Below are 54,761 nucleotides of genomic sequence, written 5' to 3'. Positions count from 1 at the left end.
CGAGCACCTGGGCGGGGTCGGCCATGACGGCGACGCAGCCGGGGGCGGTGGCCACGATCCTGCCCCCGAGCCCCACGAGTGCGGCCCGGAAACCGTCGGAGTGCACCTGGGCGGCGAGGGCCACCGGGCCGCTGTCCAGGACGGAGAGGCGGTGCGAGGGGCGGCCCTGCGAACCGGCCGCCGACCCCGGGCTCGAGTCGACCTTGATGAGCCCGAGCGCTTCGAGTTCGGCGGCCACCGCACCGGCGGTGGCACGGGTGACGCCGAGTTCGGAGGTCAGCACGGCACGAGTGGGGGCACGCCCGGTGTGGACCAGCTCCAGGGCGGGCCCGAGCGCGCTGCGGCCCCTCTCCAACTTCGTCCGCGTGGTGGTCGACTTGCCGTTCATGGGGGCGAGTCTCCCATGATCCGGAGCCACTGCCGACGCCGCGGCATCCAGCGGCGTTCACCGGCCGGTCACCGTGACGACCCTGTTCCACGCGCCGCCGAAAGGTCGCTGTCCCTCGGCTACGGCGGGATGGTCCTGGGGCCGCCGGTGATCGGATTCCTCACCGGCCGGTGCTGGCACACCCGCAGGGCGCCTGACGCTCTGGGACGATCACCGCCGTGGAGATTTCGGATCACCTGGCGTCGCCGGGGCGCGACAGCCCACGCGCAGGCCCGGGGACGCCGCGGACGCCCGCCCGGGCAGGGCTTCTTGTCGCCGACCGTCACTCCTGTGACACTCCGGGTATGCAACGTCGCACTCAGGCCCAGCGGGACGCCGCAACCATCGAGACCGGCTACGCCCTGCTGAGCGGAGCCTTCGTGGCCGTCGCCACCTTCATCGGAGTGTCACTTCCCGCGTTGGTCCTCGAACTCCCGGTCACGGGCGAGCGTCTGCTGCTCCGGACCGGCGCCGCACTGGGCGCCGCGGCGTTCGCCGTCCGCGTGGTGCATGTGCTCCGGCGGTTCCCGCTGGGGCCCGTGGCCCAGGACGAACACCCGGCTCAGCCGAGCCGGCCGGGGCATGCGAGCTCCGACTCGTAGGCGGGCACGACCAGTTGGGACCGGCCCTGGTGCACAGCTTGACCGTGGCGCGACTGACGTGTGTCTCGGCGGTGAGGTGGCCGGCCACGAGCCGGCGGGCGATCGCCTCGTCGGACGGTGTCGGGGGTCGCCCGGCTGCGCCTTCCGGCCCGGGCGCCGGCTCCCGCGTCAGGTTCGCCCGCGGCTGGTTCTCGTACCCCGTCCGCGCAGGAGTCCGACCGAGTGCCCGAGCTCCTCGGCAGCCCGCCGGAAGAACGGCTCACGGTCCTCCACGACCCGGTGGAACTGACCGAAGAGCTCGAAGGAGATCAGCCCGAAGAGCTGTGCCCATGCCGCGATGAGGGCCGTGACCACGGCGGGCGGGAGGTCGGGTGCCAGCTCGTCCGCCATGCGTTCGGCCTCGGGGCGCAGGTCGGCGTCGAGCGAGGGGGCGGCAAGTCCATCGTCACTGTGGGCCTCTCGTACGACCCCCATGAACACGAGGCCGACCCGGGATGCGGGGCCGATGGTGTCCTGGGGCGCGATGTAGCCGGGGACGGGAGAGCCGTAGATCAGCGCGTACTCATGCGGATGGGCGAGAGCCCAGTCACGGGCGGCGCATGCTACCGCCGCCCATCGGGCGGGGTGACCGCCCGACGTACCACGCGCCACCTCCCACGCGGCCTCCGCAGCTTCACCCACCGCGTCGTAAGCATCGATGATCAGGGCCGTCAGCAGGTCGTCACGGCTGGGGAAGTAGCGGTAGAGCGCGGAGGAGGCCATGCCGAGCTCCCGGGCGACGGCGCGCAGGGAGACTTTCGCCGCGCCCTCCGCGGCGAGCTGCTTCCGCGCCTCGTCCTTGATCGCCGCGGTGATTTCGATACGGGCACGTTCTCTGGCTCCTCGGATGGTGCTCATTGCTTCAGCGTGCCATGAAAGCAGAGCACCGGACAACAAAGAGAGCACCGCTCTTGCTTTGGTGCGCCGCACCAGTGCACACTGATCTCAAGCGAGAGCACCGCTCTCCCAATGTCTCTCTCCACGGCAGGGGCCCACCGATGTCGCAGCAGCCGTACTACCTCCAGGCCAACGCCTTCGTCCAGCGGATGAACAGCATCGTCGGCTGGCTCGCACGCCACGGCGTCAGCCTTCTCGGATCCGCCGAGATGTCCGTAAGGGGTCGCAAGAGCGGCCGGATGCAGCGCATCCCCGTCAACCCCCACCACTACGAGGGCGTCCAGTACCTGGTCTCCGCCCGCGGCCACTCGCAGTGGGTACGCAACATGCGAGTGGCCGGCGGCGGGGAGCTGAAGGTGGGCCGGAAGGTCCACGTGTTCACAGCGGTGGAGATCGCGGACGACGAGCAGAAGGTGCGGATCGTCCGCGCCTACCTGAAGCGCTGGGGCTGGGAGGTCAACCAGTACTTCCAGGGCGTCACCGTGAAGTCGACCGACGCCGAACTCCTGGCCGCCTGCCCGGACCACCCGGTCTTCCGGATCACGGTCGAGGGCTGACCCCGTCCGCTCCCCGCCGGTCCATCGCATGCAGTGCCCGCTGTGCCAGCGGATGCGAACGGACCAGCTCCGCCAGCGAGGTCGTTCCACGGGTGATCCCGGCGAACGCGTTCCAGGCGGGACGGAAGCCCGTCAGCACAGCGTGCAGGAGACCGGGACGCCGCTCGAACAGCCGGAGCATGCGGCGCCCGACGCTCATCTCCACACCGAGTCCGGCCTTGATGGCGAACGCGTAGTTGAGCGCCTGCCGGCGGGCGTCGACCGCGTCGTGCGACTCGGCGATCCGCACCGCCCATTCACCGGCGAGCCGCCCGGACCGCAGAGCGAAGGAGATGCCCTCCCTCGTCCAGGGTTCCAGCAGCCCGGCGGCGTCACCGCAGACCACCACCCGGCCGCGTGAGAGCGGCGAGTCGTCGCTCCGGCACCGGGTCAGATGGCCGGAGGAGACAGTCGGCTCGAAGCCGGCGAGGCCCAGCCGGCCGACGAAGTCCTCCAGATAGCGCTTCGTCCCCGCGCCGTCACCGCGCGCCGAGATGACGCCGACGGTCAGCGTGTCGCCCTTGGGGAAGACCCAGCCGTAACTCCCGGGCATCGGCCCCCAGTCGATGAGCACCCGGCCGGCCCAGTCCTCGGCGACCGTCGCGGGCACCGGAATCTCCGCCTCGAGGCCGAGGTCGACCTGGTCGAGCTTCACCCCGACATGGGCTCCTATGCGGCCGGCGCTGCCGTCCGCACCGACGACGGCACGGGCGAGAACCGTCTCACCACCGGCCAGCACCACGGCGACGGTACGGCGGTCCGGTACGGCGGGGCCGTGCTGCTCCACCCGCGTCACCGTGGCACCCGTACGCAGCTCGGCGCCCGCCTTCTGCGCCTCCTGCACCAGACCGGCGTCGAACTCCGGCCGGTTGATGAGCCCGAAGAGCATGCGCCTGGACCTGCGGGTCCGGGACAGCTTCCCGTTGAGCGAGAAGGTCACCGCGTGGATCCGGTCCTTCAGGGGGAGTTCGAACCCCGGAGGCAGGGAATCCCGCGAAAAGCCGATGATTCCGCCCCCGCACGTCTTGTACCGGGGGATCTCCGCCTTCTCCAGCAACAGCACCCGCCGCCCCGCGACGGCTGCCGCGTACGCCGCGGAAGCTCCGGCCGGACCCGCGCCGACCACGACGACGTCCCATACCCACGACTCTTGCGGTACCGACGACGACTCTTCCGGCTCACGTCCGGCGTCTGCGTTCTCGCTGCTCACGATGTGCTTCTGCTCCCGATCCGACCAGTGACCCCAACTGCTCACGGCATCCTACGGCGCGGCGCGGCCGAGCTCCTCTGTGGGAGGATCAGCCATGAATTCGTCGTACACGCAACGTCGTACCCATGGCGTCGCACACGGTCGCGCCGACACCGCGCCATAGTCCTAACGTCGCACCCACCAGGAGCGTGCCCATGACCGCCCGTCCGATTTCCGAGACCGTTGCCTCGCTGATGCCCCGTGCCAAGGCGGAGCTGACCGAGCTGGTGGCTTTCAGGTCGGTGGCGGACCCGGCGCAGTTCCCCAGAAGCGAGTGCGAGGCTGCGGCCGGCTGGGTCGCCGACACGCTGCGGGAAGACGGCTTCCAGGACGTCGCCCTCCTCGACACCCCCGACGGAACCCAGTCGGTGTTCGGCTACCTGCCCGGACCGGCAGGCGCGCCCACTGTGCTGCTCTACGCCCACTACGACGTGCAGCCGCCGCTGGACGAGGCTGCGTGGCTGTCCCCGCCGTTCGAGCTGACGGAGCGCGACGGCCGCTGGTTCGGCCGGGGCGCCGCGGACTGCAAGGGCGGACTCATCATGCACCTGCTCGCCCTGCGCGCCCTCAAGGCGAACGGCGGCGTCCCGGTCTCCGTCAAGGTGATCGCGGAAGGCTCGGAGGAGCAGGGCACGGGCGGGCTCGAACGGTACGCCGAGGCGCACCCCGAGCTCCTGGCCGCAGACGCGGTCGTCATCGGCGACACCGGGAACTTCCGGGTCGGCCTGCCCACCGTCACGGCCACGCTGCGCGGTATGACCATGCTCCGGGTGCAGTTGGACACCCTCGCGGGAAATCTGCACTCGGGTCAGTTCGGCGGCGCGGCCCCGGACGCCCTGGCCGCGATGATCCAGTTGCTGGCGTCCCTGCGGGCCGAGGACGGCACGACGACGGTGGACGGCCTCACCGCGGACGCCCGGTGGGACGGGCTGCAGTACCCCGAGGACGAGTTCCGCAAGGACGCCAAGGTCATCGACGGCGTGGAACTGATCGGCACGGGTACGGTAGCCGACCGGATCTGGGCGAGGCCCGCGGTCACCGTCGTAGGCATCGACTGCCCGCCGGTGGTCGGAGCCACCCCGTCCCTCCAGGCGAGTGCCCGGGCCCAGATCAGCCTGCGGGTGCCGCCGGGCCAGGACGCCGTCGAGGCCACGAAGCTGCTGACCGCCCACCTCGAGTCGCACGCGCCCTGGGGAGCCAGGGTCACCGTCGAGCAGGTCGGCCACGGGCAGCCGTTCCGCGCGGACACCGACAGCCCCGCGTACACGTCGATGGCCGAGGCCATGCGGCTCGCCTACCCCGGCGAGGAGATGCAGGTCTCGGGCATGGGGGGCTCCATTCCGCTGTGCAACACCCTGGCCGGACTGTATCCGCAGGCGGAGATCCTGCTGATCGGGCTGAGTGAGCCCGAGGCCCAGATCCACGCGGTGAACGAGAGCGTGTCCCCCGAGGAGCTCGAGCGGCTCTCAGTCGCCGAGGCGCTGTTCCTGCAGAAGTACGCGGAGTCCAAGGCGGTCTGACAGCGTGCCCGCGCCGCCGCGTGCCAGGCCGGCGGCATGACCGCGTCGGCGCGGGTGACGTACCGGCGGGGGTGGCGTGCCCTGAATCGACCGCGCGCCTCCCACGCTGCGGTTCGACGCAGGTGACCGGCGGCGGACCGCCGGAGGCTAACCGCCCACCGGCACGCCCGCCTCCAGGTTCAGCACAGTGGCCCGCTCTCGGGCACGCAGCGCCCAGCGCAGCCGCTCGAAGCGGGTGGGAGGCAGCAGGCCTGCCGCCTCCTCCTCGGTGACGAACCGCCAGCCCCGCAGCTCGGACCCCGGCAGGAGCAGCTGTGCGGCCTCCCCCGCGCGCAGCCGACCGCCGTCGAAGAGGAAGCGCAGTCCTCCGTACGCCGGCGGTCTGGGCGCCTCCCAGTCGACGACCAGGAGCGTGGGCACCGTCTCAAGGCTCAGCCCGAGTTCCTCGGCGACCTCCCGTACTCCGGCCTGCGCCGGCGCCTCACCGCGCTCCACCACTCCGCCGGGGAACTCCCAGCCGGGCTTGTAGGTGGGGTCGACGAGCAGGACCCGGCCCTGCTCGTCGAAGAGGAGTACCCCCGACGCAACGGTCTCGGCACTCGGTGGGGGGGTCTGCACGATGCCGCACTCCCTGGCCTGACCGCTGCTCAGGGCCTCGGCGATGCGTTCGGCCGTCCCGTGCGCAGTGAGCGCGCTGGTGTCGATGGTGTGGGCGTCGGCCTTGATCCAGCCGAGCGCCGCCCGGTAGGCCTCGATGTGCTCGTAGGCCCATTCCCGGATGCGCTCACTGTGCCCAGGGTCGTCAGCGAACTCCTCGCGCTCGGCGATCCGTTGCCGCAGGATCGTTTCCTCTGCTGACAGCAGCACATGCCGAACGGGTATGCGCCGGGAGGCGAGTTCGCCGAATATCTCGTCCCGGTAGTCCTGCCTCAGCAGGGTCATCGGCACCACCAGCACCCCGGACAGCTCGGCGAGCAGTGCGGCGGCCGTGTCGACCACCAGCCGCCGCCAGATCGGCAGGTCCTGGAAGTCGGTCACCTCCGCGAGTTTCTTCTGGGGCAGCATCCGGCGCAGTCCACCGCCGATCAGCTCGGGGTCGTACAGCGTGCTGTTCGGGATCAGATCGATCAGTTCGCAAGCGGCGCTGGTCTTGCCCGCGCTGAACGCACCGTTGATCCAGACGATCACGGGTCCCCCTCTTCCGTAGCCCCCTGTGGCTTGCCCGCAACACCCCGCTGCGGAAACCCCGTGGGGGCGGTGCGGTTGCGCCGGGGCGGCAGCCGGGAGCGTCCCACTGTACGAGCGCGTGCGGCCGTGCGGCCCGTAACGGGGGACGGCGGGCGTCGTTGGAGCGGATAGCCACAGGAACGACGAACGGGGGTGCGCGGTGCGCCGCACGGTACTCGAGCAGTTTCCCGCAGGGGGGCCGCGGGGCAGCCGGCCCGCGGAGGAGTTCGCCGCCGCACGTCGCGGCGAGGGGTTGGCCGCGGAGGTCGTGATGGATCTGGAAAAGGACGCGTTCCTCGTGGTGGTGCCCCAGCAGACGGCGGACCGGGGCCGCAGGCCACGCTGATCCGGCACTGCAGGGCTGCTGAGCCGCCTCGCCCCCTGGCACCCGGCTCCGGACCTACTGCCTGGCCGCGGCCCGTACCCCGTTCACCGCGGCGGGCCGGAGGATCGAGGCCGCGGCCGCCGCGCCCACCAGCCCAGCGTCCGTGCCCATCACCGCGGAGGTCACCGTGAGGCCCTGGACGAAGGAGAGCGTGGCGTAATCGCGCAGAGCCTTGCGCAGCGGCGCGAAGAGCACCTCACCGGCACCGGCCACTCCCCCGCCGATCACCGCGATGTCGATGTCCGCCAGCGTGGCGGTGGCGGCGATCCCGGCGGCCAGTGCCTGGGCGGCTCTGCCGAAGGAAGCGACCGCGACCGGGTCCCCGGCCCGCGCCGCGGCGGCCACCGCCGCCGCCGTGTCGTCGCCGTCGGGTCCCGGACGCCAGCCGTTCTCCAGGGCGCGCCGGGCGATGTTGGGCCCACTGGCGATGCGTTCCACGCACCCACGCGCGCCGCACGGGCAGAGGTCGCCGTCCAGGTCGACGCTGATGTGACCGATGTGACCGGCGTTGCCCGAAGGGCCGGGGTGGAGCTTTCCGCCGAGGACGAGCCCGCCACCGACTCCGGTGGACACGACCAGGCACAGCGCGTTGTCGTAGCCGCGGGCGGCGCCGAGCCAGTGCTCGGCCGCGGTCATCGCGACCCCGTCGCCGACCAGCGAGACCGGCATCCCGCCGGTCGCGGCGGCGACCCGGTCGACCAGCGGGAAGCCGCGCCAGCCCGGGACGTTGACCGGGCTGACCGTGCCTGCGGAGGCGTCGACGGGGCCCGCGCTGCCGACGCCGACCGCGCTCACCCGGTGCCACAGGGGGGAGGCGGTCAGTTCCGACAGGACGTCACCCACGGCACCCATGACCGACTCGGCACCTTCCCGCGCGGGGGTCGGCCGCTGCGCGCGTACGAGGAGGGACCCGCTTCCGTCCACCAACGCGCCGGCGATCTTGGTGCCGCCGATGTCGAGCGCGGCGACGAGGTCGGTATGCATCGGTGTGGACTCTCCGGAGGGGTGAGGGGCAGGACCTGCGACTTCGGTCGGGGGTCCTCCCCAGTCTCCATTCTGTTGACAACGTTGTCCAGGCCCTATGCTCGACGCCACAGCTTCCGGACCTCCCCGGCACCGCGGGAGAGTCGCCCGAAACACCCGTTCCCGACGACAGGACAGCACACCGTGGCCGAGACCACCCGTCATCCCGAGTCCCGCTACGGCAACAGGCCGACCATGAAGGACGTGGCGGCCAGAGCCGGAGTGGGCCTCAAGACGGTCTCCCGCGTGGTGAACAGCGAACCCGGGGTCACTCCCGACACGGAACGCCGCGTGCAGGAGGCGATCGACGCCCTGGGCTTCCGCCGGAACGACAGCGCGCGGGTTCTGCGCAAGGGGCGCACCGCCTCCATCGGCCTGGTCCTGGAAGATCTCGCCGACCCCTTCTACGGGCCGCTGAGCCGCGCCGTGGAGGAGGTGGCCCGTGCCCACGGGGCCCTGCTGATCAACGGCTCCAGCGCCGAGGACCCGGACCGCGAGCAGGAGCTCGTCCTCGCACTGTGCGCCCGCCGGGTCGACGGACTGATCGTGATTCCCGCGGGCGACGACCACCGCTATCTGGAGCCCGAGATGAAGGCCGGCATCGCCACCGTCTTCGTCGACCGCCCGGCGGGCCGGGTCGATGCTGACATGGTCCTCTCGGACAGCTTCGGTGGCGCCCGCGAGGGCGTCGCTCATCTCGTGGCGCACGGCCACCGCCGGATCGGCTTCGTCGGCGACCAGCCGCGCATCCACACCGCGACGGAGCGGCTGCGGGGCTACCACGCGGCCCTGACGGAAGCCGGGATAGAGGTTCAGGACTCCTGGGTGTCCCTCGGACCGACCGACCCCGACCGGGTGAGGGCAGCCGTGGAGACCATGCTGTCCGGCCCCGAGCCGGTGACCGCACTCTTCTCGGGCAACAACCGGGTGACCGTCACCGCCGTACGCGTCCTCGCCGAGTGCGACCGCCGGATCGCGCTGGTCGGCTTCGACGACATCGAGCTCGCCGACCTGCTCGGCATCACGGTGATCTCGCAGGACGCCGCGGCGGTCGGCCGGACCGCGGCGGAGCACCTGTTCCGCCGCCTGGACGGCGCGGGCCACCCGCCGGCCAGGGTGGAGCTCCCGACCCGGCTGATTCCCCGCGGCTCGGGGGAACTGCCGCCGGCCTGATGTCGCTTACGGCGCCTTCACGGTCAGCGCGCCGCGGCGCGGCGACGCGAAGGTGTCGACGTCTTCCCGGGTCAGACCGGTCGCCGTCTCGACCTCCGCGGCGTCCAGGGCGCCGCAGTCGATACCCCGCAGCAGATAGCCGCTGAGCGCCTTGGCGGTGGCCGGCTCGTCCATGACGTCGCCGCCGGCCTTGGCCACGTAGGCGGCGAGCCGGGAGGCGGCCTGGCCCAGCCCCTCGCGGTAGAAGGTGTATACGGCCGCGTAACGCGTGGGCAGGTGGCCCGGGTGCATGTCCCAGCCCTGGTAGTAGGCGCGGGCCAGAGCGCGGCGGGTGAGGCCGTGGTGGAGGCGCCAGGCGTCGTGGACCTGCTGGACGGATCCGACCGGGAGCACGTTGGTGGAGCCGTCGCAGACGCGCACTCCGGTACCCGCGGCGGCGACCTGCATGACGGCCTTGGCGTGGTCGGCGGCGGGGTGGTCGCTCGCCTGGTAGGCCGGGCTGACGCCCACGCAGGCGCTGTAGTCGAAGGTGCCGTAGTGCAGGCCGGTCGCCCGGCCACGGGCGGCGTCGATCATGCGGGCGACGGCGGCGGTGCCGTCGGCGGCGAGGATCGACTGGCTGGTCTCGATCTGGATCTCGAACCCGAGGCGCCCGGCAGGCAGACCGTGAGCCTGCTCGAAGGCCTCCAGGATCCGCACGAAGGCGGTGACCTGTTCGGGGTAGGTCACCTTGGGCAGCGTCAGGACGAGCCCGTCAGGAAGGCCTCCGGCCCGCATGAGGCCGGTCAGGAAGATGTCCGTTGTGCGGATACCGCGGTCGCGCACGGCGGCTTCCATGCACTTCATGCGGATGCCCATGTACGGCGCGGCCGTCCCGTCGGCGTACGCCTCGGCGACCAGCCGGGCCGCGCGGGCCGCGGCCTCGTCCTCCTCGGCGTCCGGACGCGGCCCGTAGCCGTCCTCGAAGTCGATCCGGATGTCCTCGACGGGCTCGCGCTCCAGCTTGGCGCGAACACGGTCGTAAACGGGCGCTGCGAGCTCCCGCGGAATCCCGAGGACCGAGGCGAAGGTGCCGGCGTCGGCGGCGTGCTCGTCGAGCGCCGCGAGGGCCCGGTCGCCCCAGCTGCGGATGGTGGTCGCGGTGAAGGCGTCGGCGGGTACGTAGACGGTGTGGACCGGCTGGCGCGTCCCGGGGTCTCCCGGGTAACGGCGGGCGAGTTCGGCGTCGACACCCGCGAGGGAGGCGCTGATCTCCTCACCGACCGCGCCGGCGAGGCTCGTCGCCACCTTCTCCTGCTGACCCATGGCCGTACCCTCCAGTGTCGCTACTTCCGCTTCCCGGAATCTTTAATCCGCATAGTGAAGTTATAAGTCTCCCGGTTCCTCGTCAATGGTGATCGGAAACGGCCTGGGGCCGCGCGGTGGAGAACACCACGCGGCCCCAGGCCGTCGTACGGGCAAGACTTCCGCCGGGTCAGCCCTTGCGGGACTTGACCTCGTCGGTGAGCTGCGGGACCACGGCGAACAGGTCGCCGACGACGCCGTAGTCGACGAGGTCGAAGATGGGCGCCTCGGCGTCCTTGTTGACCGCGACGATGGTCTTCGAGGTCTGCATGCCGGCGCGGTGCTGGATCGCGCCGGAGATGCCCGAGGCGATGTACAGCTGCGGCGAGACGGACTTGCCGGTCTGGCCCACCTGGTTGGTGTGCGGGTACCAGCCGGCGTCGACAGCGGCGCGCGAGGCACCGACAGCCGCACCGAGGGAGTCGGCGAGCGCCTCGATGATCGCGAAGTTCTCCGCACCGTTGACACCACGGCCGCCGGAGACGACGATCGCGGCCTCCGTCAGCTCCGGGCGCCCGGTCGACTCGCGCGGCGTGCGCGAGAGGACCTTGGTGCCGGTCGCCGTCGCGGAGAAGGAGACCGCGAGGGCCTCGACGGCACCCGCGGCCGGGGCGGCCTCGACGGCGGCCGAGTTCGGCTTGACCGTGATGACCGGAACGCCCTTGGAGACACGGGACTTCGTGGTGTACGAGGCGGCGAACGCGGACTGCGTCGCGACCGGCCCCTCGGCGCCGGCCTCCAGGTCGACGGCGTCGGTGATGATGCCGGAGCCGATGCGCAGCGCGAGGCGAGCGGCGATCTCCTTGGCCTCCGCGGAGGAGGGAAGGAGCACGGCCGCCGGGGACACCGCGTCGTAGGCGGCCTGGAGGGCGTCCACCTTCGGTACGACGAGGTAGTCGGAGAACTCCGGAGCGTCGGCGGTGAGCACCTTGACCGCACCGTGCTCGGCGAGTGCGGCGGCGGTGTCGGCCGCACCGTTGCCGAGAGCGACGGCGACCGGCTCGCCGATGCGGCGGGCGAGCGTCAGCAGCTCCAGGGTGGGCTTGCGGACGGCACCGTCCACGTGGTCGACATAGACGAGAACTTCAGCCATGGGACTTCAATCTCCTGCGTGCGAGGTGGTGCGGGGCGGTGGAGGGGACGACCGGGGCTCAGATGAACTTCTGGCCCGCGAGGAACTCGGCCAGCTGCTTGCCGCCCTCACCCTCGTCCTTGACGATCGTGCCCGCCGTGCGAACAGGACGCTCGGCCGCGGAGTCGACCGCGGTCCAGGAGCCGCCCAGCCCGACCTCGTCCGCCTCGATCTCGAGGTCCTCGAGGTCCAGGGACTCGACCGGCTTCTTCTTGGCCGCCATGATGCCCTTGAACGACGGGTAGCGGGCCTCGCCCGACTGGTCGGTCACGGAGACCACTGCGGGGAGGGCCGCCTCGAGCTGCTCGCTCGCGGTGTCACCGTCGCGGCGGCCCCTGACCGAGCCTCCCCCGACCGAGACTTCGGAGAGCAGCGTGACCTGCGGGACGCCGAGGCGCTCCGCGAGCAGCGCCGGAAGGACGCCCATGGTGCCGTCCGTCGACGCCATGCCGCAGATGACCAGGTCGTAACCGGTCTTCTCGACGGCCTTGGCCAGCACCAGCGAGGTGCCGATGACGTCGGTGCCGTGCAGGTCGTCGTCCTCGACGTGGACGGCCTTGTCGGCGCCCATCGACAGCGCCTTGCGCAGCGCGTCCTTGGCGTCCTCGGGGCCCACCGTGAGCACGGTGATCTCCGCGTCGTCCGCCTCGTCGGCGATCTGCAGTGCCTGCTCGACGGCGTATTCGTCGAGCTCCGACAGCAGACCGTCGACGTCGTCACGGTCCAGGGTCAGGTCATCGGCGAAATGCCGGTCGCCGGTGGCGTCGGGCACGTACTTCACACAGACAACGATCCTCAAGCTCACGCCGGCTCTCCTACTGCATCGTCATTTCTGGGCTGCCTTGTTGCACGCAGCATAGGCGCCTCATCGGGCGGTTCCCGGTCGGGAGACCGTGCCCCCAGCTGAATATTACTCGCCAGTACACCCAGTACGTTACCCATAAGCAAGCGCTTGGAACTGTGACGTAGCCAACCAGGCCCGCCCCTGCACCGTCCCGCTCGCCCTCAGTCTCGCAGAGCCGTGAAACGGCCTTGGTGGTAGACCAGCGGCCTGCCGCCCCCGGACGGGTCCCCCGACTCCACCTCGGCGATCACGATGCGGTGGTCGCCCGCCGGAATCCTGGCCACCACACGGCAGACCAGCCATGCCACCACCCCGTCGAGCAGGGGCACGCCCTCCGGCCCCCCGCGCCAGCGGGTGGCCGGCCCGAACCGGTCGGCACCGCTGCGGGCGAAGGTCGCCGCGAGTTCCTGCTGGTCCTCGCCGAGCAGGTGCACGCCTATGTGCTCCGCCTCCCCGACGACGGGCCAGCTGGAGGACGCCGTGCCCACCCCGAAGGAGATGAGCGGCGGTTCGGCGGCTACGGAGTTGAGGGACGTCGCCGTGAAGCCGACGGGCTTGTCACCCGCGGCCGTGATCACCGCCACTCCCGCGGCGTGCTGCCGGAACACGGATCGCAGGAGCTCGGGTACAGCTGTCCGGGGAGTGCCGAGGCTGGGCGAGGCCGTCATGGAGAAGTCCTTCTGGGAGAGTGCGTACGGGGCCGTGGGCAGGCCAGGCACCCGGACAGCGCGCACCCGCGTGGCGCACGAGGTCGACGTGGACCCGCCGGGCGAGAAGGAGTTCCGGCGGCATGTCGTCAGACTGACGATTCGTTGTGTACACAGTCAAGTGCGTCCCGTCATGTGGGAGATGCGTCACGGCCTGTCACATCGCCTGCCCCAGCGCGGCGACGACATCCGCGGTGCGCGGCTGCCCCGTCGCCCGCCGGACCACGCGGCCGGCCGCATCGAGCACCAGGACGGTGGGCGTCCGGCTGATGCGAAGGCTGCGGACCAGCTCGAGACGGGCCTCGGCGTCGACCTCGACGTGCACGACCCCCTCGACCATCCCGGCAACTTCGGCAAGGACGCGCCGGGTAGCACGGCACGGCTGACAGAACGCGCTCGAGAACTGCACGAGGGTCGCCCTGTCCCCGAGTTCCGCACCCAGTCGGGCCGCGTCCAGTGTGCCGTCGGCCTTCGGCCCGTCCATCCCTGATCCCCTCCCGGAGCTCTGCGCAGAACGTCAGCACCCGGCGGGCGTATTACATTCCCGGAGGTTTCACGTGACGAGAATCTCTCGCCAGGGGGCCTTTGGGGCTGGCCACGGCGTCGCGCATGGGGCACCATCGCCACAATGCCGAAAACCTACGGCTGCGTAACTTCCGCGGGGGGAACCCTCCCCAGGCATTGACGAAGGGTCTTCATCCAGATGGCAGAGCTCGTCTATCGGCCGGTCATCGGCGCCGCACGCACGCTGTTCAAGGCGCTCGACCTGAAGATCGACACCCAGGGTTCGGAGCACATCCCGAAGACCGGTGGCGCGGTTCTGGTCAGCAACCACATCAGCTATCTGGACTTCATCTTCTCCGGACTCGGCGCCCTGCCGCAGAAGCGGCTCGTCCGCTTCATGGCGAAGGACTCGGTGTTCCGCCACAAGGTCTCCGGCCCCCTGATGCGCGGCATGAAGCACATCCCCGTGGACCGGGCGCAGGGCGAGGACGCCTACGCGCACGCACTCGCGTCCCTGCGCTCGGGTGAGATCGTCGGTGTGTTCCCCGAGGCGACCATCTCGCAGTCGTTCACGCTCAAGAGCTTCAAGTCGGGCGCGGCACGGCTCGCCCAGGAGGCAGGCGTGCCACTTGTCCCCATGGCGCTGTGGGGTACCCAGCGCCTGTGGACCAAGGGCCGCCCGCGCAACTTCAGGCGCAGCCACACCCCGATCACGATCCGCGTGGGCGAGCCCATGGAAGCGCCTGCCGACCAGTACGCGGGCGCGATCACCCGCCGGCTGCGCGAGCGGGTCCAGGAGCTCCTCGAAGCCGCACAGCGGGCCTATCCCGTACGCCCCAAAGACGCCACCGACACCTGGTGGGTACCGGCGCACCTCGGCGGTACGGCTCCGACAGCTGCCGAGGTCCGCGAGCACGGCTGACGACGCCGCACCCACGCGTGCCCGGGCGAAACGTCACGCCGCCGGACGGAGCGTGAGCGCACGCCCGGGCCGGGCGACTCCGTGAGGCGCACCCGGCTCCGGGGCGCCGCTCCGGTCGTCTCCTGGCCGCTCACCGGCCGGCACGGCGGCCGTCGGACATGGCGATGCGGTCGAACGGAACCCTCTCCGTTCGACCGCATAACCGGCTCCGCCCTAGCGGGCCATTTCCTCCTTGAGCGCCAGCACGAAGGCGTCGACGTCCTCCTCGCGGGTGTCGAAGGAGCACATCCAGCGCACGTCGCCGGCCTTCTCGTCCCAGAAGTAGAACCGGAAGCGCTTCTGCAGCCGCTCGCTCACCTCGTGCGGCAGACGCGCGAAGACGGCGTTGGCCTGCACCGGATAGAGGATCTCCACCCCGTCGACCGTCCGGACCCCGTCGGCGAGCCGCTGGGCCATGGCGTTGGCGTGGCGCGCGTTGCGCAGCCACAGGTCCCCTGCCAGCAGCGCCTCCAGCTGGACCGAGACGAAGCGCATCTTGGAGGCGAGCTGCATCGACAGCTTGCGCAGGTGCTTCATGGCACGCACCGAGTCCGGGTTCAGGACGACGACGGCCTCACCGAAGAGCGCGCCGTTCTTGGTGCCGCCGAAGGACAGCACGTCGACGCCGACCGTGTTGGTGAACGTACGCATCGGCACGTCCAGTGCCGCGGCGGCGTTCGCGATCCGGGCACCGTCGAGGTGCACCTTCATGCCCCGCTCGTGGGCGTGCTCGCATATGACGCGGATCTCGTCAGGGGTGTAGACGGTGCCGAGCTCGGTGTTCTGGGTGATCGACACGACCTGCGGCATCGCACGGTGCTCGTCGTCCCAGCCGTACGCCTCGCGGTCGATGAGCTCAGGGGTCAGCTTTCCGTCCGGCGTGGGCACGGTGAGCAGCTTCAGCCCGCCCACACGCTCCGGCGCGCCGCCCTCGTCCACGTTGATGTGGGCGGACCCGGCGCAGATCACCGCACCCCAACGGTCGGTCAGCGCCTGAAGGGCGGTGACGTTGGCCCCGGTGCCGTTGAACACGGGGAAGGCCTCGGCGGTGGGGCCGAAGTGGCTGTGCATGACCCGCTGCAGATGTTCCGTGTAGTCGTCACCGCCGTAGGCGACCTGATGGCCGCCGTTGGCGAGGGCGAGGGCCGCGAGTACCTCGGGATGCACACCGGCGTAGTTGTCACTGGCGAAACCGCGTACCTGCGGATCGTGATGACGTCGCGCGTCGGTCCTTACGGTTGCGGGGTCAGCCACAGACGCTTTCCGTTCAATTCTCCGGCGGGCTTGTCCCAGACACCGGCGATGGCCTCGGCCAGCTCCTGGACGTCCGTGAAGCCCGCGAACTTCGCATTGGGCCGCTCGGCACGCATCGCGTCGTGCACCAGTGCCTTGACCACCAGGATGGCAGCAGCGGCGGTCGGGCCCTCGTCGCCCCCCGCCTTGCGGAAGGCGTCGGCGAGTGCGAGCGTCCATGCCTCGGCCGCCGCCTTGGAGGCGGAGTAGGCGGCGTTGCCCGCAGTGGGACTGCTGGCTCCCGCCGCACTGATCAGCACGTATCGGCCCCGGTCGCTGCGCCCCAGGACGTCATGGAAGGCCAGCGAGGTGGACTGGACGGTCCGGATCAGGAGCTTCTCGAGGAAGTCCCAGTCGGCCAGGCTGGTCTCGGCGAAGCCGGAGCTGCCGCGCCAGCCCCCGACGAGGTGGACCAGGCCGTCGACACGGCCGAATTCCTTCTCCGTCTTGAAGGCCCAGTCACGGGCCGCCGCCGGGTCGAGCAGATCGACGGTGTCGCCGGTGACGGTCGCCCCGCCGTGCGCGTACCGCGCGGCATCGACCGCTTCGGCCAGCCGCTCGGGGTTCGCGTCGGACGCGACCACGGTCGCGCCCGCCTCGGCGAGCCTGAGCAGCGTCGCCCGCCCCGCCGGTCCCGCCGCTCCGGCCACCGCGACGACCGCTCCTTCGAGCGCGCCGCTGTCGGCCCTTACTGTTGCGTTCATCGCCACCGCCTCCTCAGACCGCGCGCTCACGCGGCTGCCCGCCCGGCATCCGCCGCAGTGATCCCCTTGGTGGAGGCGATCACACGCTTCAGCTTCTTCGAGAGCGCCTCATAGAACATGCTCAGGGGAAACTCGTCCGGAAGCACGTCGTCGACGAGCTTACGGGGCGGTTGTGTGAGGTCCAAGGCGTCCGGGCCCTTGGCCCAGCGGGAGCCGGGATGCGGAGAAAGATAGGTCGCGACGAGGTCGTACGCCGCGAACCAGTGCACCAGCTTCGGGCGGTCGATGCCGTCGCGGTAGAGCTGCTCGATCTCTCCGCAGAGCTGGTTGGTGATCTGCGGGGCGCGGGCCCAGTCGATCTTGAGCGTGTTGTCGGTCCAGCGGACCACGTCGTGCTTGTGGAGGTAGGCGAAGAGCAACTGCCCGCCGAGGCCGTCGTAGTTGCGCACGCGCTCGCCGGTGACCGGGAAGCGGAACATCCGGTCGAAGAGCACCGCGAACTGCACGTCACGGCCTTGGCCGAAGCCGTCGGACTCCAGCTTCACGGCCTCCCTGAAGGCGGTGAGGTCGCAGCGCAGCTCCTCGAGCCCGTACATCCAGAACGGCTGCCGCTGCTTGATCATGAAGGGGTCGAAGGGCAGGTCACCGTGGCTGTGGGTGCGGTCGTGGACCATGTCCCAGAGCACGAATGCCTGCTCGCAGCGCTTCTGGTCGCCGAGCATCTCCCGGACGTCGTCGGGCAGCTCCAGGCCGAGCAGGTCGACCGACGCCTCGGTCACCCGGCGGAAGCGGGCGGCCTCGCGGTCGCAGAAGATGCCTCCCCAGCTGAAGCGCTCCGGGGCCTCACGCACGGCGATGGTCTCGGGGAAGAGCACGGCGGAGTTGGTGTCGTAGCCCGCGGTGAAGTCTTCGAAGGTGATGCCGCAGAAGAGCGGGTTGTCGTAACGCGTGGCTTCGAGGTCGGACAGCCACTGGGGCCAGACCATCCGCAGCACGACCGCTTCGAGATTGCGGTCGGGGTTGCCGTTCTGCGTGTACATCGCGAACACGACCAGGTGCTGGAGGCCGTCGGCGCGGTTCTTCGCCGGCTGGAAGGCAAGCAGGGAGTCGAGGAAGTCCGGGACGCCGAAGCCGTCCGCCACCCAGCGGCGCAGGTCCGCGACGAGCGCACGGTGGTAGGCCTCGTCGTGCGGGAGCAGCGGGGACAGCTCCTCGACGGCGGCGGTCACCCGCTCGATGACGGAGGCGGCAGCCTCGGCGGAGGGGGCGTTCTCGGCCTCCAGGTCTATGGAGCCGTCCTTGGACTGCCAGGGGCGCAACTCCTCCACGGCACTCTTGAGCGCGGGCCAGGCCGGATGCTCCACGACCCGCTGGGCAGCAGCTGTCGCGCCGGTGGTGGCGCTCTGCTCAAGAATTTCCGTCATGACACTTCCTTCACGGGAGAACCTCGCGTCAAGTAACCGTATCCATGTGCGGTTCCTTCGGACAAGTGGAGGGCAGAAAATTATCCTGCCGCCCCCCATGCTCACCGTTATTTTTCCTGCCACACATCCGGTGGACAACTTCTTCCTCATGACTGGGCGGGCAACGGCCGCCCACGCGCGCGAACTCCTTCCCTGGGGGGTAGGAGTCGCACGCAGACCGAGGACGACGGACGGAAGCGGGAGTGCCTTGACTTTTCTCACCATCGGTCATCGCGGAGTCATGGGTGTCGAACCGGAGAACACGCTGCGCTCGTTCGCGCACGCGGAGCGGGCCGGCATGGACGCCGTCGAACTGGATCTCCATCTGAGCAAGGACGGCGCGCTCGCCGTGATGCACGACGCCGCGGTGGACCGCACCACGGACGGACAGGGACTGATCGCGGAGAAGACTCTGGAAGAGCTCCGCGAGCTCGACGCCGGACAGGGCGAGCGGGTGCCCGTGTTCGAGGAGGTCCTCGACGCCGTCGGATCACCGCTCCAGGCGGAGATCAAGGACGTGGCCGCCGCGCGGGCACTCGCGGACGTGATGCTGCGGCGTGAACTGGCGGGCCGGGTGGAGGTGTCCTCGTTCCACGACGAGGCCGTCGCCGAGATCGCGCAGCTGGTCCCGGGGGTCAGAACAGTTCTGATCGCCAGCCGCTGGGAGTCCGACGTGATTGAGCGGGCGAAGGCGGTCGGCGCGGCCACCCTGGCTCTGAACATCCGCCGCCTCACCCTGGAGGTGGTCGAGCAGGCGCACGCGGAGGGCCTGAAGGTGATCGGCTGGGTGGTCAACACCCAGGACCACCTGCGTCTGGTGCGCGCGCTGAATCTGGACGGCGCGACGACCGACTACCCCGAGATCCGCCGCGCGGGCCGCTTCACCGCGTGAGCACGGCCCCATGTGACAGTCGCGCAGGCACTCACCGGAGCTTCTTCACGAGCAGCTCGAACGCGAGGTCGTCACGCTGCGGAATCCCGAAGCGCTCGTCGCCGTACGGGAAGGGCGTCAGCTCTCCCGTACGGCGGTAGCCCCGGCGTTCGTACCAGGCGATCAGCTCCTCGCGGACCGAGATCACCGTCATGTGCATCTCGGCCGCCCCCCAGTCGGCGCGGACCGCGCGCTCCGCCTCCGCGATGATCACCTTGCCGAGTCCCGCGCCCTGCAATCCGGGCCTGACGGCGAACATGCCGAAGTAGGCGGCCCGGCCCCGGCGTTCGAGCTGGCAGCAGGCAACGGGATCGCCCGCCTGCTCGGCGATCAGGACACGCCCCGAGGGGGCGGCGAGGATCTGACGCACCCCGTCGGCGTCGGTGCGCTGCCCCTGGAGGATGTCCGCCTCCGTCGTCCAGCCCGCCCGGCTCGCGTCCCCCCGGTAGGCGGACTCGACGAGTCGCACGAGGACGGGGACGTCGTCCTCGGTCGCGTCTCGGAAGGTCAGTTCCGCCCGTGCCGTAGCTGGTGCGATGTCCATGTGGCTCTTCTCCGGTGAGGCGCTGCCGACTGTGCCCTCCCGAGACTAACCCGGCCCCGACCGCCCCCCGCAGGCCCGGTCGCGCTCCCCCAGTACCCCAATGCGCCCCGGTAGGAGCTGCCCGGACGGGGCATCGATGGGACGACACCGGCGTCATTGGCCGTAGGGGGAGGTGTGCTGTGCACGGACCGGCACTGTCCGGCTGGCTGCTCATGGTGCTGTGCGGGCTCACGGGGGCCTACTGCCTCCTGCGTACCCGGAGCGGCACGGATCAGGAACGCAGCACGGCGCGCGCCGAGGCGCTGATGGGCTTCGGGATGGCCGCGATGGCGGTGCCCGCGGCCCTGCTCACCCTCCCGCGGTGGACGTGGGCCGTATACGCTGTGGCGTTCGGCGCGTCGTCACTGCGCGCACTCGCGTACGCCAGGGCGGGGGGACACCATCTGCACCATCTGGTGGGCTCGCTCGCCATGGTCTACATGGCCGTGTCGATGATTCCGGGATCGGCCCACGCCGCGGCCGGCACTCACTCAGGCCACGGCGCCGGACCGGTCGGAGGCGTCCCCTTCCTGACGGGAGCACTGCTGGTCTACTACGCGGTCTACGTGCTGCGTTCGGCGGGACGGCTCATACCGGCGTCCACACCGATGGCCGTGCCGGACGGCGGGACGGTGGGCGTCACCTGGGGTACGCGGCCGGAGCTGGCGCTGGCCTGCAGGCTGACCATGGCGATGGCCATGTTCGCCATGCTGCTCACTCTGTGAGACAGGGGGCACCTTCCACCGTGGCGTACGTCACTTGGCGCGCGCGGCCATACCCCGGGATACCGCGGCACTCATAGTCTGACGCCCATGTTGGTCTCCCTGGCCCTGCTGCTGCTCGGCGCGCTGACCGCCGTCGCGGCCCCCGGCCTGATGGCGAAGGCCCGGTGGCCGGACCGTGAGCCCGTGGTCGCCCTGTGGGTCTGGCAGTGCGTGGTTGCGGGGGTCCTGCTGTCGTTCGCCCTCTCCATGACCTTCAGCGCGGCCGCCGCCTGGCAGGCGGTCCGGGGCCACGTCTTCGCGCCCGCCCCGCGCGGCGTGGTCGAGGCGTACGCCCTCGGCGCGTACGGGCCGTGGTCGGCGGTCATCGCCGTGCTGCTGGCCCTGGGCGGTGTGTGGACCGGCGCGATGCTCGTGCGGGAGATCCACCGGGCCGGCCGGCGGCGGCGCCGGCGGCGCACCGAACTGCTGGTGCGCTCTCCGCTCATGCCGGGCGAGGAGCCCGGCGGCGCACGCCTCGTGGTCCTGGAGGGGGAACGTCCGGACGCCTGGTGGCTGCCCGGCTCGGCTCCTCAACTGGTCATCACCACAGCGGCACTCGGACGACTGAAAGGCCGTCAGCTGGATGCCGTACTGGCTCACGAGCAGGGACACGCCCGGGCCCGGCACGACTGGCTGCTGCACTGCTCGGGCGCCCTTGCGAACGGATTTCCGCAGGTGCCGTTCTTCGCGGCGTTCCGCGACGAGATGCACCGCCTCGTCGAGCTGGCGGCGGACGACGTGGCCTCACGGCGCTTCGGGCGGCTGACCATCGCGCTCGCCCTGGTCGAACTCAACGAGGACCGGGGCGTGTTCGGTCCCGGTCCGGCATCCGGCGCCCATGTCACCCTCCGGGTGGACCGCTTGCTCGCGCCGACGGAGCGGCTCACCGCGGCACGTCGGCTGCGGCTGACGGCGGCGGCCGCGCTGGTGCCCGTCGTACCGCTGGTGGTGGCCTTCGTGCCGGGACTCAGCGCACTGGGATAGCCGGACGCTCGCCCCGTCCGCGAGGATCGTCCCCATGCACTCCCCCTCACGCTCCGCGCATTCCGGTCTCCCCTTCCTCGTCACGGGCCTCGTCTGTGCTGTCCTCTCCGCCGTCCTGCTGTCGCTGGTGGCGGTGCGCTGGCCGCCGCTGATCTCCGCGGACGACTCGGTCGCACAGGCGCTGCACCGCAGCGCGGTGGGGGAACCAGGGCTGGTCCACGTCAACCGCGTTCTGACGGACTGGGTGTGGGACCCCTGGACGATGCGTGCGCTCACCGCCGTGGCAGTGATCGCCCTGTGGTGGCGTGGAGCGAGGCTGCTCGCCGTGTGGGTGGGCGTGACCAGTGCCGTCGCCACACTCGTGCAGCAGGGCCTCAAGGCCCTCGTGGGGCGGGAGCGCCCCCGGTGGCCCGACCCGGTGGACTCGGCGAACTACGCCGCCTTCCCCTCGGGGCACGTGATGACCGCGGCGGTGACGTGCGGGCTCCTCCTGTGGCTGCTCCGCCTCCACGGCGCGCCGGCTCCGCTGTGGTGGGGCTCACTCGCCCTTGCCGTGGTGTCGGTGGCCGGCGTGGCGCTGACGCGGCTCTACCTGGGCGTGCACTGGCCGAGCGACGTGCTGGGCGGAGCACTCCTGGGCGGGGCCGTGTGCGCACTCTCCGTCGCCGCGTACACGCGGTACACCGGCGGGACTCCATCCGCGCGCAGCCGCCCTTGTAGGCCGGTCACCGGGCGGCGATGATCGGGTCCATGCAGATCAAGGGCACACTCTTCGACTTCTCCGGAACCCTCTTCAGGATCGAGCCGGTCACCTCGTGGCTGCGTGCCGCCCTGGATCACACGGGCACGGTCCTGGACCGTACCGACTTCGAGGGGTACGCCCAGCGGCTGACGGCCGCCGGGGCGCTGCCCGGAGGCCCGCCCCCCGAGCGGATCCCGTCCGAACTGGCCTCGGCCTACGCCGTTCGTGACAGCAGCGCGAGCCACCACAGGGAGGCGTACACCGGCCTGGCGCGCCAGGCGGGCCTGCCGGATCCCGGCCTGTACGACGCGCTGTACGAGCGCCACATGGATCCCGCCGCCTGGCAGCCCTATCCCGACGCGGAGGAGGTGCTGCGCGGGCTGCGCGACGGCGGGGTCTCGATCGGTGTCGTGAGCAACATCGGCTGGGACCTGCGTCCCGTCTTCAGGGCGCACGGCCTGGACGGTCTGATCGACGTCTACGTGCTGTCCTACGAACACGGCGTCCAGAAGCCGGATCCCCGGCTGTTCCGCACGGCGTGCACGCTGCTGGGGCACGATCCGGCCGACGTGGTCATGGTCGGTGACGACCGCCGTGCGGACGCTGGGGCTGCGGCGATCGGCTGCGAGGTGCGCTTCGTCGACCACCTCCCCGTGGCTGAGCGGCCCGACGGGCTCCGGGCGCTCCGCTTGACGGAACTCACTTAAAGGGGCCGGAATACCCGCCGTACGTGAAGGATCCCGGGAGGGAGTGTGAGGGATATCCCTGTCCATGAGGGGGGTCCACGGTGGCGACGGGGCCTAATCTGGTGAGCATGTCCCCGTATCCGAACACGTCCGCCCGCGTGCGCCCCGCCTCCGTGGTCAACGAAGAGATTCGTGGCCTGTGGCAGCGCTCGGGGGGACTGCTGTCTCCGGACGACGAGACCGAGTACCAGCGCCTGCTCGTGGAGTGGGCCGCTGCCGCGGGTACGAGCGTGCGGGCGGCCGCCTGAGGGCTGTCCCGCCCAGGGCTGATTCCGGCGATCCCCCGCGTCGCCGGAGCCAGGGATACAGCATGTCCCCGCTTCGCCCGCCGGTCAATGAGACGGACGTGCCCCGCCGGACGGAGACCGTCCGGCGGGGCACTCTTCCCACCTGCGGGCGGAGCCGGTCGGTCAGTGGCGGAAGTACTCCGGCTGCGTCTGCACGTTGAGCTCGGGCAGGCGCACCCGCTTGGCCGGGTCCGTCCGCCGGTCGTCGAGCTTCAGGACGTCGAAGCCCTTGGCGATGTCGTTGGAGTAGATGTAGCCGTTGTAGTAGTACGCGGACCAGGGGCCCGCGGTGGTGACGGCGTCCGTGGAGACGGGGCCACGCTCGAAGTACGCGATCTCCTTCGGCTTCGAGGAGTCGGTGAAGTCCCACACGGAGACTCCGCCCTGGTACCAGGCCTGGACCATCAGGTCGCGGCCCTTCACAGGGATGAGTGACCCGTTGTGGGCGACGCAGACCTCCGTGTCGGCCTGGGGGCGGTCGATCTTGAAGTAGCTCCGGAAGACCAGCTTGCGCTCGTCCCCCTTGCCGGTGATGTCATAGATCCCGTCCGCACCCCGGTTCGGGCCGATCTCGTCGTTGCAGGTGGCGGCGCCGCCCCCGCCGAGCTCGTCCGTGAACACGACCTTGTCGGCGTCCTGGTTGAAGCTGGCGGAGTGCCAGAACGCGAAGTTCACGTTGTCCTGGACCCGGTCGATGATCTTCGGGTTCTCAGGGTCCTTGATGGAGAACAGCAGGCCGTCACCCATGCAGGCTCCGGCGGCCAGGTCCTTCGACGGCAGGACGGTGATGTCGTGGCAGCCCGTGGTCTTGGACACGCCCGGGTTGTCCGGCGCTCCCGGGTTGCCGCCGTCCGGGAAGAGGACGGGGAAGGACACGATGCGGGCGTCCTGGGGGGCCTTGCGCGGCACCTTGATGACGGAGATCCCGTCGTGCGGCGGCTGGCAGTCCGGGAAGGTCACGTTAGGCGAGTAGGAGGAGACGTAGACGTACACGTCCTTCCGCTCGGGAATGATCGTGTGGGTGTGCGAACCACACGCCGTCTCGACCGCGGCGACGTACTTCGGGTTGCGCTTGTCGCTGATGTCGAAGACCTTCATGCCCTCCCAGGACGACTTCTCCGTGGCGGGCTGGGTGGTGCTGGTGCACGAGTTGTCGCTGCGCGAGGAGTCGGTCGACAGGAACAGCAGGTTGCCCGAGACGGAGATGTCGTTCTGGGAGCCCGGGCACAGGACCTGCGCGACGGTCCTGGGCTTCTTCGGGTTGCTGATGTCGAAGATGCGGAAGCCGTCGTAGTTCCCGGCGTAGGCGTACTTGCCCTGGAACGCCAGGTCCGTGTTGAGCCCCTGGAGCGCGTCCTTGGGGATGTTGGTGAGATGCTCGATGTTGTCGCTGTGGACGATCTCGTCCACGCCGGGTATCTCACCGCTCTTGATGGCAGCCCTGGCTTCGGCCTGCTCACCCACCGATATGCCGCCGCGGGTCGTGGCGGCGTCACCCGGGTCGGGCGTCGCCGCAGCGGGCCCGGCGGTCAGCAGAGTGGCGAAGAGCCCGGCCGCGGCTGCCGCCACGCCCAGACGTCTGCGCCGCACGCTTGTGGTGTGCAACGAGGTCACTGCGTCCTCCCTTGTATCCGTTCGTCGAGGAACGGTTCATGGACCCCGGCAGTATCGTCCCTCTCATGTACACACCAACAGATGGCAACACAGACGTAATGAAAGTTTTTGATCATCGGCCGGTGGAAAATGTTAGGACGGTCTGCAACACACCCAAGTGGCAATGGAGGTCGCCGTGCTGAGAACCCGTCGGACCACACGCCTGCGCTTCGTCGTCCTGGCGGCGGCCCTCTCGGCCGCCCTGTGCGCCGGCGGCTGCGACGAGGGCGGTGGTGACGGCGAGGCGAAGTCCGGTGCGGAAAGGGGGCCTTCGGTCATCGCACCAGGCAAGCCCGGTGAGCCCGCCAGGACGCTGTCTCCGGGCGAGGCAGTTGAGGCCGCCGGGGACGACACCCCCAACTCCTCCGACATCCGGTACGCGCGGATGATGATCGAGCATCACGGGCAGGCGCTCGTACTCACCGCTCTCGTCCCGGCCCGGGCCCGGTCGGCTTCGGTCGAACGGCTGGCGCAGCGCATATCCGCCGCCCAGAAGCCGGAGATCGCCGCCATGGAGGGGTGGCTGAAGAACAACGGTGTGGAGGACAGCGCCGAGGCCCACGAGCATTCCTCGATGCCGGGGATGGCCACCGGGGCCCAGCTGGCGGACCTGCGCGCGGCCCGGGGCAAGTCGTTCGACGCACTTTTCCTCAAGCTGATGATCACGCACCACCAGGGCGCGGTCACGATGGCCACCGAAGCTCTCGCGGACGGCAACAACGTGCTGGTGGAGGAGATGGCCAACGATGTCGTCGCACAGCAGACCGTGGAAATCGAGCGCATGCGCGCGCTGATGTCCTGAGGAGTCACCGGGGACCGCGGGCCCGACAGGCGGTTCAGCTCTTGCCGAGCCGCTCGGCCTGGAGGGCCGCCGCGCCGAGGACGCTGTCCAGCAGACCGGGGAACAGCGTGTCCAGGTCCTCCGCCCGCACACAACTCAGCTTGGCCGTGCCGCGGTAGAACTGGCTGATGACGCCGCTCTCGCGGAGCACCCTGAAGTGGTGCGTGGACGTGGACTTGGACACCGGCAGCTCGAAACGGGAACAGGCCAGCTCGTCGGCCGCGGTCGCAAGGTGACGCACGATCCTGAGCCTGACCGGGTCCGAGAGCGCGTGAAGCACTCCCTCGACACGGATCTCCTCGCGCGAGGGGTGGGCGAGGACGCGAGCGGCGTTCGACGTCACGATGGCTCCACTTCGTACAGGTGACTCCATTGTACGAGAGTCATCGAAATTTCATTCCGGGACCGCCGCAACCACGAGGCGGGCCCGTGGGCTTCCGTCCCGACTCCGCCCGAGGGACTCCAGGGGCAGGAGACGGGTCTCGAAACCCGCACGGTCGAGGTCGGCAAGGACCCCCGACAGGGGGAACGTGCGGTAGTACATGACGAACGGCGGGCGCAGGAGGGCGTTGCGCACCCTCATGGCGGCATCGAAGCCGAGCAGCGACCAGTAGGCACCGGAACCGACTGCGGGCGGCGCACCGACCGGGAAGGCGAACAGGCCGCCCGGTCGCAGCGACGCGCGCACCTGCCGGAACAGCCCGGGGCGTTCCGACGGCAGGAAGTGGCCGAAGGCCCCGAGGCTCAGCGCCAGGTCGAAGGCCGGCCCGAACGGCAGGGCCCGCGCGTCGGCCCGGACCCAGTCCACGTCCGGAGCGACACCGTGGGCCGCATGCGAGTTCCTGGCCACGGCGAGCATGCCCGCGCTGAAGTCGACGCCGGTGACGCGCTCCGCGCACAGGCCGCGCAGCACACCCACGCCGGCGCCGGTGCCGCAGCAGACGTCGAGGCCGCTGCCGAAGGGCCCGAGGGGCCGCACCGCGTCGGCGACGGCATCCAGGACCCGGTCCGGGGTCCGGTACGGCGTCAGGTCGAACTTCGGGGCGAGCAGGTCGTATCCGCGCATCGTCGAGGAGAGCGCCTGTACGGCCAGTTCGCGGAGCGTGGGGCCCTGCGGAGTGGACATCGCGGTCAGCGTACCTACAGCCGCGGGGTCACACCGCCCGGCCGTACTGATCGGGCGTCCGGACCTCGCCGCCGAGCTCCCGCGACGCCCTGCGGGCGAAGTAGGGGTCGCGCAGCAGTGCACGGCCGAGCAGGACCGCGTCCGCGCCTCCGTCGGTGATGATCTTCTCGGCCTGGACCGCGTCGGTGATCAGCCCCACGGCTGCGACCGGAAGGCCGGTCTCGGTGCGCACCCGCTCGGCGAACGGCACCTGGTAGCCGGGCTCCACAGGGATCCGCGTGTTCGGCGCCAGTCCACCGGTGGAGACGTCCAGCAGGTCGACGCCGTGCGCGAGCAGCACCCCGGCGAGGCGGACCGTGTCGTCGGCGGTCCAGCCCTCGCGCGTGTCGTCCGCGTTCTCGGTCAGCCAGTCGGTCGCGGAGACGCGGAAGAACACCGGAAGATCCTCGGGCCACACCGCGCGCACCGCGTCGACGACCTCAAGCGCGAGGCGTGTGCGGTTCTCGAAGGAGCCGCCGTAGGCGTCGGTGCGGTGGTTGCTGTGCGGGGACAGGAACTGGCCGATCAGGTAGCCGTGCGCACCGTGGACCTCGGCGACCTGGAAACCGGCGGCGAGCGCCCGGCGGGCGGCCTCCGCGAAGTCGTCGACGATCTTCTTGATGTCCTCGACGGTCAGCTCGGCGGGCGCGGGGTCACCCTCGTCATAGGCGAGGGGGCTCGGAGCGACCGTCTGCCAGCCCCCGGGCTCGCCGGCCCCGATGGGATTGCCGCCGCGCCAGGGCAGGTCGGTCGACGCCTTCCGTCCGGCGTGCGCGAGCTGGATGCCGGGGACCGTCCCCTGACTGCGGAGGAAGTCAGTGACGCGCCGGAACGCCTCCACCTGCTGGTCGTTCCAGATGCCGAGGTCCGAGGGGCTGATCCTGCCCTCGGGGCTTACCGCTGTGGCCTCCGTCAGGACGAGTCCCGTGCCGCCCACCGCGCGCGCCGCGTAGTGGGCGAAGTGCCAGTCGTTGACCGTGCCGGCGTCGGGTCCGGAGGCCTCCGCGCTGTACTGGCACATCGGCGCCATCCAGACACGGTTGGGGATGGTCAGCGACCTGAGGGTGTAGGGCTCGAAGAGTGCACTCACGGGGGGCTCCGATTCATCGGGAGGCGACGGGCGAGCGGCCGGGGCGCACCGGGCCGCCATTTCGTACGAGAATCATCGTACTACGAGATTTACCGTACTACGACGAACATCGAACTACGAGGCCGCTCGACACCCGCTGCGTCAGCTCTCCGGGCGCAGGCGGCGCCTCAGCGTGATGTCGGTCTCCGCGGAGTAGACCTGGCTCCAGCTGCGTCGTCCTCCCGATGTCCAGGTCACCAGGACGTTCGCCCCGTCCGGCCTGACCGCCTCGACGGTCATGATCCGGTCCCCGTCGCGTACGTCGCCGCGCAGCAGTTCACTCGCCTTGACCGTGACGGGCTCCGACCTGGCGTTCTCCGCCTCGGCTGCCGCCTCGACGAGCGCGGCGGCCAGTTCCCTGGCCGCGCCGGGGGTACAGGACCAGGAGGCGCGCACCCCTGATCCCTCCACCAGGATGCCGACCTGGGCCTGCCCGCCCGCCGGGCCGGGCGCGATGCCGAGCACCGCCCGCCGGCCCTCGGTGTCCTGGACATCGACGCTCATCCCTGTTCTCCATCCCGTCCCGCTCCGGCCGGCCGTGCTCGGACCGCCGGTGCTCATCACTAGGTTCTGGAGTACCACGACCGGCCGGCCGTCCGGAATCCGCGGGCCCGGTACGTCGCCCTTCGAAAGTTTCGACGGAGCCCCGCGCGCCTCTCGCTGGGAGTGCGCGGGGCTCCGCACCTCACTGCCGGACGAGCGGCGGTTCGACCGACGTGGCGCAGACCATGCGGCGCCGGTGGTCGACGGTGCGCTCGGGCCCGGTGAGACGCAGCCGGACGGTGTGCTTGACGTCGGCCGTGTCGCTGGACGTGGCGAACCGGAGTTCGAGATCTCCCGGCTCCACGATCCGGCGCCCACCGGTCCCGGTGAAGGACACCAGGTCCGCGTGGAAGCGGAAGCCGACCCGGCGCGACTCCCCCGCGGCGAGCGGCACCCGCGCGTAAGCGATCAGCCGGGCTTCGGGGCGCGTGGTCTGGGCGACCGGGTCGTGGGCGTAGAGCTGGACCACCTCCGTCCCGTCGCGGTCACCCGTGTTGCACACCGTGATCTCGAGGTCCGTCTCACCGTCGGTGGGGAGTTCGGGCGGCACGTCCGGGCCGGGCTCCCAGGCGAACGAGGTGTAGGAGAGCCCGTGTCCGAAGGGGTGGAGGGGGGTCGGGTCCAGGTTGCTCACCCCGTTGGCGCGCCCCAGCGGCGGCTGGAGATACGTCCACGGCTGTCCACCGGGGCCCTCGGGGACGCTCAGCGGCAGGCGCCCCGAGGGATTCACCCGCCCCGAGAGCACACCTGCGAGCGCCGGACCGCCTTCCTCGCCGGGGAAGAACGCCTGCACGCAGCCCGCCAGCCGGCGGGCCCGTCCGCCGAGCGCGTACGTGCGTCCCGTCAGCAGTACCAGGACGATGGGGGTACCGGTGGCCAGGAGCGCGTCCAGTAGCTCGCCCTGCCGCCCCGGCAGGGCGAGGTCCGCCGCGTCGCAGCCCTCTCCGGACGTGCCCCGGCCGAACAGCCCCGCGCGGTCGCCGAGCACGGCCACGCAGACATCGGCCCCGGCGGCCAGTGCGGCGGCCGCCGCGATCCCGGAGGTGTCCGAACCGTCCACCTCGCAGCCCTGCGCGTGGTCGACGTCCGCGCCCGGGAACTCCTCGCGCAGGGATTCCAGCAGAGTCGGGACGTCGATGCCCATGGGCGAGGCCGGGTGCTGGACCCCCACGTGGCTGGGGAAGGAGTAGCAGCCGAGCATGGCCAGCGGGTCGTCGGCGCGTGGTCCGACGACCGCGAGCCGGCCGGCGCCGGTCAGCGGCAGCGCGCCCTCGGGGTTGGACAGCAGCACACAGGACCGCTCAGCGAGCAGCCTGGCCAGGGCCCTGTTCCGGGGCGGATCCAGGTTCACCGTGCCGCGTGCCCGCGCCGGTTCCACACCGTCGAGTGCCCCGGGCAGGACGGACAGGTCCGGGTCGAGCAGCCCGAGCTCGCACTTCTGGAGCAGGACGCGGTGCAGGGCCCGGTCCAGCAGCCCCTCGGCGACACGTCCGTCCCGCACGGCGGCGACCAGTTCGTCGCCGTAACTGCGCACGGTGGGCAGTTCGACGTCGACACCCGCGGTCAGGGCGAGGCGGGCGGCGTCCCCGCGGTCCGCGGCCACCTTGTGCAGGGTCTCAAGGAAGCCGATGCCGAAGTAGTCGGCGACGACGGTGCCGGTGAATCCCCACGTGTCCCGGAGGAGTCCGGTGAGCAGGGAGGGGTCGGCGGCGGCGGGTACACCGTCGATCTCGGCGTAGGAGTGCATCACCGAGCGGGCACCGCCCTCCCGGACCGCCATCTCGAACGGCGGCAGGATCACATCCGCCATCTCCCGGGCGCCGGCCCTGACGGGGGACAGGTTCCGTGCGCCGGCCGACGCGGAGTATCCCGCGAAGTGCTTGAGCGTCGCGACGATCCCGGAGGACTCGAGCCCGCGGACGTAGGCCGTACCGATGGTCGCCACCAGGTAGGGGTCCTCGCCGATGGTCTCCTCGACGCGGCCCCAGCGCAGGTCGCGCACCACGTCGAGGACCGGCGCCAGTCCCTGGTGGACGCCGACCGACCGCATGTCGTCGCCGATCCGCCGGGCCATCTCCGCGACGAGTTCGGGGTCCCAGGCCGCACCCCAGGCGAGCGGGACCGGGTAGGCGGTCGCACCCCAGGCGGTGAAGCCGGCCAGGCACTCCTCGTGGGCGAGTGCCGGGATACCGAATCTGCCGGCCTCGACGATCCTGGCCTGGGCGGTGGCCAGCGAGACGGCTCCGACGCCCGGGTCCACCGGAGCGCTGCCGAAGGGCCGGGTGAGCTGTCCCAGTCCCCGGGTGGTGAGGTCCTCGAAGTCGACGGTGTCGACCATGTCGTTCTGGTGCGGCGCGACTCCGTCGCCCTCGGCGTCGGCACCCACCCAGATTCCGTACAGCTGGGCGGCCTTCTCCTCCAGCGTCATCCGGGAGGCAAGATCGGCCACCCTCTCCTCGGGGCTGAGCGACGGGTCGCGCCACGGGCCGTCCGCGGCCGGGGGTGTGCCGGCCCGACGGGCCTGCGGTGCGGGGTGGATTGCCATGGCGGCAGGGGTTCCTCTCATGAGTGCGGTGGTCCGGGGCGGCGTCGGTGCGCTACTTGCCGCCCACCCCCATCAGTCCGTCGACGAGCGCCCGCCGGGCCACGAGGTAGACGGCGAAGATGGGTACGACGGAGAGGACGATCGCTGCCAGTACCGCCGGGATGTTCACTCCGAACTGGGCCATGAAGTTGAACAGCCCGAGCGTCAGGACTCGGTTCTCCTGCGACTGCGTCAGGATCAGCGGGAACAGGAAGCCGTTCCACGCCTGCAGGGCGGAGAAGATGGCCACCGTGCTGATCCCGGCCCTGGACAGGGGTACGGCGAGCTGCCAGAGCATGCGGACGGGTGACGCGCCGTCGAGGGCCATCGCCTCGTACATCTCCTCGGAGACGTCGCGCATCGTGCCGCTGAGGACCAGGACCGCGACGGGCATCGCGAAGGCCGCGGTGGGCAGGACGATCGCCCAGAGCGTGTCGTACAGACCGAGCTTGCCGATCATCAGGTACAGCGGCACGATCACCGCCTGGGCCGGGATCGCGACGCCCAGCAGGAACATCCGGAAGGCGAGCGACGAGAGGCGGCTGCGGGTGCGGACCGCCACGTACGCCACCGGCACGGAGAGGACCAGGACGATGGCGACCGTGGCGACGGCGACGATCGCGGTGTTGCCGAGCAGTGCGGCGAAGCCGCTGTCCAGCACGGTCGCGTAGTTCTCGAGCGTCGGGTCGGACGGGACCGCCAGCGGATCGCCGTTCAGCGCCTCGTCCTGGCGCATCAGCGACGCGGAGACCAGCGTGTAGAGCGGCACCAGGACCGCGACGAGCCAGATCAGCGAGCCGAGGCCCGCTACCGGGTTGCCGATGGACTTCCGGCGCCGGACCGTGCGAGCGCCGCGGGGAGCGGCGGGCGCCGGCCGGTGCCGCGGCGCGGCGGAACGGGTGTCGGTGGACATGGCGTCACATACCTTCCCGGGTGGACCGCATGGTTCCGAATCCGCTGAAGCGGACCATGATCAGAGAGATACCGGTGGCCACGACGACGAGCGCGGTGGCGATGGCGGCGGCGTAGCCGAGGTCGTACGTCTGGAAGCCGGTCCGGTACATCAGGTAGGGCAGGATCGTCGTGTCCGTGCCGGGACCGCCCTTGGTCATGATGAGCACGGTGTCGAAGTACGTCAGCGATCCCACGACCATCAGGACCGACGAGGTCGTGATCGTGTGGCGCAACTGCGGCAGGGTGATGTGGAAGAACTGCCGCACCATGCCCGCGCCGTCGATGGCGGCGGCGTGGTACAGGACTTCGGGGATCTGACGGGCGCCGCCCTGGTAGATCAGCGTGTGGAAGGGCATGAACTGCCATCCGCCGACGAACGCCACGACGAGAAGGGCTCCGGTGGACGATCCCATGACGTCGGGATCGATGCCGAGCCAGGGCCCGATCGTCCGGATCACGCCGAAGTTCGGGTCCAGCAGGGCGTGGAAGAGCATCGCGATGGCGGTGGTGGAGAGCAGCAACGGGATGAAGAAGATCGCTGACAGGAACGCGCGGCTGCGCTGACGGCCCGCCGCCCAGACACCCAGCAGCAGGGCCACCGGGGTCTGGAAGGCCCAGCTGATCGTGGTGAGGAGGAGGCTCAGCCAGGCGGCCTGGCCGAACTCGGGGTCCTTGAACAGCCGGGTCCAGTTGTCCAGGCCCGTCAGGGTCGGGGAGTCGAGCCCGTCCCACCGGCAGAAGGAGAGGTAGACGGCGATCGCCAGGGGGACGATCGCGAAGACGGCGAAGAAGAGGATGCCGGGGACCGCCCAGGCGACCGGGGGGCGGCCCGCGTTGCCGACGGCCGCCCTCCTGTCTCCGCGCCTCTTCGCGACCGGGGTGTGGTGGGACATCGTTACTCGGCGGCCTTCATCGCTGCGACGAACTGCTCGGGAGTGCTCTTGCCGGCGAACAGCTTGCTGATCTCTGTCAGGAGCGGCGTGGCGTACCGGGCTTCGAGCGCCTGGTCCCACGAGAGGGTGAAGCTCGGGGCCTTCTGGACCATGGCGTACTGGTCGGCGGCGAACTGCGGATTGGGCGAACCGCTCAGCATCGAGGCCGCGTTGGAGGTGGTGGGCACGTCACCGTTGTCGACGAGGGCCTGGGCGTACGTCTTGGACGCCATCGTCTTCAGGAACGCGACGGCTGTGTCCTTGTGCTTGGTGCGGGCATTGACCGACCAGTAGTTGGTGGGGTTGCCCACCACGTTCGCCGCGTCGCCCACTCCCCCGGCGACGGTCGGGAACGCGGTCCAGCCGAGGTCCTTCTTCGCGAACTCGGGAGCCTTGCCCAGTTGCGTCGAGTACTCCCACGACCCCATGAGGTGCATGGCCGCCTTGCCCTTGTTGAGCAGGGTCGGGGCGCCGCCGTTCCCGTAGTCGACCGAGTTGAAGTTCTTGCCGAAGGCCCCGTCGTCGATCAGTTTCTCGACGGTCCGGGCCGTCTCCAGGACCGCCGGGTCGCCCCAGCCACCGGTGTCGCCGTTCTGGATCTTCCGGAAGACCTCGGGCCCGCCGATCCGGTCCAGCAGGTACTCCATCCACATCAGTTCGGGCCACTTGTCGGAGCCGCCCAGCGCGAACGGGGTGATCCCGGCGCCCTTGAAGGTGGTGACGGCCTTCTGGAGGTCCTCCCAGGTCTTGGGGGCCTGGAGGCCGTTCTCCTCGAACAGGGCCTTGTTGTAGAAGAGCATCACGGGCTGCATGCCGCGCATCGGGACCCCGTAGATCTTCCCGTCGAGACTGCCCGCCGTCATGACGGAGGGCAGGAAGCCGTCCTTGAGCGTGGCGTCGTTCTTGACCGTCGAGGTCAGGTCGACCAGGTCGTCGGAGTCGACGTACGGCTTGATGGATCCGCCGCCCCAGTTGAAGAAGACGTCCGGAGCGCTGGGCGAACCCATGGCGCTGCGCAGCTTGTTCACGTAGTCGGTGCCGGGGACCGACACCAGTTTCACCTTGACCTCGGAGGTCTTGTTGAACGCGTCGACCGCGGCCTGCTGGACCTTCACCGCGTCGTCGCCGTAGACGTAGGCGGTGATGGTCCCGCCGTCACTCCCGCCGGCCCCGGAGCCGCAGCCGGCCAGCAGCCCCGTCATGACCATCGCCGCACCTGCGGCGGCCCATCTCGTCGTACGCCTGCCCTGAGCGAATGTCCCCGACCGCATGACCGCACCTCTGTCGAATGTTTCGGCGTGTCCTTCGAATGTTGCCGGAACCGTACGGTCGCGTTTCGGACCCGTCAAGAGGGTGGGGGCAAGGAATCACGAACCTCGCCCGGACCCCTGTCCACAGCGCCGGGGAAGCTACGATTCGTGCATGAGCCCTGCAAACGTCCAGCCCCAGCGGGAGAAGGCGTCCTCCGGTGCGTCGACGGAGAGCACCGCCACGCTGGCAGAGATCGCCCGAGCGGCTGGAGTCTCGGCTCCGACAGTTTCGAAGGTGCTGAACGGCCGGGCCGATGTCGCCCCCGGCACGCGCACGCGGGTGGAGGAGCTGTTGCTGGAGCACGGCTACCGCCGCCGGCGCGGTGCCACCCAGCAGTCCCAGCTGATCGACCTCGTCTTCCACGAGCTGGACAGCGCCTGGGCGATGGAGGTGGTCCGTGGCGTCGAGAACGTCGCCCGGGAAGAGGGGCTGAGCCTGGTCCTCTCGGAGAGCGCGGGCCGGCTCACCCCTGGCCAGACGTGGGTGGACGGCGTCCTGGCCCGCCGCCCCGCCGGGGTCATCCTGGTGCTCTCGGACCTCGACACGGCGCAGCGCGCTCAGCTGACCAGCCGCTCGATCCCGTTCGTCGTGGTCGATCCGGCGGGCGACCCCGGCGACGACATCCCGTCGGTCGGGGCGGCCAACTGGCAGGGCGGCATCGCCGCCACCCGCCACCTCACGGGACTTGGCCACCGGCGGATCGGCGTCATCGGCGGGCCGGCCCGCATGATGTGCAGCCGGGCGCGGCTGGACGGCTACCGTGCCGCCCTGGAGACGTCGGGCGTACGGATGGACCCCGGGCTCGTCCGGGAGGGCGAGTTCAACCACGAGGACGGGTACACGGCGGCGCTGGACCTCCTGCGGCTGCCGGAACCCCCCACCGCCATCTTCGCCGGCAACGACCTGCAGGCGCTCGGCGTGTACGAGGCCGCACGGGAACTGGGACTGCGCATCCCCCAGGACCTCAGCGTCGTCGGCTTCGACGACCTGCCGCTCACCCGCTGGATCGGGCCGCCCCTCACCACGGTGCGGCAGCCGCTCATAGAGATGGCCGAGACCGCGGCCCGGCTGGTCCTGGACCTCGGGCGGGGCAGAAAACCGGCGACCACGCGGGTCGATCTGGCGACGAGCCTGGTGGTCCGCAGCAGCACGGCTCCACCGTCACGCTGAGGGAGGCGGACCCCGCCATGACCGCCCCGCCGGCGCACGGAACGCCCGAGCAGGCTCCCGCGCACCAGCCGCACCGGGGGTCTCGCGTCGTAGTTACGGGCCACTGTCAGTGGTGGGGTGCAGACTGACCCGTATCCGGCACAAAGGCGTTTCGGGAGGTCCTGTCATGACCGATGTACTGCTCACCGTAGGCACCCGTAAGGGACTCTTCATCGGCCGCAGGCGCGGCGGGACATGGGAGTTCGGAGAGCCGCACTTCAACGCGCAGGCGATCTACTCGATCGCGATCGACACCCGGAGCAGCACCCCACGGCTGCTGGTGGGCGGTGACAGCGCGCACTGGGGCCCTTCCGTCTTCCACTCCGACGATCTGGGGGCGACATGGGTGGAGCCGAAGCAACCCGCCGTGAAGTTCCCCCAGTTCACCGAAGCGTCACTGGAGCGGGTCTGGCAGCTGCATCCCGCCGGACCCGAGGCACCCGACGTCGTCTACGCGGGTACGGAGCCCGCCGCCCTGTTCCGTTCGGAAGACCGGGGCGAGTCCTTCGAGCTGGTGCGCCCGCTGTGGGAGCATCCGACGCGGTCCCGATGGGTGCCCGGCGGGGGCGGCGAGGGGCTGCACACCATCCTGACCGACCCCAGGGACGCCGCGGCCGTGACCGTCGCCGTCTCCACCGCGGGCGTGTTCCGGACCGAGGACGGCGGTGAGCGCTGGACGCCCTCCAACAAGGGGGTCTCGGCCGTGTTCCTGCCGGATCCCGATCCCGAGTTCGGCCAGTGCGTGCACAAGGTCACCCGCGACGCGGCGGATCCCGACCGGCTCTACCTGCAGAACCACTGGGGCGTGTTCCGCAGCGACGACGGCGGGAAGCGCTGGAAGGACATCGGTGCGGGTCTGCCCTCGGACTTCGGATTCGCCGCCGCCGCTCACCCGCGCCACGCGGACACGTTCTACGTGTTCCCGATCAACGCCGACGCCGACCGGGTCCCGGCCGGTCACCGCTGCCGGGTGTTCCGCACCAGGGACGCGGGGGACACATGGGAGCCGCTGACGCGGGGTCTGCCCGACGGCGACCACTACGGCACGGTGCTGCGCGACGGCCTCTGCACGGACGACGCGGACCCGGCCGGCGTCTACTTCGGCAATCGCAACGGCGAGGTGTACGCGAGCGCGGACGACGGTGACAGCTGGCAGCAGCTGGCCTCCCATCTGCCGGACGTGCTGTGCGTGCGGGCGGCGGCGCTCGGCTGACCAGGGGGCGATTCCGCCGCACGCGGCCGGCCGGGGCACGCATGGCCTCAAGCCTCCGGCCCGCGCCGGACAGGCGGGCCGGATCAGACCTCCGTCGGCACACACAGCACCGGCACGGTCGACAGGTGGAGGAGCTTGTGCGGGGTGGATCCGAGCAGCGCGCCCCGCATCGGGCTCTCCCCCCAGGTGCCCACGACGATGACTCTCGCCTCGTGGCGGGAGGCCGCCTCGATCAGCGCCTGCGCCGGACTCAGGTCGATGACCTCGACGGTGGTCTGCACATCGGCAGCCTCCGCCGACGCGACCGCGCGTTCCAGGCCCGCGCGTCCGGCCTGCCGAATGGCCTCGTAATGGGCGCGGTACTCCGCGCCGGTGGGGCCGGGCGGGGCAGCTCCGTAGACGAGGACGAGCTTCTCGCGGAAGGCCGCGGCCACCTCGATCGCCGTCCGCAGGGCGCGCGCCGCACCGGGTGACTCGTCGTACCCGAGGACCACCGACATCTCAGAACTCCTTGCCGTGCACGAGATCGGGGTCGACCACGCCTCGGCGCTCGGCCCAGAAGGCCGGCGTCAGGAACCGCAGGACCACCATGATCACCACCCCGATGAGGCTGATGCCGATTCCGATGACGAGCGGCGGACCCAGTCCGAACCACGAGGTCCCGCTGTACGAGTTCGCCGGGTCGGACATGTCCATGACCGACCGGACCAGCAGCCAGGCCAGCAGACCGGCCCCGACCACCGGGCCGAGTCCGATGAGGAAGAAGTTGCGCACGCTCTCGGTCAGATGGCGGCGGAAGTAGACCGCGCAGGCCACACCGGTGAGTGCGTAGTAGAAGGCGATGAGGAGGGACAGTGCGGTCAGTGTGTCGAAGAGGGCGTTCTCGCTGATCTGGCTGACGACCAGGTACCAGGCGATGGCGATGCCGGCCACCCACCACGTACTCACGTCCGGGGTCCGGAACCTCGGGCTGATACGGGCGAAGTGCGCGGGCAGCGCCTGGCGGCGTGCCATCGACAGCGCGGTGCGCGAGGCCGGGATGATGGTCGTCTGGGTTGAGGCGAGAGCCGACGTCGCGACCGCGAGGAGCACGACCCAGTCCCAGCCCCCCATGACCTCACGGGCGAGCAGGGCGAAGATGAACTCCTCCTCGCCGGCGTTCTCCACCAGGTACGCCGTTCCGGCGAACGCGACGACCGCGAAGCCGACGGACAGGTAGGTCACCAGCAGGATGACGGTCGACCACACACCGGCCTTCCCCGGCGCGGTCGCCGAGTCCTCGACCTCCTCGGTGAGGTTGACGGCCGATTCCCAGCCCCAGTAGATGAACACGCCGAGCAGCAGACCTCCGGTGAGCGCCGCGCCCCCCGCCCCGAAGGGGTTGAGCCAGTCGACCGAGGGTTTGACCGAGTCGAAGGACGTCGTACCAGCGTAGACGCGGTAGAGCGCGACGATCACGAACACGAGGAGGAACGCCACCTGAGCCAGGATCAGGACGTTCTGCACCTTGGCCGACAGTTCCGTCCCGATGACGCACAGAGCGGTCATCACCACGATCAGCAGAACGGTCAGCAGTTGGCGGACGAAGGTGTTCTCGGCCCAGCTGTCGAGCCCGACGGCGAGCAGCCCGAAGCTGACGGCGATGTCCGCAAGCGACCCCACGACCAGCACACCGGTCATCGCGATGGCCCAGCCACCGAGCCACCCCATCCAGGGCCCCATGGCACGGCTCACCCAGGAGAAGGTCGTCCCGCAGTCCTGGTCGGCCTTGTTGAGGTAGTAGAAGGCCGACGCGATGAACAGCATCGGCACGAACGAGGCGAAGAGCACCCCGGGGGCATAGATACCGACGAGCGCCACGATCGGTCCGATGACCGCGGCCACCGAGTAGGCCGGGGACGTGGCGTTCAGTCCGATGACCAGCGCGTCGACGAAGCCGATCGCGTTCGGCTTCAAGCTTGCCGGTGGTGATGATCCGGCGGATTCCTCTGCCATGCTCCCTCACTCGGGTCACAGGCCTGGAGAGCAGGCGGAACATTTCCTTCCACATGCTAGGCAGGTACCTCCCGGTGCGCACGCCCGGTGAGGCTTCCCGTGCGCGGGGACGCCCGCCGCCCTCACTGCTCGCGCATGCCCCAGGGAACGCCGTACTCGTTCAGCAGATCGAGGAACGGCCGGGGCGGCATGGCCTCGGGGCCGAGAACTCCGCTCCCGCTCCAGACGCCGCCCGCCAGGAGTTCGAGAGCGGCGACCGGGTTGATCGCCGTCTGCCAGACGACGGCCTGGGAGCCGTACTCGCGCATCGACCACTGGTTGTCGACCACGTGGTAGAGGTAGACCTCCCGGGGCCGTCCGTCCTTGCTGCCCTTCACCCAGGTGCCCGCACACGTCTTGCCGTGCATCCGCTCCCCGAGTCCGGCCGGATCGGGCAGACACGCGGCCACCACGTCGCGGGGGGAGACCTCGGCAACGCCCGTACCACTCTTCACCAACACCGGATCCGTACGGTCAAGGCCCAGCTTGTGGAGCGTGCGCAGCACCCCGATGAACTCGTCGCCCAGCCCGTACTTGAAGGTGACGCGCCGGGCCTTGAGCCAACGCGGCACGAGCAGGACCTCCTCGTGCTCGACATTGACGCACTCGACGGGTCCGATGCCCTCCGGGAAGTCGAACACCTCAGGTTCGCTGAAGGGCTCCGTGGTGAACCAGCCTCGGTCCTCCTCGTACACGACCGGCGGATTCAGACACTCCTCGATGGTCGTCCAGATGCTGAAGGACGGGGCGAAGTCGTAGCCCTCCACCGTCAGGTCGGCGCCGTCGCGGATCCCGATCTCCTCGATCTCGTCGAAGAGCTCGTCGGAGGCGTAGCGCGCGAACACGTCCGAGAGTCCGGGCTCCACACCGATTCCCACCAGCGCGAGCCTGCCGGCGGCCTCCCATTCGGCCGCACGCTCGAACTGAGCATCGCCCAGCTTGACGCCGCACTCCTCGTACGGGCGGGACGGATGGGGCCGGGACAGGGACATGGCCATGTCGAGGTAGTGGGCGCCATGCGCGAGGGCCGCCTCGAACAGCGGCATGACGAACCGGGGATCGGTGGCGTTGAGCAGCACGTCGCACCGGTGCTCCGCGAGCACCGCACGCACGGCGGCCGGGTCCGAGGCGTCCAGCCTGGCGGCGCCGAACCGGTCCCCGCGTTCCCCGAGGGCGGTGACGGCGCTCTCCGCCCGCCCCAGGTCGTAGTCGGCCACCGTCATGTGCTCGAAGAAGGGCCGACGGGCCGCGATACGCGTGATCGCCGTACCCACGCCTCCCGCCCCGACCAGGAGAACACGCATGGGACACCTCTCCTCTGCCGTTCCAGCGCTGCGAACGGCTGCAGCCGGTCCGGCGGTCCGGTGGTCCGGTGGTCCGGGGACGCTAGCAGCCGGGCGGCCCGGCAGTGGGCAACCGTCCGGACGATGTCCCGCGTCCGGGCCATCCGCACTCCCGGCCCTCACCCGGACGGTGGCGCCGGGGTCGCGGCGTGACCTCGACCCCACTTCTGCGGCGGACCGGAGCCGGCCGCATCACGGTCTAGACCCGCGCGTCCAGCCGGTGCTGCAATGAGCCGTCCGGACCGAAGATGTCCATCAGATACCCCTCGGAGGCCGACAGCCCCTCCTCGCGTTCGAGGAACCCGACGACCGACGTCTTCAGGCGGTCGAAGGTCCTGGCGCTGTCGTCGGGGTCGTGCGTCCTGACGACCAGCAGAGGGACGCCGTCGCGCCCTGCGCTCCTCTCGATCCCGTAGACCTCTCGCTGCCCACCCGCGCGCCGGTACCGCTCCGCCAGCCGCGCCGCCGCTTCGGGCACGGCCGTGGTCCTGGCCGTGGGGCCGAGGACGGCGGGGGTCCTGCCGGAGCCCGCTCCGTCGTCGGTGATGCAGCCGGCGAGCAGAGTGACCGCCGAGAATCCGACGACTACACCTGTGAGAACGATGCGCTTCATGCCGGAAGCCTCGCTCCCACCGCGACCGGACCGGGGGCATTGCGAAGATCCGTTGCGAATCCGTCACGTGTGGCAAGGGGTGTCCGGCAGAACCTCGACCCGCCGGGCGGAACGGATCACGGCCGGGCGCGTGTCCGGCCCCACCGGCGGGGGGATGACGGTGGGGCCGGAGGCTCGCACAGGTGCTGGGGGAAGCACCGACCGGAGCTCGGGTCACAGGGTCTCGTGCCCCGGATTCGGGACCCCATGCGGGGTCGGTTCCGGAAACCCGGAACGGCGCCGGCAGGCCACGCCGTGGGACGACGGAAATCCCGTCTCGGACGTCACATCGGCAGTCCGGTCGCCCTCACCCGTCGCGGGTTACGGCAGACGCCAGTCCACCGGTCGCTCGCCGAGGTGCCCCAGGAAGTCGTTCGTGCGGCTGAAGGGTCGCGAGCCGAAGAACCCGCGGTCCGCGGACATGGGAGAAGGATGAGCGGACTCGACCGCGGGCAGGTCTCCGAGGAGCGGGCGCACGTTGCGCGCGTCCCGGCCCCAGAGCACCGACACCATCGGCTTGCCACGCGCGGCCAGTGCGCGGATGGCCTGCTCGGTCACTTCCTCCCAGCCCTTGCCGCGATGCGCGGCGGGCTTGCCCGGCGCTGTCGTCAGCGCCCGGTTCAACAGGAGTACACCCTGCCTCGTCCACGGCGTCAGGTCCCCGTTGGACGGCCGCGGAAGACCGAGGTCACTGTGCAGCTCCCTGAAGATGTTCTCGAGACTGCCGGGAAGACGGCTCACTTCGGGGGCCACGGCGAAGCTCAGCCCGATGGCCATCCCCGGCGTCGGGTAAGGGTCCTGACCCACTATCAGGACACGCACGTCGTCGAACGGCTGCTGGAAGGCACGCAGGACGTTCTGCCCGGACGGCAGATACGTGCGCCCGGCGCCGATCTCGGCGCGGAGGAAATTCCCCATCTCCGCGATCCGGCCGGCCACCGGCTCCAACGCCTGCGCCCAGCCGGGCTCCACAAGTTCACTCAACGGTCGCGCTGCCACGTCCGTCACCCTACCGGCCCACACGGACAACGTGATCATGCGGTCTCCCGCGGCCGCGCCCCTGGCGATAGGCTGCGCGTCGTCATCGGTCCTCCAGTCCCCCGGAGTCGGTCCACGTGGTCGCACAGGTGTTCGTCCGGCACGAACGATGCCCCATGCCCCGGGTGATCGCGCCGGACGGACAGTGGTCGCTCGGGGGATGGTCGCGGTGAGCACCGCGACGGCCGGTTTCGTCCTCGGGGTGGACTCCGGCGGCTCCGGGCTGCGGCTGGCACTGGGATCCATGGACGCCCGGCATCCCGTTCGCACGGCCGTCTGCGCCGAGCCGGTGCGCACGCGCGCGGCCGGGATCGACGCCGGGCACCTGCTGGAGCAGCTCCTGCCCGAGGCACGCGGACTGCTGGAGGCGGCGGGACCGGGGGCGACCGTGGCCGCGGCGGCGATCGGCGCGGCCGGCATGGCGACGCTCGGGGACCAACTGCGGGCGGAGCTGCCCGCCGCGCTCGCGTCCGCGCTGGGTGTCCGACGGGTCGCCCTCGCCGCCGACGCGGTGACGGCCTACGCCGGCGCACTCGGCCAGCGGCCCGGCGCGGTGGTCGCCGGTGGCACCGGCATGATCGCGCTCGGTACCGACCTCTCGGCGTGGCGCAGGGCCGACGGCTGGGGGCATCTGCTGGGGGACAGCGGCGGCGGCGCCTGGATCGGCCGGAAAGGGCTCGACGCGGCGATGCGGGCCCACGACGGCCGACGAGGTGGTTCCCCCGCCCTGCTGGCGCGGCTGGAGGCGGTCCTCGGCCCCGCAGCCGGCCTGCCCGGCCTGCTCTATCCACGCACGGACCGCCCCGCCTTGCTCGCCTCCTTCGCGCCGGAGGTCGCGGCGTGCGCCGGCGACGACGCGACGGCGGCGGCGATCCTGCGGCGGGCGGCCTCCCACATCGCGGAAGCGACAGCCGCTGTGTGCCCGCGCCCTGCGGCACCCCGGGCCGAGGGATACGAAGTCGCGCTTACCGGCGGGTTGTTCCGCATGGGTGAGGCTCTTCTCGGACCCCTGCGCGAGGAGTTGGCCGAGCAGGTGCCGCGGGCACGGGTGGTTCCGGCGGCGGGCGACCCGCTGCACGGTTCGCTGGAGATCGCCCGGGCGCTGGCAGGGCCGGGGCTGCGACTGCCGCCCCACCCGGCCCTGTTGTTCGTACCGGGAGTAACCTAGGCCGTTCGAGCGGTCAACGGTCCGGGACAGAGCAGGTCAGTTACCCGCTATGCCGCTCTGCAGACATATACGGACAGATAACGCCCAGCCGCCCCCTCCCCGAACAGAGGGGTACCCAAAACCAGTAGCATGCGGCGCCATGAGCACCCCCACTGGGCCCGCCTCCGGCCTGCCTGTACGAATGCCGCGACCTCGCCAGTCCGGACGGCACCGCCGCCCTGAGCCCGTGGTCGCACCTGAGGGCGCCGCCGCGCTCGTTCTCGCCGTTCCCGGCACCCCTTCCCCGGCCTCGCGCGGCCTGGCCGAAGAGGTCATCAGCATCGCCCGTTCCGAGCTGCCCGGCCTGAACGCGCAGATCGGTTATCTCGACGGCGACGACGCCGAATATCCCACCCTCGCCTCCGTCCTCACCCAGGCGGCCGCCGAGCGTGTCGCGCGCTTCGAGCAGGCGACAGCCGCCGGGCGCGAGGTCCCCGCGCCGACGGGTCCGTCCGCCGTCGTGGTCCCGCTCCTCGCCGGCCCGGACAGCGCCATGATCAGGCGCATACGACAGGCCGTGATGGAGAGCGGCACGCAGGTGGAGCTGACCGACGTGCTCGGTCCGCACCCGCTGCTCGCGGAGGCGCTGCACGTCCGCCTGTCGGAGGCGGGGCTCGCGCGCGCCGACCGCGCCAGGCTGTTCACCGTGGCGACCGCGGCCGACGGCATCGTGCTGGCCACGGTGGGCGGCGAGGAGGCCGTACAGGCCGCCGGTATCACCGGCATGCTGCTGGCCGCACGCCTCGCGGTGCCGGTGATGGCCGCTGCGCTCGACGTGGAGGGTTCGGTCGCGTCCATCGCCGCCCAGCTGCAGGGTTCCGGCTCCGTACAGCTCGCGCTCGCGCCGTACCTCGTCGGCCCGGAGATCGACGCCGAGCTGCTGGACGCAGCCGCGAAGGAGGCCGGCTGCGCAACCGCCGAGCCCCTCGGCGCGTACCCGGCGATCGGCAAGCTCGTGCTCTCCCTGTACGCGACCGCGCTGGGCATCACCCCGGCGACGCCGCAGGGAGCCCAGGCTCACTGATACGCACAAGGCTCTGTGGCGCGGACCGGCCGTCCTGGGTCCGCGCCACAGGGCCTTGTCCTGCCCGGATCCCGGCAGGTGGCCGGAAGGACGGGCCTCCGCCCACCCAGTGGCGGGCGGAGCTGCGGTGTCAGCCGAAGACCACGCAGGAAGCCGCAGGAACGTCGAGGGAACCCGCGGGGGACGGCATACCCGTCTCCGCGTCGAGGGAGAACCAGCTGACGTTCCCGGAGCGCTCGTTGGCGGCGTACAGCCACTGGCCGGTGGGATCCAGGGTCAGGTCGCGGGGCCAGCGCCCTCCACAGCCCACGGCCGCCACGAGGACGGGCTTCTCGGCCGTCTCGTCCAGGGCGAGCACGGAGATGCTGTCGTGCCCCCGGTTGGCGGCCCACAGGAACCGGCCGTCGTGCGAGACCACCACCTCGGAGGGGTACGTACGCCCCGTTTCGCCTCCTTCGTGCACGCCATGAGGCAGTACGGAGGTCTCACCGACCGGTTCGAGCAGACCGGAGGCCGGGTCCCAGCGGCACGCGGTGACGGTGGGTTCCAGCTCGTTGAGGACGTAGAGGTGTCCGCCGGACGGATGAAAGGCCAGATGGCGCGGGCCGGTCCCCGGACGCAGCACCGCCTCGGAGTGCGTTCGCAGGGAGCCCGTGCCGGGGTCGAGGGCGCAGACGCGAACGGAGTCCGTGCCGAGGTCCACACTCAGCACCCAGTTCCCGGACGGATCGGCGAGTACCTGGTGAGCGTGGGGAGCGGCCTGGCGTCCCGTGTCGGGGCCGCCGCCCTCGTGCCGCAGTACGCAGGTGGCGGGGCCGGGCGATCCGTCGGCCCGCAGGGGCAGTGCGGTGACACTGCCCGAACCGTAGTTGGCGGTGAACAGGTGGCCGGCCAAGACGTCCAGGTGCGTGGGGCCGTCGCCGCCCACCGACCGCGGCTCGCCGATGAGCACCGGGGCGCCACGGCCTTTGACGTCGAAGGCCGCGACGGCACCGTCGGAGGTCTCGCTCACCGCGTACAGCACCGGGGCGCCCGTGCCCGGTGCGTGGCCGGGGGCGAGGAAGGACGGGTCGGCGACGACGTCCGTGGACGCCAGGACGGACAGCTCCCCGGTGTCCTCGTCGACGTCGGCGACGGTGATCCCGAGTCCACCCGCCGAGGTGAACGACCCTATGAATGCCCGTCCGGCAGTGTTGGCGCCCAAAGCGCTACCCCTCTTCGCATGCGTCGCGATCTTCACCGTCGACGGTAGCAGGCAGCCCTTTTGGTCCAGACCAACACACCTCGCTTCGGTGAGGTCGTAAGACCCTGACCGAAGTGGAGCCTCAGGCCCCGACGAGCGGAGCACGCGGGGAGCTGTGCAGGGGGGCTGCCAGCTCGGCGAGCGCCTTCTCCAGGCTGTGCAGATGGGCGAGGGCAGGTTCGACCACCCCGGCCGGCGGCAGTACGCCGACGGAGGCCACCACCTCACGGTGCCCTCGGGCCGGGGTGGTCAGCGCCTCCACCGATGCCTCCACACGCCAGCAGGCGGCGGCGAGGCGCGCGTCGTGCGACGCCTCGGGGTCCGCCGCGACGGAGGCCAGGCCCCGCACCTCACGCGCGCACGCGTCGAGCAGGGCGAGCACCTGCCGCGCACGTGCCTTACGGGCGCTCAGCGGACTCAGGGGGTGCACGAGCGGGCCGAGCGACAGCCGCACCCGCCCCAGGAGCGCTTCCAGCTCGGCCACCCGGGGAGCGGGATCGGCGGTCGCCGACCCGGCGAGCCGCGCCGCGGCCTCGGCGGTGCAGGCGTGCACGCAGCGCAGGGCCCGCTGGATCCAGGCGTCCGTCGTGGCATGGGTGGTGACCGGCAGCACGACGAGCACCGCCAGCATCGCCCCGAGGGCCCCGACGCCGGTCTCGACCAGGCGCAGCGCGAGCAGCGCGGGGTCCAGGACGCCGAGCGCCCCGTACAGCGCCCCCGCCAGGACCGTCACCGAGAACATCATCCACGTGTAGGAGACCGCGGCGGAGTAGAAGATTCCGAACACACCGAGCGCCACCAGGAGCGCGGTGGGGACGGCCGCACCGTGCAGGGGTGCGATGACGACCAGGCCGACGGGTATGCCGATCAGCGTTCCCAGCACCCGGCGGAAGCCGCGGACCAGCGTCTCGCCGCGGGACGCCGTGTTGACGAACACCCACCAGGTCGCCCCCACCGCCCAGTACCAGCGCTCGCCGGAGAGGAGCTGGCCGGCCAGGAGCGCGAGCGCCCCGCCCGCGGTCGCCTGGACCGCCTGGCGCGTCGTCGCCCTGGCCAGCCCTCGCGCGGCCACCGGAGCGAGCGGGACGGCCAACGGCAGCCGGCGCTCGTAGCACCACAGGCCGAAGCGGACGGACGACGCCGCCAGCAGCGAGAGCAGGACGGCGGAGAAGAGCTCCGGCAGCTGCCCGGGCAGGGTGTGCAGGAACTGGGTGATGAAGAAGGACATGAAGGCGAAGACGCCGAGCGAATGACCGCGCGGCCCCCATCGCCGGGCGTAGACGCCCGCGCCCATCACCGCGAGGAAGGCCACGTCCCGCGCCACCGGATGGCCGTGGAGCACGGCGGCCAGGGCGAGGACCGGCAGCCCTGCCACCGGCAGCAGCGCGGTGGTCACCGCCTGTCCTCGCACGGTCACGTCCGTGACCGTGAAGAGGGCCAGCAGCGCGGCGAGCCCACCGGTGATCGCGGCGACGAGCGAGTGCCCGGCCACGCCGCAGACGACGACCGCCAGCCCTATGCCGAGGACGGCCCTCGTCGCGTGCCGCAGCCGCAGCCGCCCCGGATCCGGAGCCACGAACGCCTTCTTCAGCAAGACTTCCCGCCCCTTCTCATGAAAAAGGGCGCCACGGAATCCGCAGCGCCATCGACAGGTCCATCAGACCACGTCGGCGACCGATGGCTCAACCGGCCGGACATAAACAGGGCCATTGGCACACCAAGTAAGCGCATCCATGTACCAGAACCCGGCCATTGGCCGAACGGGGACACCATCAGAGGTCCGGATCTCGCCCCCCGGGGGCGGTGCGGGTGACCGTGAGAGACGCCCGACGTGCGCCTTCACAGCAGGCGGGCAAGGGCGCCGCAGGCGTTACGGGGGCGGGCACGGCAGAGGGTGCCGGGATCCGTACGGTCCGGCACCCTCTCCCCTTGGCCAACGTAAGGGACCCCGCTCGCATCACCCGGGCGAAGACGCGCGCCTTCGGGCAGATGCCCGGGGCCCGCGATCCGTCCGCGTGTCCCGGCTCAGCCCCTGCGTCGGCGGAACGCCACCCACGCGACGACTGCGGCCCCCGCGGCCACCAGCAGCACGGTGCGGTTCTCCCGCGCCACCAGGGCTCCCTCGGCGGCCTTGCGCCGCACCGGTTCCGGGGCCTTGTCCTCCCACAGGCTTCCGGCCTGGGCGGCCTTGGCCCGGACTTCGCCGGCCGCCTGGGCCGCCTTGTCCTTGACCGGCGCCGGCACCGTGTCCTGCACCCGGTGCGCGGCCTCGGCGGCCTTGGCCTTGAGCTCCCCCGCCTTGGCCGTGGCCTGCTCCTTGACTTCGGCGGACTTCTGCCTGACCTCCGCGGTCTTCTGCTTGGCCTGGGCCTTCACATCGGCCTTGGCCGCGAGCGCCTCGACCGTCTGACCGAGTTCGTCGCGGGCCTCCTCGACCTGTTCGCGGAGTGCCTCCGGGCTGGAGACGTTCGGCTTGTCGTCGGACGGCTGGGTCATCGGTGGGCACTCCTCTTGATCTCGGCCACGTCGGCCTTGACGTTCTCGATCGCCTGCTCGGGTGCGGGTGGTGCAGCCCGGACGACCTCCTTCTTCCCGGCCAGAGCCATCACAGCGGCGATCGATCCCAGCGCGGCGGTGACGATCAGGGCCGCGGCCCACACCGGCAGGGGCACCGCCAACGCGGCGACAGCGGTGACCACCAGGGTCTGCAGCATCAGGAAGCCGACCAGTCCGGCCCCTCCGAACAGCCCGCCGCCCTTGCCGTAGTGCTTGCCCTTCTCCTTAACCTCCGCCTGCGCCAGCCTCAGCTCGCTGCGCACCAGCTCCGTCAGCTGCTGCGAAGCCCGCTGCACCAGCTCGCCCACCGGCTCCGCCCCGGATGCGTGAGCATCACGGCCGGAGCCCGGGGAGTACGGCTGCGTGTCCGACACCGCAGTCACCTCCTGTCCCTCTCCTCGATGAAGCCGGACGCCATGGCGACGCCCTGACCATGCGTGAGCCCACGCGTACCCCGAACGGAGCGGTTCAGCACATCGGCCTACGACCGGGGTCCCACCGGCACGCGGCGACGGCTTCCGGCGGAGCGGCCGGCCGCCGGGTACTCTTCCGCGCACGGCGGGGGCACGGCCTGCGGCGCGCCTCGACCGGGCTGCCCCCGCGCGGGCCGAAAGGGCGACGCACGCACCCGCCTGGTGACCACCGTCCGCTCCGGCAACGGTCTTCCCGGACCACGCGACGCGCGAACCCCGGGCGGACCGGCCGCCTCACGTCCGACGCCGCCGCCTCGCCGTCATCTGCCGTACGTGGTGCGGCACAGGTCGACGATCTCCGCGGAGGCGACCCCCTTGCCCGTCGCGCACACGGAACGCATGTCATAGGTCCGCTTCGGCTTCATCCACCGTGGTGTGGCCGCCCGGCGTGGCCGCTCGGGCCGGGCAGGGGCCAGGCGGCGCGTCCGCTCACGGGCTTCCCTCGGAGCGGCGGGGGCAGCCGCTTCGGCCCGGCGGACGGCTCTGCGCCCGGCATCGCGCCCCTCCCCCTTCTTCTCGCCCCCGTCCTGTCGCCGTCCTTCCGTCCTGCCCAGTGCGTCGTGCACGGCGGCGGGTGCGGAGGGTGCCGTGGGGGCCTGAGCGGCGGGCACGTTTCCGGACCGCCCGGAAGCGGCCGGGGCGGGCCTGTCCGTGCTCGCGGGCACGGAGACACAGCCGGACACACCCAGCAGGGCAACGAGCACGAGGGACATCGACCGCAGGTTCATGGCCTGGTCAACGACGGTCCGTCCCACCGGACACGTCCGGAACGCCCGGCGCCTCCGGCCCAGTTGTCCGGGCGCCGACCCAGGCCCGGCGGACGGCCGGGCTCAGGTCGGCAGAGCCACAGGGTCCCCGGTCGGCCACCAGGCGGCGAAATGGGCCCCGGAGTCGCCCGGAGGTCGGCCCGGCCCGCGGGTTCTTCCGGACCTCCCTGCGCCGGCAGGAACCCGGTCACCCTGCCGCACGTCGCAACCCTTGCCTCGGTACAGTCGGGCGACCCACAACCGAGCCCCGAGGAGCCGGCCGGACATGGCGGTGGACGCTCTCGACACCCGCATCCTGCGTCTGCTCATCAAGCAGCCGCGCACAAGCGTGCGCGAGTACGCGCGGATCCTGGGCGTGGCACGCGGCACCCTCCAGGCCCGCCTCGACCGTCTGGAGCGAGACGGCGTGATCACGGGCACGGGTCCCGTGCTCTCGCCCGCCGCCCTCGGACACCCGGTACTCGCCTTCGTCCATCTGGAGGTCACGCAGGGGCACCTGGACGAGGTGGGGGACGCCCTCGCGGCCGTCCCGGAGATCATCGAGGCGTTTTCGACGACCGGCGGCGGGGATCTGCTGACCCGCGTCGTGGCTCGTGACAACGGGCATCTGGAAGACGTGATCCAGCACCTGATCCAGCTGCCCGGCGTCGTCAGGACCCGGACGGAGGTCGCTCTTCGGGAGCGCGTGGCGTACCGCGTGCTCCCGTTGGTGGAGGCCGTGGGACGAGTGACCGCCGGCTCCGGCTGATCGGCGTCGGGCATGCTGGTGGCCGTGAAGACCCCGCCTGTCACCGCCCTCTCCGTGCTCTTCGACCTGGACGGGACCCTCGTGGACAGCGAGCCGAACTACTACGAGGCCGGGCGCCGGCTCCTCGCCCGTTACGGCGTAGGGGACTTCAGCTGGGAGAACCACACGCGCTTCGTCGGGATCGGCACCCGCGAGACGCTCACGGTCCTGCGCGCGGAGTACGGGATCCAGACGCCGTCCCGGGCGTACTGGCGGCGCACGCGGCCGGAATGCGCTGCGTCGCGATTCCGGACGCCGAAGCGGCCCCGGACGGGGCCGCGTTCGGTGAGGCGGAGCTGCTCTTCGCGGGCGGGCAGGCCGAATTCACGCCGCCGCCGTGCTCGACTGGCTCGGGAAGCTGTGAGATCGGCGCAGGTCCGGCAGCCCGACTGGCCGGATCGGGCATCCCGAGCCGCAGGCCGGGCGATCAAAGGCCCTGGGTGCGGATATCCTGATCACGCCGCGCAACCCGACGCACCTAACGAGGCGATGAGCCCGATGATGTCGCCGCCGCGGCAGTCGGAGCGGGCCACAATTCGAGATTGGTGTGCACAGGTGCTGGTTGCTGGACGGTACCGGTTGATATCCCCCATCGGCCGTGGCGGTATGGGTGAGGTGTGGCGCGCCACGGACGAGGTGCTGGGCCGTGCCGTGGCGGTGAAGCTGCTGCTGGGTGACCATGCCGACGCCTCGTCGACCGCACGGTTCCGCCTGGAGGCGCAGACCGCCGCGCGTCTGAGCCACCCTCACCTGGTGGCCGTATTCGACTTCGGCTCCTGGGAGGACCGCTTCTACCTGGTGATGGAGCTGGTCGAGGGAAGGAGCCTCGGAGACCTGCTGGAGGCCCAGGAGTCCGTCCATCCCGAGCAGGTGGCTCACATCGCCGGCCAGGCGGCCGCCGGACTCGCCGCCGCGCACCGGCAGGGCATCGTCCACCGCGACATCAAGCCGGGCAACCTGATGCTGGACGCCGACGGGTCCGTGAAGATCGGCGACTTCGGTATCGCCCAGTTCGTCGACGACCCGTCGACGGCCCTGACGACCGCCGGTCACATCGTCGGGACGAGTCTCTACCTGGCTCCGGAGCGGGCACTGGGCCGGTCGGCGGACGCCGCTTCGGACATGTACTCCCTTGGCTGTGTCATCTACCAGCTCCTGGTCGGCCAGCCGCCGTTCCGCTCGGACACGGCGACCGCGACGCTCTATCAGCACGTGGACACCCCGCCGGTGCCGGTGAGACAGCGCGGGGTGGAGATCTCCCCCGCCTTCGACTCGTATCTGCTCGGCCTGCTGGCCAAGAAGCCCGAGGACCGGCCGAACGCGCAGCAGGTGTCCGACTGGTTCCGGACCGATGCCTGGCGCGGGCGCCCGGAGCCGCTGCCCCGGCACGCCCCTCAGAGCCCGCGAACCGGCGGAGCTGCCGCGCCGTCGGCGGCTTCGGGGGGCCCGGGCACCGGGACGGGTTCGACGTACCGGCTGCCGCAGGCCACCGGCCGCAGACGGGCGGCTCCGGCCCCGCGGACGTCGAAGTCGGCGACCACCCGCACGAGCGAGGCTATCCGGCGCCGTCCGCGCGTGGCCAGCGCCGTGGCGGGGACGGTCGCCTTCCTGGCGGCTGTCTACCTGGGCACGGTCCTCTTCGCTCCGGACACCGGGGCCGCGGACACTCCGGACCCCGGGACCACCCCGACCGCCGGTGTCGGGTCCCCCGCCCCGGCCGATCCCTCCGCCGGTCCTGCCCAGGACGGTTCGGGGCAGGACGGTCAGCAGGACGACGGGGACGGGGACGACTGAACCGCCCGTCTCACCAGCGCGCGTGGACCTCTGCGCGGATCCGGCGGTCGTACAGGCCGCGTACGGCGTCGAGGGTGCTCTGCGGAAGCGGCGGGAGCGCGGCGGCCGCGGCGTTGGCGCGGGCCTGCTCCACGGAACGCGCGCCTGGGATGACGCTGGTGACACCGGGCTGCTGAAGGATCCAGCGCAGCGCGGTCTGTGCGGAGGTGGCGCCCTCGGGAGCGAGGCCCGCGAACTGGGCCGCGGCGGCCACGCCGGTCGCGTAGTCGATGCCCGAGAAGGTCTCGCCCTGGTCGAACACCTCACCATGGCGGTTGTACGTGCGGTGGTCCTCGGGAGGGAAGACGGTGTCGGCGGTGTACCTGCCGGACAACAGCCCGGAGGCGAGCGGGACGCGCGCGATGATGCCGACCCCGGCCTCGGCCGCTGCCGGGAGGACCTCGTCGAGCGGCTTCAGGCGGAACGGGTTGAGAATGATCTGGACGCTGGCGACACCCGGCCTGGCGATGGCGGTGAGCGCCTCGGCGCAGGTCTCGACACTGACCGCGTAGGCGGCGATCCGCTGCTCGGCGACGAGCGTGTCCAGGGCGTCGTACACGGCGTCGGACGAGTAGACGGCCGTGGGCGGGCAGTGGAGTTGTACAAGGTCGAGGGTGTCGACCCCCAGGTTGGCCCGCGAGCGGTCGTTCCAGGCGCGGAAGTTGTCCAGGACGTAGTTCTCCGGCAGTTGGTCCGCGCGTCGGCCCATCTTGGTGGCAACGAAGACGTCCGCGTCCGGCCGGTCCTTCAGGTAGCGGCCGATGAGCTGTTCGCTCCGGCCGTCGCCGTACACGTCCGCGGTGTCGAAGAAGGTGACTCCGGACTCGACGGCGGCGTCCAGGACACCGAAGGCGTCCGCCTCCCGCACCTCGCCCCAGTCCCCGCCGAGCTGCCAGGTGCCCTGTCCGACGACCGATACGTCACGGCCGGTCCTGCCGAGTGTGCGCTGCTCCATGCGGATCATGCTACGCCGGTACGCGGGGCCGCCGGCCGGGTGCGCCGTCGGCCGGCACCGCTCGGCCGCATCGGCGGACCTCGCCCTCGCGCGCAACGCGGGCTGACCCGCCCCTCCGCCCGGGCCGCGCGCCCCCGCCACGATGCGGCGCGCGGCGCTCGGACGCAGAGTGGAGATACGCACAATGCGGGACCCGTGCGGAACCGGCCGCGCAGGCGCGCATCGTCCGACCGCATCCAGGCGGAGGGAGCCGGCGTGGACAGCGACAGCACACAGCGCTTCGTGGTGCAGATACACGACGCCCGGCGCATGCACTTCGACTTCCGGCTGGAGGTCGACGGCGTCCTGAAGTCCTGGGCCGTGCCACGCGGCCCCTCCGACAACCCCAGCGACAAGCGACTGGCCGTGCCGGCGGAGGACCATCCCTTGGCTTACCGCGATTTCGAGGGGGTCATCCCGCGGGACGAGCAGGGCAGTGGCGCGGTGATCGTCTGGGACCAGGGGACCTACCGGCCGCTGGGCCACGACTCCGAGGGGGACCCCGTCCCGTTCGCCGAGTCCCTGGAGCGGGGGCACGCGGACTTCTGGCTGGACGGGACGAAGCTGCGTGGCGAATTCACGCTCACCCGCTTCCGTATCGACGACGGGGACGGCACCCGGGGTCCGGAGGCCTGGCTGCTCATCAAGGCCGACGACCGCCAGGCCGTCCACGACCGGCCGGGCACACCGGACCCGCACCACGCGCGCTCGGCCCGCACGGGCCGGACGCTGCAGCAGGTCGCCGTGGCGGGACGGGGCAGCGAGACCTGACGCACCAGCCGCGGGCCACGGCCGGGTGGCGGTGGCTGCCCGGGATGCGGACGTCGGCGCCCGCCTGGTCCTCAGGTGCTCTTGACGGAGGCCAGGTGGGCGAAGACGACGACGTTGTCCTCGTAGTCCTTCGCCTTCTTGTCGTAGTCGCCGCCGCACGTGATCAGCCGCAGCTGGGCGGTGCCCTTGTCGGCGTAGACCCTGTTGTTCGGGAAGTCCGTCTTGCTGAACGTCTCGACCGAGTCGACCTCGAAGGTGGCGACCACCCCGTCCTCCCGGGTGATGTCCACCGTGTTCCCCGCTTTGAGGGTGCTGAGCAGGAGGAACACCGCGGGGCCGGTCTTCGTGTCGACGTGTCCCGCCACCACCGATGTGCCCGGCTCGCCGGGAGTGGCCCCGTCCTTGAACCAGCCGGCCAGATTGGCGTCGTTCGCGGGCGGCGGGTCGAGCCGGCCGCTGGAGCCGATGGAGAGGGGCGTGAAGGGGGCGTCGACGGCGATCGACTTGATCGAGATCCGCTCGGGCTCGGAGCGGGGCAGGCCCGACGGCAGGAGCGACGGGGAGCCGGACGGTGCGGGCGAGGCCGCGGCAGACGCCGACGGCGCGGGGAGCGAGACCACGGCGGGGGCCGGCGTGACTCCCGCCGACGCGTCGAAGGAGTTGTAGACGAGGAGGAAGCCCAGCCCCACCGCCACGACGGGCCACAGCAGGGAACGGCCGAGGGCAGGGGAGGCGGGAACGGTTTCTGACTGCTGCGGGTCGGCCATGCGCTTGCTGCCTTTCGCGTACGGGGAGGGGGGCCCGGCCGGGGTGCCGGGGAAATCGGCGCGGCCACCGCCCCGGGTGGGGGCGGCGGCCACGACAGGATTCAGTCAGCGCTGCGGGTCGCCTGTCGGCGTCAGACGGCCGCGGCACCCGAGGCGTTGCGACGGCGCAGCTTGTACGCGACGGCGCCGATGCCGCCGAGCATCAGCACCGAACCCGCGGCCAGCCCGCCGCCGGAGAGCGCCATCGCGCCACCGCCGGTGTGCATGCCACCCTCGGGCTTCTCGTGCTTCCAGGTCTTCTCGCTGTCACCGCTGCCGGAGCCGGACTCCTTGTCCTTCTCCCAGTCATCGGCCGACACGCCGGCCAGCGCGCCGCCACCGGTGTGCATGCCACCCTCCGGCTTCTCGTGCTTCCACGAGTCCGGCTTCTCACGGTCGTCGTTGCTACCCGAGCCGGACTCCTTGTCCTTGTCCTTCTCCCAGTCGTCCGCCGACACGCCGGCCAGCGCGCCGCCACCGGTGTGCATGCCACCCTCGGGCTTCTCGTGCTTCCAGGTCTTCTCGCTGTCACCGCTGCCGGAGCCGGACTCCTTGTCCTTCTCCCAGTCATC

Annotated in this window: 56 protein-coding genes and 1 pseudogene (1 of these 57 only partly in view); 21 read left to right on the top strand and 36 right to left on the bottom strand. The window is 71.1% G+C overall.

What is annotated here, in order from left to right; all coding sequences use genetic code 11:
• Positions 1-388, bottom strand: the 5' portion of a protein-coding gene (locus ACFU5K_RS02950) for an ROK family protein (RefSeq protein ID WP_384055934.1). It extends 827 nt beyond the left edge of the window; only the first 388 of its 1,215 coding nucleotides appear in the window; the start codon lies at positions 386-388; its stop codon lies beyond the left edge, outside the window.
• 344 nt (positions 389-732) lie between these two features.
• On the opposite strand from ACFU5K_RS02950, the gene ACFU5K_RS02945 reads away from it, so the two are divergent.
• Positions 733-1,029, top strand: a complete 297-nt coding sequence (locus tag ACFU5K_RS02945; protein ID WP_384055931.1) for a DUF6332 family protein — start codon at positions 733-735, stop codon at positions 1,027-1,029.
• Positions 1,030-1,197: 168 nt separating this feature from the next.
• On the opposite strand, the gene ACFU5K_RS02940 is transcribed toward ACFU5K_RS02945, so the two are convergent.
• On the bottom strand, positions 1,198-1,926 hold the full coding sequence (locus ACFU5K_RS02940; RefSeq protein WP_384055928.1) for a TetR/AcrR family transcriptional regulator: 729 nt from the start codon (positions 1,924-1,926) through the stop codon (positions 1,198-1,200).
• A 140-nt stretch (positions 1,927-2,066) separates the two neighbouring features.
• On the opposite strand from ACFU5K_RS02940, the gene ACFU5K_RS02935 reads away from it, so the two are divergent.
• Positions 2,067-2,522 (top strand): nitroreductase/quinone reductase family protein, encoded by a 456-nt coding sequence (locus ACFU5K_RS02935; protein WP_384055926.1) that lies wholly within the window; start codon positions 2,067-2,069, stop codon positions 2,520-2,522.
• Here ACFU5K_RS02935 and ACFU5K_RS02930 read toward each other — a convergent pair.
• Positions 2,506-3,771 (bottom strand): geranylgeranyl reductase family protein, encoded by a 1,266-nt coding sequence (locus ACFU5K_RS02930; RefSeq protein WP_384055923.1) that lies wholly within the window; start codon positions 3,769-3,771, stop codon positions 2,506-2,508. The two genes, ACFU5K_RS02935 and ACFU5K_RS02930, sit on opposite strands and share 17 nt — an antisense overlap.
• A 194-nt stretch (positions 3,772-3,965) precedes the next feature.
• Between ACFU5K_RS02930 and ACFU5K_RS02925 the strand changes: the two genes are divergently transcribed.
• A complete protein-coding gene (locus ACFU5K_RS02925) occupies positions 3,966-5,330 on the top strand; it encodes a dipeptidase (RefSeq protein WP_384055920.1) in 1,365 nt (454 codons plus the stop codon).
• 147 nt (positions 5,331-5,477) lie between these two features.
• Here ACFU5K_RS02925 and ACFU5K_RS02920 read toward each other — a convergent pair whose 3' ends face one another.
• Positions 5,478-6,518: an NUDIX domain-containing protein gene (locus tag ACFU5K_RS02920; RefSeq protein ID WP_384055917.1), complete on the bottom strand. Its 1,041-nt coding sequence runs from the start codon at positions 6,516-6,518 to the stop codon at positions 5,478-5,480.
• A gap of 199 nt (positions 6,519-6,717) precedes the next feature.
• Between ACFU5K_RS02920 and ACFU5K_RS02915 the strand changes: the two genes are divergently transcribed.
• Positions 6,718-6,903 (top strand): hypothetical protein, encoded by a 186-nt coding sequence (locus ACFU5K_RS02915; protein ID WP_384055914.1) that lies wholly within the window; start codon positions 6,718-6,720, stop codon positions 6,901-6,903.
• Between the two features lie 54 nt (positions 6,904-6,957).
• Here ACFU5K_RS02915 and ACFU5K_RS02910 read toward each other — a convergent pair whose 3' ends face one another.
• Complete coding sequence (locus tag ACFU5K_RS02910; protein WP_384055912.1) at positions 6,958-7,926, bottom strand: ROK family protein; 969 nt, start codon at positions 7,924-7,926, stop codon at positions 6,958-6,960.
• Positions 7,927-8,109: 183 nt separating this feature from the next.
• Here ACFU5K_RS02910 and ACFU5K_RS02905 point away from each other — a divergent pair, with 183 nt between their 5' ends.
• On the top strand, positions 8,110-9,138 hold the full coding sequence (locus tag ACFU5K_RS02905) for a LacI family DNA-binding transcriptional regulator (RefSeq protein WP_384055909.1): 1,029 nt from the start codon (positions 8,110-8,112) through the stop codon (positions 9,136-9,138).
• A gap of 6 nt (positions 9,139-9,144) precedes the next feature.
• On the opposite strand, the gene ACFU5K_RS02900 is transcribed toward ACFU5K_RS02905, so the two are convergent.
• The 5 genes from ACFU5K_RS02900 to ACFU5K_RS02880 all read right to left on the bottom strand — a co-directional run bounded on the left by ACFU5K_RS02900 (position 9,145) and on the right by ACFU5K_RS02880 (position 13,649).
• Positions 9,145-10,443, bottom strand: a complete 1,299-nt coding sequence (locus ACFU5K_RS02900; RefSeq protein WP_384055907.1) for a DUF6986 family protein — start codon at positions 10,441-10,443, stop codon at positions 9,145-9,147.
• Between the two features lie 169 nt (positions 10,444-10,612).
• Positions 10,613-11,575, bottom strand: a complete 963-nt coding sequence (locus ACFU5K_RS02895; protein WP_384055904.1) for an electron transfer flavoprotein subunit alpha/FixB family protein — start codon at positions 11,573-11,575, stop codon at positions 10,613-10,615.
• 58 nt (positions 11,576-11,633) lie between these two features.
• Entirely contained in the window at positions 11,634-12,419 is a 786-nt protein-coding gene (locus tag ACFU5K_RS02890; protein ID WP_384055902.1) for an electron transfer flavoprotein subunit beta/FixA family protein, read from the bottom strand.
• Positions 12,420-12,619: 200 nt separating this feature from the next.
• Positions 12,620-13,126 carry a flavin reductase family protein gene (locus ACFU5K_RS02885; RefSeq protein WP_384055899.1) on the bottom strand — a complete coding sequence of 169 codons (507 nt, stop codon included), beginning with the start codon at positions 13,124-13,126 and terminating at the stop codon, positions 12,620-12,622.
• A gap of 196 nt (positions 13,127-13,322) precedes the next feature.
• A complete protein-coding gene (locus ACFU5K_RS02880) occupies positions 13,323-13,649 on the bottom strand; it encodes a TlpA family protein disulfide reductase (protein ID WP_384055896.1) in 327 nt (108 codons plus the stop codon).
• Positions 13,650-13,868: 219 nt separating this feature from the next.
• Between ACFU5K_RS02880 and ACFU5K_RS02875 the strand changes: the two genes are divergently transcribed.
• Positions 13,869-14,591, top strand: a complete 723-nt coding sequence (locus ACFU5K_RS02875) for a lysophospholipid acyltransferase family protein (RefSeq protein ID WP_384055892.1) — start codon at positions 13,869-13,871, stop codon at positions 14,589-14,591.
• A 213-nt stretch (positions 14,592-14,804) separates the two neighbouring features.
• Here ACFU5K_RS02875 and ACFU5K_RS02870 read toward each other — a convergent pair whose 3' ends face one another.
• Genes ACFU5K_RS02870 through ACFU5K_RS02860 form a run of 3 tightly spaced genes read right to left on the bottom strand, consistent with a single transcriptional unit; the run spans position 14,805 to position 18,051 of the window.
• Positions 14,805-15,884 (bottom strand): threonine aldolase family protein, encoded by a 1,080-nt coding sequence (locus tag ACFU5K_RS02870; protein ID WP_384055889.1) that lies wholly within the window; start codon positions 15,882-15,884, stop codon positions 14,805-14,807.
• Positions 15,863-16,627 (bottom strand): SDR family NAD(P)-dependent oxidoreductase, encoded by a 765-nt coding sequence (locus tag ACFU5K_RS02865; RefSeq protein ID WP_384055886.1) that lies wholly within the window; start codon positions 16,625-16,627, stop codon positions 15,863-15,865. Before ACFU5K_RS02865 ends, ACFU5K_RS02870 begins: the two co-directional genes overlap by 22 nt.
• A gap of 26 nt (positions 16,628-16,653) precedes the next feature.
• Positions 16,654-18,051, bottom strand: coding sequence for a DUF6421 family protein (locus ACFU5K_RS02860; protein WP_384055883.1), 1,398 nt, complete (start codon positions 18,049-18,051; stop codon positions 16,654-16,656).
• A 280-nt stretch (positions 18,052-18,331) separates the two neighbouring features.
• On the opposite strand from ACFU5K_RS02860, the gene ACFU5K_RS02855 reads away from it, so the two are divergent.
• Positions 18,332-18,982, top strand: a complete 651-nt coding sequence (locus ACFU5K_RS02855) for a glycerophosphodiester phosphodiesterase (protein ID WP_384055878.1) — start codon at positions 18,332-18,334, stop codon at positions 18,980-18,982.
• 31 nt (positions 18,983-19,013) lie between these two features.
• Here the strand turns inward: ACFU5K_RS02855 and ACFU5K_RS02850 are convergent, their stop codons facing one another.
• A complete protein-coding gene (locus ACFU5K_RS02850) occupies positions 19,014-19,565 on the bottom strand; it encodes a GNAT family N-acetyltransferase (protein ID WP_384055875.1) in 552 nt (183 codons plus the stop codon).
• Between the two features lie 179 nt (positions 19,566-19,744).
• On the opposite strand from ACFU5K_RS02850, the gene ACFU5K_RS02845 reads away from it, so the two are divergent.
• The 5 genes from ACFU5K_RS02845 (at position 19,745) to ACFU5K_RS02825 (ending at position 23,088) form a co-directional block, all read left to right on the top strand.
• The gene (locus ACFU5K_RS02845; RefSeq protein ID WP_384055872.1) at positions 19,745-20,329 is read left to right on the top strand and encodes a DUF5134 domain-containing protein; all 585 of its coding nucleotides are present in this window, start codon (positions 19,745-19,747) and stop codon (positions 20,327-20,329) included.
• An 87-nt stretch (positions 20,330-20,416) separates the two neighbouring features.
• Entirely contained in the window at positions 20,417-21,352 is a 936-nt protein-coding gene (locus ACFU5K_RS02840; RefSeq protein ID WP_384055869.1) for a M56 family metallopeptidase, read from the top strand.
• 34 nt (positions 21,353-21,386) lie between these two features.
• Entirely contained in the window at positions 21,387-22,094 is a 708-nt protein-coding gene (locus ACFU5K_RS02835) for a phosphatase PAP2 family protein (protein ID WP_384055867.1), read from the top strand.
• Between the two features lie 8 nt (positions 22,095-22,102).
• Entirely contained in the window at positions 22,103-22,801 is a 699-nt protein-coding gene (locus ACFU5K_RS02830) for an HAD family hydrolase (RefSeq protein ID WP_384055864.1), read from the top strand.
• Between the two features lie 107 nt (positions 22,802-22,908).
• Entirely contained in the window at positions 22,909-23,088 is a 180-nt protein-coding gene (locus ACFU5K_RS02825) for a hypothetical protein (protein ID WP_384055862.1), read from the top strand.
• 162 nt (positions 23,089-23,250) lie between these two features.
• Here the strand turns inward: ACFU5K_RS02825 and ACFU5K_RS02820 are convergent, their stop codons facing one another.
• Positions 23,251-24,741, bottom strand: a complete 1,491-nt coding sequence (locus ACFU5K_RS02820; protein WP_384055859.1) for an LVIVD repeat-containing protein — start codon at positions 24,739-24,741, stop codon at positions 23,251-23,253.
• 163 nt (positions 24,742-24,904) lie between these two features.
• Between ACFU5K_RS02820 and ACFU5K_RS02815 the strand changes: the two genes are divergently transcribed.
• Positions 24,905-25,582, top strand: a complete 678-nt coding sequence (locus tag ACFU5K_RS02815; protein ID WP_384056014.1) for a DUF305 domain-containing protein — start codon at positions 24,905-24,907, stop codon at positions 25,580-25,582.
• A gap of 34 nt (positions 25,583-25,616) precedes the next feature.
• Here the strand turns inward: ACFU5K_RS02815 and ACFU5K_RS02810 are convergent, their stop codons facing one another.
• The 8 genes from ACFU5K_RS02810 to ACFU5K_RS02775 form a co-directional block, all read right to left on the bottom strand.
• Positions 25,617-25,964, bottom strand: a complete 348-nt coding sequence (locus ACFU5K_RS02810) for an ArsR/SmtB family transcription factor (protein ID WP_384055855.1) — start codon at positions 25,962-25,964, stop codon at positions 25,617-25,619.
• 51 nt (positions 25,965-26,015) lie between these two features.
• Complete coding sequence (locus tag ACFU5K_RS02805) at positions 26,016-26,747, bottom strand: class I SAM-dependent methyltransferase (RefSeq protein ID WP_384055853.1); 732 nt, start codon at positions 26,745-26,747, stop codon at positions 26,016-26,018.
• A gap of 28 nt (positions 26,748-26,775) precedes the next feature.
• A complete protein-coding gene (locus ACFU5K_RS02800) occupies positions 26,776-27,876 on the bottom strand; it encodes an NADH:flavin oxidoreductase/NADH oxidase (protein ID WP_384055851.1) in 1,101 nt (366 codons plus the stop codon).
• 141 nt (positions 27,877-28,017) lie between these two features.
• Positions 28,018-28,419: a hypothetical protein gene (locus ACFU5K_RS02795; protein WP_384055848.1), complete on the bottom strand. Its 402-nt coding sequence runs from the start codon at positions 28,417-28,419 to the stop codon at positions 28,018-28,020.
• A 181-nt stretch (positions 28,420-28,600) separates the two neighbouring features.
• Entirely contained in the window at positions 28,601-31,003 is a 2,403-nt protein-coding gene (locus ACFU5K_RS02790) for a glycoside hydrolase family 3 N-terminal domain-containing protein (RefSeq protein WP_384055845.1), read from the bottom strand.
• Between the two features lie 52 nt (positions 31,004-31,055).
• Positions 31,056-31,955 carry a carbohydrate ABC transporter permease gene (locus tag ACFU5K_RS02785; RefSeq protein ID WP_384055842.1) on the bottom strand — a complete coding sequence of 300 codons (900 nt, stop codon included), beginning with the start codon at positions 31,953-31,955 and terminating at the stop codon, positions 31,056-31,058.
• 4 nt (positions 31,956-31,959) lie between these two features.
• Entirely contained in the window at positions 31,960-32,889 is a 930-nt protein-coding gene (locus ACFU5K_RS02780) for a carbohydrate ABC transporter permease (RefSeq protein ID WP_384055839.1), read from the bottom strand.
• 2 nt (positions 32,890-32,891) lie between these two features.
• The gene (locus tag ACFU5K_RS02775) at positions 32,892-34,136 is read right to left on the bottom strand and encodes an extracellular solute-binding protein (protein WP_384056010.1); all 1,245 of its coding nucleotides are present in this window, start codon (positions 34,134-34,136) and stop codon (positions 32,892-32,894) included.
• Positions 34,137-34,350: 214 nt separating this feature from the next.
• Here ACFU5K_RS02775 and ACFU5K_RS02770 point away from each other — a divergent pair, with 214 nt between their 5' ends.
• Positions 34,351-35,409, top strand: coding sequence for a LacI family DNA-binding transcriptional regulator (locus ACFU5K_RS02770; RefSeq protein ID WP_384055835.1), 1,059 nt, complete (start codon positions 34,351-34,353; stop codon positions 35,407-35,409).
• Between the two features lie 166 nt (positions 35,410-35,575).
• Complete coding sequence (locus ACFU5K_RS02765) at positions 35,576-36,661, top strand: WD40/YVTN/BNR-like repeat-containing protein (protein WP_384055833.1); 1,086 nt, start codon at positions 35,576-35,578, stop codon at positions 36,659-36,661.
• Positions 36,662-36,744: 83 nt separating this feature from the next.
• Here ACFU5K_RS02765 and ACFU5K_RS02760 read toward each other — a convergent pair whose 3' ends face one another.
• From ACFU5K_RS02760 to ACFU5K_RS02740, 5 genes are all read right to left on the bottom strand, one after another.
• Positions 36,745-37,161, bottom strand: coding sequence for a universal stress protein (locus tag ACFU5K_RS02760; RefSeq protein ID WP_384055830.1), 417 nt, complete (start codon positions 37,159-37,161; stop codon positions 36,745-36,747).
• A gap of 1 nt (position 37,162) precedes the next feature.
• Positions 37,163-38,656, bottom strand: coding sequence for an APC family permease (locus ACFU5K_RS02755; RefSeq protein ID WP_384055827.1), 1,494 nt, complete (start codon positions 38,654-38,656; stop codon positions 37,163-37,165).
• A 122-nt stretch (positions 38,657-38,778) separates the two neighbouring features.
• Complete coding sequence (locus ACFU5K_RS02750; RefSeq protein ID WP_384055825.1) at positions 38,779-39,999, bottom strand: saccharopine dehydrogenase family protein; 1,221 nt, start codon at positions 39,997-39,999, stop codon at positions 38,779-38,781.
• 238 nt (positions 40,000-40,237) lie between these two features.
• Positions 40,238-40,651 carry a hypothetical protein gene (locus ACFU5K_RS02745; RefSeq protein WP_384055822.1) on the bottom strand — a complete coding sequence of 138 codons (414 nt, stop codon included), beginning with the start codon at positions 40,649-40,651 and terminating at the stop codon, positions 40,238-40,240.
• A 360-nt stretch (positions 40,652-41,011) separates the two neighbouring features.
• Entirely contained in the window at positions 41,012-41,689 is a 678-nt protein-coding gene (locus tag ACFU5K_RS02740; protein ID WP_384055819.1) for a uracil-DNA glycosylase, read from the bottom strand.
• Positions 41,690-41,888: 199 nt separating this feature from the next.
• On the opposite strand from ACFU5K_RS02740, the gene ACFU5K_RS02735 reads away from it, so the two are divergent.
• Positions 41,889-42,896: an N-acetylglucosamine kinase gene (locus ACFU5K_RS02735; RefSeq protein WP_384055816.1), complete on the top strand. Its 1,008-nt coding sequence runs from the start codon at positions 41,889-41,891 to the stop codon at positions 42,894-42,896.
• 139 nt (positions 42,897-43,035) lie between these two features.
• The gene (locus ACFU5K_RS02730; RefSeq protein ID WP_384055813.1) at positions 43,036-43,959 is read left to right on the top strand and encodes a sirohydrochlorin chelatase; all 924 of its coding nucleotides are present in this window, start codon (positions 43,036-43,038) and stop codon (positions 43,957-43,959) included.
• A gap of 130 nt (positions 43,960-44,089) precedes the next feature.
• Here the strand turns inward: ACFU5K_RS02730 and ACFU5K_RS02725 are convergent, their stop codons facing one another.
• The 5 genes from ACFU5K_RS02725 to ACFU5K_RS02705 form a co-directional block, all read right to left on the bottom strand.
• Entirely contained in the window at positions 44,090-45,163 is a 1,074-nt protein-coding gene (locus tag ACFU5K_RS02725) for a lactonase family protein (RefSeq protein ID WP_384055811.1), read from the bottom strand.
• A gap of 121 nt (positions 45,164-45,284) precedes the next feature.
• Entirely contained in the window at positions 45,285-46,796 is a 1,512-nt protein-coding gene (locus tag ACFU5K_RS02720; protein ID WP_384055808.1) for an FUSC family protein, read from the bottom strand.
• 431 nt (positions 46,797-47,227) lie between these two features.
• Entirely contained in the window at positions 47,228-47,698 is a 471-nt protein-coding gene (locus ACFU5K_RS02715) for a DUF3618 domain-containing protein (RefSeq protein ID WP_384055805.1), read from the bottom strand.
• A complete protein-coding gene (locus ACFU5K_RS02710; RefSeq protein ID WP_384056007.1) occupies positions 47,695-48,066 on the bottom strand; it encodes a phage holin family protein in 372 nt (123 codons plus the stop codon). The genes ACFU5K_RS02715 and ACFU5K_RS02710 overlap by 4 nt, the downstream gene beginning before the upstream one ends.
• Before the next feature lie 425 nt (positions 48,067-48,491).
• Positions 48,492-48,944 carry a hypothetical protein gene (locus tag ACFU5K_RS02705; RefSeq protein ID WP_384055803.1) on the bottom strand — a complete coding sequence of 151 codons (453 nt, stop codon included), beginning with the start codon at positions 48,942-48,944 and terminating at the stop codon, positions 48,492-48,494.
• A gap of 319 nt (positions 48,945-49,263) precedes the next feature.
• Here ACFU5K_RS02705 and ACFU5K_RS02700 point away from each other — a divergent pair, with 319 nt between their 5' ends.
• The 3 genes and pseudogenes from ACFU5K_RS02700 (at position 49,264) to ACFU5K_RS02690 (ending at position 51,579) form a co-directional block, all read left to right on the top strand.
• The gene (locus ACFU5K_RS02700) at positions 49,264-49,746 is read left to right on the top strand and encodes an Lrp/AsnC family transcriptional regulator (protein ID WP_384055800.1); all 483 of its coding nucleotides are present in this window, start codon (positions 49,264-49,266) and stop codon (positions 49,744-49,746) included.
• Between the two features lie 12 nt (positions 49,747-49,758).
• A pseudogene (locus ACFU5K_RS02695) lies at positions 49,759-49,944 on the top strand (HAD hydrolase-like protein); the annotation flags it as partial.
• 447 nt (positions 49,945-50,391) lie between these two features.
• Complete coding sequence (locus tag ACFU5K_RS02690; RefSeq protein ID WP_384056004.1) at positions 50,392-51,579, top strand: serine/threonine-protein kinase; 1,188 nt, start codon at positions 50,392-50,394, stop codon at positions 51,577-51,579.
• Positions 51,580-51,589: 10 nt separating this feature from the next.
• Here the strand turns inward: ACFU5K_RS02690 and ACFU5K_RS02685 are convergent, their stop codons facing one another.
• Positions 51,590-52,582 (bottom strand): aldo/keto reductase, encoded by a 993-nt coding sequence (locus ACFU5K_RS02685; protein WP_384055797.1) that lies wholly within the window; start codon positions 52,580-52,582, stop codon positions 51,590-51,592.
• Between the two features lie 246 nt (positions 52,583-52,828).
• On the opposite strand from ACFU5K_RS02685, the gene ACFU5K_RS02680 reads away from it, so the two are divergent.
• Complete coding sequence (locus ACFU5K_RS02680) at positions 52,829-53,383, top strand: DNA polymerase ligase N-terminal domain-containing protein (RefSeq protein ID WP_384055794.1); 555 nt, start codon at positions 52,829-52,831, stop codon at positions 53,381-53,383.
• A gap of 71 nt (positions 53,384-53,454) precedes the next feature.
• On the opposite strand, the gene ACFU5K_RS02675 is transcribed toward ACFU5K_RS02680, so the two are convergent.
• Both ACFU5K_RS02675 and ACFU5K_RS02670 read right to left on the bottom strand, forming a co-directional pair.
• The gene (locus tag ACFU5K_RS02675; protein WP_384056001.1) at positions 53,455-54,150 is read right to left on the bottom strand and encodes a class F sortase; all 696 of its coding nucleotides are present in this window, start codon (positions 54,148-54,150) and stop codon (positions 53,455-53,457) included.
• A gap of 131 nt (positions 54,151-54,281) precedes the next feature.
• A partial coding sequence (locus ACFU5K_RS02670; RefSeq protein ID WP_384055791.1) for a hypothetical protein occupies positions 54,282-54,761 on the bottom strand: 480 nt, incomplete at its 5' end.

This window comes from Streptomyces sp. NPDC057428 (assembly GCF_042803195.1).
GTDB lineage: Bacteria > Actinomycetota > Actinomycetes > Streptomycetales > Streptomycetaceae > Streptomyces.
The sequence above is the reverse complement of the archived record's forward strand: the minus strand, read 5'-3'. Positions and strand labels throughout refer to the sequence as shown.

Bases quoted from the DNA above. Each gene is read 5' to 3' on its own strand.
- ACFU5K_RS02735 (WP_384055816.1), top strand. From the start codon at position 41,889: ATGGTCGCGGTGAGCACCGCGACGGCCGGTTTCGTCCTCGGGGTGGAC.
- ACFU5K_RS02935 (WP_384055926.1), top strand. From the start codon at position 2,067: ATGTCGCAGCAGCCGTACTACCTCCAGGCCAACGCCTTCGTCCAGCGG.
- ACFU5K_RS02900 (WP_384055907.1), bottom strand. From the start codon at position 10,443: ATGGGTCAGCAGGAGAAGGTGGCGACGAGCCTCGCCGGCGCGGTCGGT.
- ACFU5K_RS02700 (WP_384055800.1), top strand. From the start codon at position 49,264: ATGGCGGTGGACGCTCTCGACACCCGCATCCTGCGTCTGCTCATCAAG.
- ACFU5K_RS02770 (WP_384055835.1), top strand. From the start codon at position 34,351: ATGAGCCCTGCAAACGTCCAGCCCCAGCGGGAGAAGGCGTCCTCCGGT.
- ACFU5K_RS02675 (WP_384056001.1), bottom strand. From the start codon at position 54,150: ATGGCCGACCCGCAGCAGTCAGAAACCGTTCCCGCCTCCCCTGCCCTC.
- ACFU5K_RS02830 (WP_384055864.1), top strand. From the start codon at position 22,103: ATGCAGATCAAGGGCACACTCTTCGACTTCTCCGGAACCCTCTTCAGG.
- ACFU5K_RS02780 (WP_384055839.1), bottom strand. From the start codon at position 32,889: ATGTCCCACCACACCCCGGTCGCGAAGAGGCGCGGAGACAGGAGGGCG.
- ACFU5K_RS02805 (WP_384055853.1), bottom strand. From the start codon at position 26,747: ATGTCCACTCCGCAGGGCCCCACGCTCCGCGAACTGGCCGTACAGGCG.
- ACFU5K_RS02715 (WP_384055805.1), bottom strand. From the start codon at position 47,698: ATGACCCAGCCGTCCGACGACAAGCCGAACGTCTCCAGCCCGGAGGCA.
- ACFU5K_RS02895 (WP_384055904.1), bottom strand. From the start codon at position 11,575: ATGGCTGAAGTTCTCGTCTATGTCGACCACGTGGACGGTGCCGTCCGC.
- ACFU5K_RS02690 (WP_384056004.1), top strand. From the start codon at position 50,392: ATGGGTGAGGTGTGGCGCGCCACGGACGAGGTGCTGGGCCGTGCCGTG.
- ACFU5K_RS02765 (WP_384055833.1), top strand. From the start codon at position 35,576: ATGACCGATGTACTGCTCACCGTAGGCACCCGTAAGGGACTCTTCATC.
- ACFU5K_RS02750 (WP_384055825.1), bottom strand. From the start codon at position 39,999: ATGCGTGTTCTCCTGGTCGGGGCGGGAGGCGTGGGTACGGCGATCACG.
- ACFU5K_RS02835 (WP_384055867.1), top strand. From the start codon at position 21,387: ATGCACTCCCCCTCACGCTCCGCGCATTCCGGTCTCCCCTTCCTCGTC.
- ACFU5K_RS02840 (WP_384055869.1), top strand. From the start codon at position 20,417: ATGTTGGTCTCCCTGGCCCTGCTGCTGCTCGGCGCGCTGACCGCCGTC.
- ACFU5K_RS02945 (WP_384055931.1), top strand. From the start codon at position 733: ATGCAACGTCGCACTCAGGCCCAGCGGGACGCCGCAACCATCGAGACC.
- ACFU5K_RS02875 (WP_384055892.1), top strand. From the start codon at position 13,869: ATGGCAGAGCTCGTCTATCGGCCGGTCATCGGCGCCGCACGCACGCTG.
- ACFU5K_RS02860 (WP_384055883.1), bottom strand. From the start codon at position 18,051: ATGACGGAAATTCTTGAGCAGAGCGCCACCACCGGCGCGACAGCTGCT.
- ACFU5K_RS02785 (WP_384055842.1), bottom strand. From the start codon at position 31,955: ATGTCCACCGACACCCGTTCCGCCGCGCCGCGGCACCGGCCGGCGCCC.
- ACFU5K_RS02850 (WP_384055875.1), bottom strand. From the start codon at position 19,565: ATGGACATCGCACCAGCTACGGCACGGGCGGAACTGACCTTCCGAGAC.
- ACFU5K_RS02880 (WP_384055896.1), bottom strand. From the start codon at position 13,649: ATGGACGGGCCGAAGGCCGACGGCACACTGGACGCGGCCCGACTGGGT.
- ACFU5K_RS02685 (WP_384055797.1), bottom strand. From the start codon at position 52,582: ATGATCCGCATGGAGCAGCGCACACTCGGCAGGACCGGCCGTGACGTA.
- ACFU5K_RS02925 (WP_384055920.1), top strand. From the start codon at position 3,966: ATGACCGCCCGTCCGATTTCCGAGACCGTTGCCTCGCTGATGCCCCGT.
- ACFU5K_RS02790 (WP_384055845.1), bottom strand. From the start codon at position 31,003: ATGGCAATCCACCCCGCACCGCAGGCCCGTCGGGCCGGCACACCCCCG.
- ACFU5K_RS02885 (WP_384055899.1), bottom strand. From the start codon at position 13,126: ATGACGGCCTCGCCCAGCCTCGGCACTCCCCGGACAGCTGTACCCGAG.
- ACFU5K_RS02815 (WP_384056014.1), top strand. From the start codon at position 24,905: ATGGAGGTCGCCGTGCTGAGAACCCGTCGGACCACACGCCTGCGCTTC.
- ACFU5K_RS02775 (WP_384056010.1), bottom strand. From the start codon at position 34,136: ATGGTCATGACGGGGCTGCTGGCCGGCTGCGGCTCCGGGGCCGGCGGG.
- ACFU5K_RS02745 (WP_384055822.1), bottom strand. From the start codon at position 40,651: ATGAAGCGCATCGTTCTCACAGGTGTAGTCGTCGGATTCTCGGCGGTC.
- ACFU5K_RS02760 (WP_384055830.1), bottom strand. From the start codon at position 37,161: ATGTCGGTGGTCCTCGGGTACGACGAGTCACCCGGTGCGGCGCGCGCC.
- ACFU5K_RS02755 (WP_384055827.1), bottom strand. From the start codon at position 38,656: ATGGCAGAGGAATCCGCCGGATCATCACCACCGGCAAGCTTGAAGCCG.
- ACFU5K_RS02730 (WP_384055813.1), top strand. From the start codon at position 43,036: ATGAGCACCCCCACTGGGCCCGCCTCCGGCCTGCCTGTACGAATGCCG.
- ACFU5K_RS02940 (WP_384055928.1), bottom strand. From the start codon at position 1,926: ATGAGCACCATCCGAGGAGCCAGAGAACGTGCCCGTATCGAAATCACC.
- ACFU5K_RS02795 (WP_384055848.1), bottom strand. From the start codon at position 28,419: ATGAGCGTCGATGTCCAGGACACCGAGGGCCGGCGGGCGGTGCTCGGC.
- ACFU5K_RS02705 (WP_384055803.1), bottom strand. From the start codon at position 48,944: ATGTCCCTCGTGCTCGTTGCCCTGCTGGGTGTGTCCGGCTGTGTCTCC.
- ACFU5K_RS02825 (WP_384055862.1), top strand. From the start codon at position 22,909: ATGTCCCCGTATCCGAACACGTCCGCCCGCGTGCGCCCCGCCTCCGTG.
- ACFU5K_RS02855 (WP_384055878.1), top strand. From the start codon at position 18,332: ATGGGTGTCGAACCGGAGAACACGCTGCGCTCGTTCGCGCACGCGGAG.
- ACFU5K_RS02865 (WP_384055886.1), bottom strand. From the start codon at position 16,627: ATGAACGCAACAGTAAGGGCCGACAGCGGCGCGCTCGAAGGAGCGGTC.
- ACFU5K_RS02910 (WP_384055912.1), bottom strand. From the start codon at position 7,926: ATGCATACCGACCTCGTCGCCGCGCTCGACATCGGCGGCACCAAGATC.